The sequence below is a fragment of the Chryseobacterium luteum genome (assembly GCF_000737785.1).
Lineage (GTDB): Bacteria > Bacteroidota > Bacteroidia > Flavobacteriales > Weeksellaceae > Chryseobacterium > Chryseobacterium luteum.
This window is the reverse complement of the sequence record NZ_JPRO01000002.1, coordinates 115344-173014: the sequence shown is the minus strand read 5'-3', so window position 1 is coordinate 173014 and position 57671 is coordinate 115344. Positions and strand designations below refer to the sequence as shown.

The following is a 57671-nucleotide window of genomic DNA, read 5'->3' as shown; positions in this document are numbered from 1 at the left end:
CATATTGCAGCCGGATCAACTTTATTAATAAAGGCGCGTATTACCGCAGGCTGTTGATCAAAATTGATTAATTGTGTAGAATGACCTACACCTAAAACCACAACTTTGGGTTTCTGTGCATGAACTGAGAAAAATAAAAAAAAGAGGAAAACACTGAAAAGAAACTTACTCATTATAGTCATACTGATTATTGCTTAATTGAGCTAAATTACACAATAGCACTAAAATTAACAAACTAATGGACACATTGACAGCTAGTGAAAAAGTTAGGTAAAATGGGTGGTGATGGGAGTTAAGCGGTAGTTTTTATTTTTACTCAGAAAACTTACAGTGGTATACTCAAGTCTATCATCACCTGAAATTACTGACCAACAGTGACTCGAATCGCCAGCTTCCAGCTTCCAACCTCATAATCTTAATTTTCTGTCGGACTCAAATTAATTATAATTTAATTCAAAATAAATGAATCCATATCTTTGCGGTATGGATTCTTCTTTTCCCATCCGTAAGATTATTCATGTTGATATGGATGCATTTTATGCTTCTGTGGAACAGCATGACAATCCCTCGCTCAAGGGGAAACCTATTGCTGTAGGAGGAGAGCACCGTGGAGTGGTTGCGGCAGCGAGCTATGAAGCCAGGAAATACGGCGTTCGTTCTGCAATGCCCAGCAAAACAGCTAAGGAGAAATGCCCGCATATTATTTTTGTGCCTCCACGCTTTGCAAGGTATAAAGAAATATCACGTCAGATCCGGGAAATTTTCCATGAATATACCGACCTGGTAGAGCCTTTGTCCCTGGACGAAGCATACCTTGACGTCACCGAAAATAAAAAAGATATAGACTCTGCCAACCAGATTGCCAGAGAAATCCGTCAGAAAATATTTGAACAGACCGGGCTGACCGCTTCTGCAGGGATCTCTGTCAATAAATTCCTTGCGAAAGTAGCTTCTGACATTAATAAACCGAACGGCCAGAAAACCATTCATCCGGATAGAATTGAGGGCTTTCTTGAAGAGCTCCCGGTTGAAAAATTTTACGGCGTAGGAAAAGTTACGGCTAACAAAATGTTTAGTTTAGGGATTTATAAAGGAAAAGATTTAAAGAAAAAAACACTGGAAGAGCTGGTGAGACTTTTTGGAAAATCCGGAGGTTACTATTACAATGTAGTCCGCGGCATTCACAATTCTGAAGTAAAGCCGCACCGGATCCAGAAAAGTGTGGCTGTGGAGAGAACTTTTTTTGAAGACCTTTTTGATGACCAGGCGATCAATGAAAAGCTGGAACATCTGAGCCAGGAACTTCACCAGCGCCTGCAAAAGAATCATATTCTAGGAAGAGCATTAACTTTAAAAATTAAGTATAAGGATTTTTCTCTTTTTACCAGAAGCTTTACGAAGGATGACTATTTCACTTCCCCGGAGCAATATCTGAATACCGGGAAAAAGCTGTGGGAGCTAAGACCTTTTGATAAACCTGTAAGATTATTAGGCCTCTCCCTTTCCCACCTCAACACGGAAGAGAAAAAGCAGGTTTCCATTCAACTAAAAATCCCGTTTGAGGAATTTGAGAATTAAAAGGTAAAAAAAATTCACTATCTTGTAGAAACCAAACTACATTTTATGAACCAAACAATGATTCAATTTTTCCACTGGTATTCTGAAGGAGATGGAAAATTATGGAAAGAAGCAGAAAAACAGGCTGCATATCTGGAAGATTTAGGAATTACTTCGGTATGGTTCCCTCCCGCTTATAAGGGAACAAACGGCGGTTATTCAGTAGGTTACGATGCTTATGACCTGTATGACCTGGGAGAGTTTGACCAGAAAGGAAGCCTTCCTACCAAATACGGAACCCTTAATGATTATCTGAAAGCCATTAAAGCTTTAAAAAAACAAAATATAGGGGTAATAGTAGATATTGTTCTTGGGCATAAGGCCGGCGGCGATGAACTGGAAAAATTTAAAGCGGTAAAAGTAGACGAAAACAACAGGGAAAAGATTATTTCCGATGTCATTGAAATAGAATCTTATACTAAATTTACGTTTCCCGGAAGAGGAAAAAAATATTCTGATTTTGAATGGAACTTCACCTGTTTCAGTGGTGTAGATTATGCAGAAGGTATGGATTCGCACATCTTTAAGATCCAGTCTGAGTATGGAAACGACTGGGAAGAAATGATTGACGATGAGAAAGGAAATTACGACTACCTGATGTACAACGATATCGAGCACCGGAATCCTTTTGTGCGTGAGGAGCTTAACACCTGGGCAGAATGGTATTTTAACCTGACTGATTTTGATGGAGTACGGCTGGATGCCTTAAAACATATTTCATTTGATTTTTATAAGGAATGGCTGACCATGCTTCGCTCCAATTCCGGAAAAAATATTTTTGCAGTCGGTGAATACTGGGCTCCCGGGCAACTGAATCTTCTTCAGAAATACATCCAGGTAACGGAAGGATGCATGAGCCTTTTTGACAGTTCACTGCAGAATAATTTTCACACAGCATCCAATGAAGGCGGTTCTTATGATCTCCGAAGGATTTTTGACGAAACTCTTACACAAGCCGATCCGCTCCATTCCGTAAGCCTTGTGGACAATCATGATACGCAGCCTCTTCAGGATCTTGAGGCTCCGGTTCAGGAATGGTTTAAACCGATGGCCTATGCGCTGATCCTGCTTCGTGAGAACGGCTATCCATGTATTTTTTATCCTGACCTGTATGGTGCCCATTACACCGATAAAGATAAAGAGGGCAACGACCAGGAAATTTTCCTGCAGAAAGTGGAAGGTATTGAAGAGCTTCTTAAGGCAAGAAAAGATCATGCTTACGGCATGCAGAAGGACTATTTTGAAGATGCCAACTGCCTGGGCTGGACGCGTGAAGGGGATGATGAACATTCAGGATGTGCTGTGGTTCTCAGTAATAAAGAGGCCTACAGCAAACCTATGGAAATGGGAAAGAAGTATGCGGGCAAAAGTTTTAAAGATTTGCTCAAAAGATCTGAGGAAACGGTAATTATTGATGAGAACGGATGGGGAAATTTCCCGGTTCCCGCAGGCAATGTAAGTGTGTGGATTCCTGAATAATCCTGATATAAAAAAAACATACATGGCCGGACGGTTTATTCCTTTGGTCATGTATGTCTTATATTGTTTCGCTTTTAATGGTACAAATAGCCTGTATTAGCAGTAAATGTAACGGCAATTCTGTATGTTAATGGCCCATTCGCAGCAATATCCCTCTTCATTGGATGTACAGCATACCCTGTCGCGGTGAATGTCGCCACCTTTCAGATTTTTCAGTTCTTTTCTTTCTATTTTCCGGATGTGAGCAATAAGTTGTGTTTTCATAATTAATAGATTTTTTGATTTGGTTAATCTAATATACACATATTACAATTATTATTAACCTGATTACGGGATAATGATTAAAAATAAACGCAAGAATAAACAAGGATTTTATAAAGTATTCGGTCGATTTTTAAACTGAGTCGTTTCACTTATGAAGCAATTCACAGGAAATATTTTGTATTTCTTTACTGAATGAAATGTTGCATTTTCCTTTGCGATAAAAACTTTTGTTACAGGATTTATTTAAAACTTAATTTTCCGGATTTTTAAAATTTCCGGCCTGTCCGAATCATCGGAAATAGTTCCGTTCCTTACAAATTCTGTCCAGAGTGCTCTGATTTTTTTGCCATTTTCATCAATATATTTCCACGGGATATCTTTTAGCATTTCAGAGGATTTCCAGGCCGATTCATTTCCGAAAATCAAAGGAAGATCAATACAATGCGGTGCTCCGATACGGGCGTTCTCCGACCGAGCATGAATTCTGAATAAATAAACATTTCCGCCTGCTTTTGCATAATTTTCAGCAAATATTTCCGCCGGAGTTCCATAGATAAGTCCGGTAGTTTTTTCGACTGCTTTATCCATAATTCTCAATCCTAAACCTTTACCGAAATATTTATTCAAAGCGTCGGAAGTTTTAAGATAAAATGCGGTTTCGTCATTATTCAGACCAATCAGCACATCATATTTTCCGGCATTTTCTTTCCATTTTTCTACCGATTCCTCTTCTTTGCATAAAGGCGGAAATCCATATTGGATACCGAAAGGCATAGCAGCTTTCAAGCCGTATCTAATGACGGACGGCACATATTTTCTGTATTCATTCACCATTTTCAAAATATCTTTTTCATTTTTCAGCCCCTCTGTCTTTTTCAAAAATTCAGCAGTCATTTTCTGTCTTTTATGGCGTAATCCCAACGGAGCGCTCTGGATAATTACTCTTTGAAATAAGCCATCTACCCCTTCCGAAATCATGAGGTGGACAATGGCATCACCACCAGAAGACTGGCCTAAAAGAGTAATATTGCCAGGATCACCACCAAATTCTGAGATGTAGGTTTTAATCCATTTCAATGCTTCTATGATATCGAACAATCCTAAATTGGGCGGTCTTTCATCACCGCCCAGAAAACCGAAGAGCCCAAGCCGGTAAGAAACGGCAACAATAATGATCTGCTGCTCCTTCACCCAGTCACCAGGATCGGAAGTGGGAAGATCACCACACCCGATTTCATGGGAACCGCCATGAATCCAGACCACAACAGGAAGCTTCTCATTTTTTCCAGTAAAACTGTCAGGACGGAAGACGGAAAGATATTGTGGGGACTCATCCGGATCAAAGTTCTCCATAGGAGCAGGCCCAATCATTTTTTCTACGAGAGGGCTTATGGTCTGCGGACAAACCGGGGTTTTATCGGGTAAAATAATTTCTGAAGGAGACGGCTGCTCTGCAACAGGTTTTTGAAATCTTTCAGAACGGGCATACCGGATGCTTTTGGCTCTGATTACTCCTTTACTTTTTAAGGCAATTACTTTCCCGAAAGAAGTCTGAAAAATGTGGGTTGTGGTCTGCTCAACGGTCATTTTAAAAACTTTGAAAAATTTTATCTATTAAATTTAATTCAGTTTTTTGAAATGAGAAAATTTTTGCTTTGGTTTTAATGGTAACTTAAACACGAATGTCACCAATTTCCACAAATAATCCGAAGTGGAAAATTGTGATATTGGTGAACTATGAGTGTTACTTGTTTTTAAAATGATCAGTTTAATATTTTGTATTCACTCGGGGAAACACCGACTTTGGCTTTGAATAATCTTGTAAAGTGCTGTGGATATTTAAATCCGAGATCGTAGGAAATCTCACTGATTGATTTTGAGGGGTTCAGGATCTGTTCTTTGGCAACATCGATCAGCTTATTGTGAATAAATTCCTGAGCGGAAACTCCTAATTCTTTTTTGATCAGATCGCCGAAGTAATTGGCGGATAGGTTCAGCTTTTCTGCAAAGTAATTGACCATCGGAAAACCTATATTTTTTGGATGATCAGATTTTAAATAATCATCCACCAGATTTTCAAATTTTCCGATAACGCCCTGGTTAACATGATCTCTTGTAATAAACTGACGGTCGTAGAAACGCATACAGTAATTTAAGAACAATTCAATATTGTTTACAATTAATGATTTGCTGTGTTTGTCGATGGACTGTTCGAGCTCAAGCTTTATATTTTTAAAGCATTCCAGAACAATTTCTCTTTCTTTTTCTGAAAGGTGTAATGCTTCGTGCACATCATAGGAAAAGAAGCTGTAGTCATTAATATTTTTACCAAGATTGGTTCCTTTGATCAGATCGGGATGAAACAGCAGCGCATATCCGCCGGGCTGTATAGGATTTCCGCCATTCGTTACTCCGCTTACCTGTCCGGGAGCGATAAAGACCAGCGTACCTTCCTGATAATCATAGCTGTGCTTGCCGTAATGCATATCACCACAGATCACATCTTTCAGAAAAACGGTATAAAAAGTATAGGTTCTTCTGTACTGGCATATGGGATCGGATTTTGCAAAATCCACCACACTTACCAGCGGATGCAGGGTTTCATTATTCACCATTTTATTGTAATCCGAAACACTGTTTACTTTTTCAACTTCCTGGTCTTCCATTGACTGTCTTTATTTAAGCTTATTCAAAATTACCACTTTCCTGCGGACCTTTTCAGGGTGTCTGTAAAATTGGTAAGTATTCCGGTAATCTGTATAAGCTGTGTTTATATAAAAGTATCGACTTTTGTACTGTTATGGAAACATTCAATACAAATATTTTTCCCAAAGGAGAAAAAGCTCCGGAAGCTTATTTTTCCGGAGGAACAGCCTGGATTAAGATTTTAAAATCCAACGATGATCTGAACTGCCAGATCGGGAATGTTATTTTTGAACCCGGATGCAGAAATAACTGGCACACTCACAGCGGAGGCCAGATTTTAATTGTAACTTCAGGAACAGGTTTTTACCAGGAAAAAGGCAAGCCTGCACAGGTTTTACATCCTGGAGATGTGGTGAATATTTTTCCGGGTGTTATCCACTGGCATGGCGCAAGTGCAGACAGTGAATTCACGCATATCGCCATCAATCCCAATACTCAAAACGGCATTGTGGAATGGTTGGAACCTGTAAGCGATGAGGAATACAACAATTTATAACTTAATTAAATTAAATAAACCAATGAGCACAATCACGGTAAAAGCCTACGGGGCTGAGTCTACTATGGCAGACCTGAAAGAAATGACTATTGAAAGAAGAGAAACGACACCTAAAGATGTAGAAATTGAAATTTTATACTGCGGAGTCTGCCACTCTGACCTCCACACGGCAAGAAACGACTGGGGCGGATCTTTGTACCCTGTAGTTCCCGGACATGAAATTGTAGGAAGGATAACCAATGTGGGAAGTGAAGTTTCTAAATTTAAAGTAGGCGACCTTGCTGCTGTAGGATGTATGGTAGATTCATGCGGACACTGCAACAGCTGTAAAGAAGATCTCGAACAATACTGCTTAAATGGATTTACAGGAACTTATAACGGAAAAGACAAGCATTCGGGAGGCCATACTTTTGGCGGATATTCTCAGAAAGTAGTAGTGGACGAACATTTTGTTTTAAGTGTACCTGAAAACCTGGACCTGGCTGCAGTAGCACCTCTTCTATGCGCAGGTATTACCACATGGTCTCCATTGAGACACTGGAATGCCGGACCTGGCTCTAAGGTAGCAGTTGTTGGATTAGGCGGGCTGGGACATATGGCGATTAAACTGGCAAAAGGATTAGGTGCAGAAGTGACTTTATTTTCAAGAACTCCGGGGAAAACGGATGATGCCAAGCAACTGGGAGCTGATCACGTTGTAATTTCCACTGATGATTCACAGATGGATACGGTAAAAGGAAAATTCGACCTGATTATTGATACGGTTCCTTATGAGCATGATATCAATCCTTATATGCAGACGCTTACCCTGAACGGAACTTTGGTTCTTGTAGGCTTTGTAGGTGAATTCCAGAACACTGAAGTGAGTACAAGACCGATGATCTTCCAACGCCGTTCTGTTGCAGGTTCATTAATCGGTGGAATTGCTGAAACTCAGGAATTACTGGATTTCTGCGGAAAACATAATATTGTGTCGGACATTGAGCTGATCAAAATGCAGGATATCAACCATGCATATGAAAGAATGATCAAAAGTGATGTGAAATACCGTTTTGTTATTGATATGCAATCTTTGTAATTCTCCTTATAACGTAAAGACTGTCTTTTGGGGCAGTCTTTTTCATTTAAATTAATACGCTTTTTTCATATCCTGAAAAGCCCAGTCTGCCATGGCATCAATTACCGGAGCCAGTTTGAGGCCTGCTTTGCTCAGTTCATAGGTAACATGCGGAGGAACCACAGGTTTTGCTGTTCTTATAACTAATCCATCTGCTTCTAATTGTTTAAGATGCTGGATCAGCATTTTTTCGGTTACTTCAGGAATCGCTCTTTTTAATTCACTGTACCTTTTCTCTCCTGTTGAAAGGTGAAAGAGAATAATAGGTTTCCAAAAACCGCCTATTCTTTCCATTACATACATTACAGGGCACTGCTCCAATATATTTTTTCTGTTCCTCTGGATGGTAGAACTTTCTTTAATCGCTGTCATGATACATACTTTAGGGTAAGTACTTGTATAAAAGTAAGTACAAATATAACTTTGTAAAAGAAAATAAACAACATTTAATATGAAAATTATCATAACAGGTTCTTTAGGGAATACAGCGAAACCATTAGCCAAGCAGTTAATTGCGGAAGGCCATGATATTACTGTGATCAGCAGCAGTGAAGCCAAAAAAAGTGAAATCGAATCTTTAGGAGCCAAAGCCGCCATCGGCTCTATTACTGATCCGGATTTCCTGGTTAAAACATTTGAAGGTGCTGATGCAGTATTTGCAATGACTCCACCGATCATGGGGGAGAACAATATTGTAGAAAACACGGTGAATGCAGGAAAAAATTATGCTGAAGCCATTACAAAAACAGGAGTAAAAAGGGTTGTCATGCTAAGCAGCGTGGGAGCTGATTCTCCGGTTGAAAACGGTCCGATTAAAGGACTTCATCGTATTGAAAAATTATATAATGAGCTGGAAAATACTTCCGTTACTTTTTTAAGGGCAGGTTATTTCTACATTAATTTCTTCAATGATATTCCAATGGTTAAAAATGCAGGAATTATCGGCGGGAATTATCCTGAAAATATACATATTCCATTGGTACACCCCACTGATATTGCCAAGGCTGCAGCTGAAGAGCTGGTAAAAAATACAACCGGTAAAAATATCCGTTATGTGGTAAGTGATTCACGCCCACCTGCAGATTTTGCAAAAGTTTTGGGAGCTGCTGTTGGAAATCAGGAATTACCCTGGGTTGAATTTACAGATGAGCAGTCTTTCGACGGGATGGTTCAGGCAGGTCTTCCAATGGAAATGGCTGAACTGTATGCTGAAATGGGAAGAGGAATGAGGACAGGTGTTATTCAGAAGGATTTTACTGAACAGGGATCTCCGGTTACCGGCTCAGTAAAACTTGAGGATTTTGCCCGTGAGTTTTCTAATAAATTTCAATCTTAGTTTTCAGGTTGTTTTATTAACACCTTTCTATTAAATTTTCTATCAAACAGTTTCGGCGAGCCAAAGGCTCGCCGAAACTGTCATTATTTATTTTCAATTAATACAATTCAAATTTACCTGTCTGTGAAACAGTCCTGTTACCCTTAACTATTACTGATTTTCCTTCATAAATAAAATTAGTCTCAGATCCTTTCTCAAATTCATTCTCCAGTAGCTTTCCATCTTTAAATTTGGGACGATAATCCGTAATATTAACCAATTGTTTTTTATCATTATACTGATAAACTGTTTTATGTCCATAAGGATACTTACTGGTATAATTTTTCACTTCAGCCAGTAATCCGTTTTTATACATATAATCTTTAAAATAAATGTCAGAATTTTCTGTAATCGGAATTTTGCTTTCTGAAGATTTTACCATCAGGTTTTTATCATATCCATATCCTTTTTGGGATTGAAGCTTGTTGTTTGAATATTCTGATATCTCAGTAATGTTATTGCCTGCATCATATTTATAAGTGATGAAATTCTTCTTAGAACCTATTCTTATCAATCTGTTTTTATTGTCATAAGTAGCAGAATCTTTCTGTCCTTTATTGCCGGATTGATATTTCCCGCCCTGGTAGTCTTCAGTAGAATAAGATATTGCAATCAGATTCTTTCTGCTATCATAAATATATTGGTTGGTATTACGTCTCTCAAAAAGCCACTGTTTTTTTTCAGTTCTTTTCACTTCCGACAGCAGTCCGTTTTTATAAAAGTACTGCTCGGTTATGCCTCCGTATTTAGCTTCAGAAATATTACCATCCTTATATATAAACTCCCCCGTATCAGAACCTGTAATTTTTCTATTGCTTCCATTTATTTCAATTTTTTCTTTCTTGTAAGATACAACCTGATTTTTATTATTCAATACAGCTGTATAAACACTTTCCGTACTTTGGGGATCCATTATTGCCGCAGTTCCAGTGCCATTTTGTTTCATCTCTTCATTTCCTCTTCGCATCGATTCTTCATTATAAGATTCAATACGAGTTTTGTCAGCCATTGAAATAGAGCGGCTTTCGGTAAGTATTCCATTCTTGTACTGACAAACATTTGTTGATTGATAATAATCTTTAGCAATATTTTTGGTACTGATGAGATTTCCATTTCTGTCATATTCCTGAATACTGTTTCCCCTTCATTGTCTTAATTGGAAGTTTTTTAAGAAATCCAGATTCAACCTGATGGTCGGGAAATTCTACCTGAGGTCTTTTTACTCTCAATTCGGTAAGCTCAAACTCCTTGCAGGATGAAAATTGCGAAAATGATTTACAGAAAATAAAAAAGAATATAATTACGTATCTCATATTCATTTAGTTTTTAAAGTTTTTCTTATTTTCTGTCTTTTACTATTTCTTTCAAAACTTTCAATTTTCCATCGACAGGCTGATCAGTTTTCAGGCCTAAGATTTCAGTAACCAAAGGATAGACATTGACATTCGTAAATTCATGTATCGTCAGATTATTTTTGAATTCAGGGCCCCATGCATAGAATGTGGCTTTCATTTCAGGAACAACTTTCGGATTATAACCGTGTTTCCCTACGTATGTTTTCTTGCCTTTTTCCAGGAATATTTTCGGAGCTTTCGGGATCAGAAGGATCTGCCCGATTCTGTCATATTGATCGTCTTTGGTTGCGAAATGCAGATATTCAGGCAGTCTTTTATCCAGATATACTTCGTAGTCATCTGTTTTATTGGTTTTCAGCTCTTTATAAACACTTTTAACCTCAACGGGATTTTTGACATATACTCTGAGCAGGGTTTCAGAATTGTAAAAATCAAATCTGTTTTTATCGAAAAGCATAGCCGGAATTTCCAATGGAGCTCCGTCAGCCATTTTTATCATTCCGTGATCGGAAACAAAAATAAAGTTGACATTTTTCAGTCCAAGAGTATTGACTTTCTGAACAAGTTCTCCAATGGCGCTGTCAATCTGGTGAACGGCATTTTCCGTTTCAGGACTATCCGGCCCGTAATGATGGCCGCTTCCGTCTACTTCCGGGAAATACAGAGATATAAAATGCGGTCTTTTTTCTTCAGGCAGTTTCAGCCAGTTAACTACCTTTTCTACTTTTTCGGAAGGCTTAAATTTTTCATGATAATGGTAATAATAGGAAGGTCTCATTCCTCCCGCATTGCTGGCAGATCCAACCCACATCAGAGAAGCCGAAACCATTCCCTGTTTTTCAGCCAACGCCCAAAGCGGAGTTCCGCCATACCAGCTGCCATCTTCAGCATTCTTCTTATTGCGCTTATCATAAGGCTCTTTTCTTTTGTAATCATAGAAAGCATTATCAATCAGTCCGTGGTGGGAAGGATAAAGCCCGGTAATCAGGCTCCAGTTTTTTGGTTAGGGAAAGTAATGCTTGGATAGCTTGGAATCATTGCTTCGGCCTGGACACCGCCAGCTGCCAGCTTCAGAAGATTTTCCGCATTGTACTTTTTGGCATAATCATACCTGAAACCATCCGCAGAGATCATGATCACATAAGGCTTAGTCCGGGCTTCAACACTGTTAGTACGGCCGGAAACGACTACCTGGGCCGTATCCATATTGGCCTGTTGCGCGCAGATGGCCAAAGAAAAAAGTAACAGCAGAATTTGTATTCCTCGCTTCATCATTAAAATTTTCGACAAAGTTACGGTCTGTATTGCTTCCAGAAAAGTTTATAAGATTAAAAGTGTATTAAAACAAACTGAATTCGGGATAAGGATTAAAATAAACACAATGATAACAAAGCTTTATAAATTAATCGGTTGATTTTTAAACTAAACAAAGCCATTTTCTTATAAAAGCAATACATAGGAAATAATTTTTTTGCCCTTGCGATAAAATAAAATTAGTTTCAAGCATTTAAATTTTTAAAATCCTTCAGCATTCAAAATACGGGTAAATAAAAATGCCCCTGTTATCCAGAGGCATTTAAGAGTATTTTTCTACTTATGATTATTCTTTGATCAGCTTTTCATAAGACAGGCTTCCGTCTTTTAGAGTGATCTCAAAATAATAAATTCCGGATTTCAGATCTCTTACACTGATAGTTTCACCATCAGGTACTACAGATCGTACTTTTCTTCCACCTGTTTCGTAAATATCAACAGATTTTATTCTATCTGCATTTTTAATGTTTACGGTTTCTTTAGCTGGATTTGGATAAAGAACAATTTTTTTATTTGCTACAGCAGTATCGTTCACTCCTAATACGGTTGTAAAAGATGCAGTCGCATACCCTACATTCGCAGTTCCACCGTGAGGGGCAACTGTTGTAGTTGCATTAGCCGGTCTTGGCCCTGCAAAACTTATAGAATTTGTAGTGGCATAAGGCATTTGATAGTCATTAGGATCTGAGTTGGTCAGAGCTCTTGTTAATGTCAGCGTTCTTACAGAGCCCGAAACAACATCGCTCACTATTGTCCAGTCCTGTGAACTATCTAATGGAGGCTGCATGAATCCCGTAAAATTCCTATCCGTAAGTTTTGGAGTTGTTACAGCAGAATACACTACCGCATCTCCGGATGACATGCCAAATCCCGCCTCAACACCGATTCCTAAGCCAAACCATCTGTCGGACGGACCTTTTAAGATCAAAGTTACTTTAGATGTTGTATTATCAAGAGTAAAATTGGCAGTTATCCCATTATTGGGGGATAAAGGTACATCTCCTGTAGTTTTTTGCTGCGAAAAGCCCAAAAAACCAGTTAATAATAAAGAAAAGAGTACAGTCTTTTTCATATTTTAATTTTTAAGTTCATTAATAAGTTTAGTAATTTTTGATAAAACAGCATAGTCAAAAGCTGTATTTCCTTGTTTGTCTTTTATATTTTTATCTGCTTTATTTTTTACAAGAAGCTTCACCATTTCTATATTTCCCAATTTCGAGGCAAAAATAAGCGGTGTCGTTCCTTGTGAGTCTGCTGTATTGATATCCGATTTATTATCTAATAATTTTTGAGTCAATGCTAAATCACCTTTATACACAACTGCCATGAGTGCAGTGCCCATTGAAGAATTATAATTGATATCTTTTACTTTATCCATCAAAAAATCAGCCACTTCCATATTTCCTCTGTAACATGCGAGGATAAGAGGGGAAAACCCACTTTCATTGGTCTTGTTGATAATATCCGGATCCTGCTTCATAAGATCTTTCACCTCAGCTACCGTCCCGCTTCTGGCAATATCAAATATTGATTTTGCTTTTTCCTGGGCAGACATCGCAGAAAAAGTCAGAAACAAACTTATGATGAAGATGATATTTTTCATTATTTCGTCATTACGTAATTATATTCCACCTTCACATTTTCTGCAACCTTCTTGGTTACCATTTTGGGTATGGTTACATTGTGGTCTGCCGGTCTGGCCATAAAGCTTCCCTGCATGTAGATCTTCCCGTCTTTGGAATAAATGGAAGCTGCGGAAGAAACGGCTTTATCTACACCATGAAAATTAAGGGTTCCCTGAACGGTATACTTCTGGGGTGAAGCGCTAAGTTTCGTTTTGTCAAAATTAACGATTTTTCCTTTGAAAGTAGCCTTAGGGTATTTTCCTGTTTCTGCATAGCTTTCATTGAAATGCTCTTCCATGAGTTTGGTTTTAAAGTGAAAGTTTTTCACTACCGAAACTGAAGCCATTTCCCCGGTATCTGTGTTCAGGATAACAACATTGTTATTATCTTTGGCATACACATCTTCGAACAGGGGCACGGATGCCTCAAAGGTTACGCTTCCTGTTTTGGAACTGTATTTCTGCGCTGAAGCAAAGCCGGTAAAAAACAGTACACTACTTAGTATTATTAATCTTTTCATATCAAATATTTTAATTTTCTGTAAGCCCGTCGGCTTTCCATTTTATAAAGGTATTAATCTGTGTCTGGGATAAGGATCCGCCCTGCGGCATCTTTCCCGGATCTCCGTTGGGTCTCTGTATCCTGTCGAGAATACCGTCAATATTGTTTTTCACATCTGTATAAGTCGTAAAAGGTTTAAAACTTCCTGCGGAGTGGCATCCGATGCAGTTATTGTCAACAATTGTTTTCACGTCGGAATTATATTTAACAGGCACCGTAATGGGGGTGTTATCTGAAATCTCCTCATAAGTTCTGCTGTCACAAGCAATAAACACGGCAGCTGATGATAATAGGTATAGTATCTTTTTCATCTTAAAAAACTCTGTAAAGGTTAAACCCAAAGAATATCTGTCCTTTTCCCCACTTCCCTACCGCATTGGAAAGGTAGCCGATGTCTGAATTGATCTGGGAATTAGAGAATACAAGCTGGAACACATGTCCCCCGGTCTCTATATCCATCCCTAAAGATAAAGGATTTTTATAGAAACTGTGATTGTCGAAATTCACAAAATATTCTGCATTAAGAGAAATTCTTTTGGAAATTTTATAACGTCCTCCTAATCCGGTCAGAAACTGATTCTTGTCTTCAATTGCCGGATTATAAAGGTTTTTATGAATATATGAAGGAGTCAGCTGTAATGAGAAATTATCATTAAACCTTCTTGAAATCAAAGCCTGTGTAAGATAAGCAAGCCTGTCACCGAATTTCAGATAAGGATAGTTGTCCTTATGCAGATCTGTATTTAAAGCCATTGCATGGTAACCCACGATGTCTACCGGACTTTTTTCATTCTGCTTTACAAGCTTATATTTTACAGCACCTTCGAATGTTTTCATATTTGTTTCTCTGGAAAGGCTCACTGAGATATTATCTGTGATTCCGTAAATTGCCCCTAACTTGGTAGAAGCGTCATCCAATCCAAAGAAATTTTTAAAGCCTGTGCTTATGTCCCCAAAACGGTGGGCAACGACGATGTACCATTCGTTTTTTGCGGAAAGCTTTGTAGACTGTCCCGTGACAATCTGCAGTGCCTTGAAGGCCGGCGGCTGCGAGGTTTCGGTTGTTTTGATAGTGTCAATATCTTTCAGCAAATCTTCCTGTGAATAAGCAAGAACTGATGAGAACATCGACAAAAATAAGAAGGTTTTTGTCATATACAATTTGAATTAATTTTGATATGACAAACTTATTGAGTTATGGATTCAAAAGTGTGTGATAAAAGTCACCATACGAATTGTTTTTATCAATAATAAAGATAAAATAATTAAACTTAATATATCAGACAGATTTAAATTTTTCGTTTACAGGAATTTTAATTCCTTCTTTGGTCTGAAGAATTTCCCCTTCATTTTCAATCTTTTTTAAAACCCTGCTCACCACTTCTCTGGAAGTCCCTAAATTACTGGCTATTTCACGGTGTGTAATTTTTAAAGGATTGTTTCCGGTGGCCGAAATCTGCTGGCGGATATAGTTCAGAACTCTTTTATCGAGTCTGTGGAATACGGCATCATTGACCATATTCATGACATCTGAGAAACGCTTGTCATATTCATGATAAAATATCCTGTTAATTTCCGGAAAGCGGATCAGCCATCCGTGTATAACAGAAACAGGAATCAGTATAACCTCAGATTCTTCTTCGGCAATAGCATATATTCTGCTGGTGTAATCTGTGAAAATAGATGAAAAGGTCATGAGACAGCTATCGTTGGGCTTTATATAATAATAGATCAGCTCTCTGCCGTCATTAAGGGTAAAAACTTTTATAGATCCTTTAATAAGAAAAGGAACATATTTATTTTTCTGCCCTTCCCTGATGATTTCTGTTTTTGATTTTATATCGGTAATAACTGCATTCTCATGCAATTCATTCAAAAAATCTTCTCCTAAAAAACCAAATTTTTCAAGAATAAATTGATTATTTATCATATCTTCCATATCATTTTCAACGCAAATATATAAAATTGAGTTATTGATATGCTTAAAAAAAGCATCTTTAATAAACCTTTAATAAAAAGCGTGAAAGTTTGTTAATGAGTGCATTCGGACTCAAATAATTGTTTAGTTTAAAACCGCGAGCCCAAATTCTGTACTGTCATTTTCTTAATTTTTCAAAGATGTATCGGAATTTGCCTTTAATCCTCGAAACAGTACATAAAAAAACAACATCCGAAAAACTGTACTATCGGGATGAAGAAACTGTAAAATTACTTTCGGCCGGAACTTAAATAAAAAATGCCTCAAATAGTTTGAGGCATTCTGATTTATTTTGAAAAAAATCTTAAGCTTGTACGTTGTTCCCACCTAATACGAAAGGCTCAACTTCTTTGATTTCTCCAAATTGCTGCTCGTAGTTAGTGATGTTTTGTTGAAGAGCAGAAAGTACTCTCTTAGCGTGAAGCGGAGCAAGAATAATTCTTGATCTTACTTTAGCCTGTTGTACACCTGGCATTAATTGGATGAAATCTACAACGAATTCAGATGGAGAGTGGTTTACCAATGCTAAGTTAGCATATACTCCAGCAGCTACCATTTCGTTTAATTCGATGTTGATGTTTCCATCTTGAGGATTTTGATTGTTGTCCATTTTTATAAATTATTTTTTTGAAAATTTGAAATTTGAGATTGTGAAAATATAAAAATAAATTCAAACCTCAAATTTCAAATCATTAATTTTAGTTAAGGTCTTCAAATTCTTTTTTAGAACCTACAATTACATTCTGGTATTCTTTAAGACCTGTACCTGCAGGAATTCTGTGTCCTACAATTACATTTTCTTTAAGACCACTTAAGTAATCCACTTTACCAGCTACAGCTGCTTCGTTCAGAACTTTAGTCGTTTCCTGGAATGATGCTGCAGACATGAATGACTTAGTCTGAAGAGCCGCTCTTGTAATACCTTGCAGTACAGGCGTTGCTGTTGCAGGCAGTGCTTCTCTTACTTCCACTAATTTTTGATCTTCACGTTTCAACTTAGAGTTTTCGTCTCTTAATTCTCTTGCAGTAATCATCTGACCTGGCTTGAAGTCTTTAGAATCACCGGCTTCAACTACTACTTTAAGACCGAACACTCTGTTGTTTTCTTCTAGGAAATCCATTTTATGTTCTAATGCACCTTCAAGGAACTGAGTATCACCTCCGTCCACGATAGATACTTTTGTCATCATCTGTCTTACGATGATTTCAAAGTGCTTATCGTCGATTTTTACCCCCTGAAGACGGTATACTTCCTGGATTTCATTGACCAGATATTCCTGAACCGCAGTTGGACCTTTGATTCTTAAGATATCATCCGGTGTAATGGAACCGTCAGAAAGCGGAGAACCGGCTCTTACGAAGTCATTCTCCTGAACAAGGATCTGGTTGGAAAGTTTTACAAGATAAATCTTTCTTTCACCAGTTTTAGCCTCAACAATAAGTTCACGGTTACCTCTCTTGATTTTTCCGTAAGAAACTACCCCATCGATTTCAGTAACAACCGCCGGGTTTGAAGGGTTTCTTGCTTCGAATAGTTCGGTAACTCTCGGAAGACCTCCGGTGATATCCCCTGCTTTTGCAGATTTTCTTGGGATCTTGATCAAGACTTTACCAGCCTTAATTTTTTCACCATCGTTTACCATTAAGTGGGCTCCTACCGGTAAGTTGTAGCCTTTCTGCTCAACTCCTTTAGAATCTACCACTTTTAAAGTAGGTACGGCTTTCTTATTTCTGGATTCAGAGATTACTTTCTCTTCGAATCCTGTTTGTTCGTCAATTTCAAGCTGGAATGAAATACCCTGGATGATATCCTCGTATTCTACTTTACCAGCAGTTTCAGCAATAATTACCGCGTTATAAGGATCCCATTTTGCAATGGTATCGCCTTTTTTCACTTTATCACCAGATTTAACCAGTAATTGAGAACCGTAAGGTACGTTAGCAATCATTAATGGTGTTCTGGTTTCGTTATCAGCAACCAATCTGAATTCTGTTGTACGGGAAACGACTACTTCTGCAGTGTTACCGCTTTCATCTTCGGAAGTAATTGTTCTTACTTCGTCCAATTCTACGATACCGTCTCTTCTTGCAACAATAGATGGGTTTTCTGATACGTTTGTGGATACCCCCCCCTGGTGGAAAGTTCTCAACGTAAGCTGAGTACCCGGTTCCCCAATGGATTGTGCTCCGATAACACCTACTGCTTCACCCATATGGATCATCTTACCGGTTGCCAGGTTTCTACCATAACATTTAGCACAGATTCCTTTTTTAGTTTCACAAGTAAGCGGCGAACGAACCTCAACAAATTCTAATCCTGCTTCTTCAATTCTTTTCGCCAATACTTCATTGATTACCTGATCTGCTTCAATGATCAACTCATCTGATTCCGGATCATAGATGTTATGAAGAGAAACTCTACCTAAGATTCTTTCAGAGATCTTTTCAACGATCTCATCATTTTTCTTAAGCGCAGTCACTTCAGTACCTCTTAAAGTACCACAGTCGTCCTCAGTAACGATAACGTCCTGAGCAACGTCTACCAGTCTTCTTGTAAGGTAACCGGCATCGGCTGTTTTAAGAGCGGTATCTGCAAGACCTTTACGTGCACCGTGGGTAGAGATAAAGTACTCAAGGATGGAAAGACCTTCCTTAAAGTTGGCAAGAATCGGGTTTTCGATAATTTCCGCACCGGTAGAACCTGCTTTCTGCGGTTTTGCCATCAAACCTCTCATCCCTGATAACTGACGGATCTGTTCTTTAGAACCCCTCGCACCAGAATCAAGCATCATATATACAGAGTTGAATCCACCTTGATCGGTTTTCATTCTACCCATAATCATTTCAGTTAATCCCGCGTTGGTGTTGGTCCAAACGTCGATTACCTGGTTATAACGTTCTGTATCTGTAATCAGACCCATATTATAGTTGGCTCTGATTTCGTCTACTGTTTCAATTGACGTAGCAATCATTTTTTTCTTCTCAACAGGAACAACGATGTCACCTAATGAGAATGAAAGACCTCCTTTGAATGCATTTGAATACCCTAAGTCTTTCATTGCATCCAGGAACTTCACAGTTGTTGGGAAATCCGTATCGGCCAATACTCTACCAATAATATTTCTCAGTGATTTCTTCGTTAAAAGTTCATTAACGTATCCTGATTGTTTAGGTACAATCTGGTTGAATAAGATTCTACCTACGGAAGTTTCGATCAATTTTGTTTTGATTTCACCATCTTCTTTAACCGGCAGTCTGCATCTTACTTTAGCATTCAATGAAACTCTGCCTTCAGCATAAGCGATTTCCGCTTCTTCCGGAGAATAGAATGCAAGACCTTCACCTAAAACTTTCATATCTTCTGTAGAGCTCAGTTCTTTAGTCATGAAATAAAGACCAAGAACCATGTCCTGAGAAGGTACGGTAATAGGAGACCCGTTTGCAGGGTTCAGGATGTTCTGAGAACCCAGCATCAATAACTGAGCTTCAAGGATTGCTTCAGGGCCTAACGGTAAGTGTACGGCCATCTGGTCACCATCGAAATCGGCGTTGAATGCTGTTGTTACCAACGGGTGAAGCTGAATAGCTTTACCTTCGATCATCTTAGGCTGGAATGCCTGGATACCCAGTCTGTGAAGGGTAGGTGCCCTGTTCAGTAGAACCGGGTGACCTTTCATCACGTTTTCAAGGATATCATATACTACAGGCTCTTTTCTGTCGATGATTCTCTTGGCAGATTTCACAGTTTTTACAATCCCTCTTTCAATCAGTTTTCTGATGATGAACGGTTTGTACAATTCTGCTGCCATATCTTTAGGAATACCACATTCGTGAAGCTGTAAGTTCGGACCTACAACAATTACGGAACGTGCAGAGTAATCTACCCTTTTCCCAAGTAAGTTCTGACGGAAACGACCCTGCTTACCTTTCAATGAATCTGAAAGTGATTTCAACGGTCTGTTTGATTCAGATTTTACGGCAGAAGATTTTCTTGTATTATCGAATAATGAATCTACTGATTCCTGAAGCATACGCTTCTCGTTTCTCAAGATTACTTCGGGAGCTTTGATCTCCAATAGTCTTTTCAGACGGTTGTTTCTGATAATAACTCTTCTGTAAAGGTCATTTAAGTCAGAAGTTGCGAAACGTCCTCCATCCAATGGAACCAATGGTCTTAGTTCCGGTGGTATTACAGGAAGTACACGCATAATCATCCACTCCGGTCTGTTGATCATTCTTGTATTGGCACCTCTCAATGCTTCTACAACGTTCAATCTTTTCAGAGCTTCAGTTCTTCTTTGCTTGGAACCTTCATTGTGAGCTTTGTGTCTTAAATCGAAAGACAATGCATCAAGGTTGATTCTTTTTAACAGATCTTCAACAGCTTCAGCACCCATTCTGGCGATGAATTTGTTTGGATCGGAATCATCAAGATACTGGTTTTCCACAGGAAGCGTTTCCATGATGTCAAGGTACTCTTCTTCTGTCAGGAATTCCATGTTATCGAAATCGGAACCGTCTAATTTTTTAGCAATACCCTGCTGAATCACTACATATCTTTCGTAGTAGATGATCATGTCTAATTTCTTAGAAGGAATTCCTAAAAGGTAACCGATTTTGTTTGGTAAAGAACGGAAATACCAGATGTGAGCGATAGGAACAACAAGGTTGATGTGCCCGATTCTCTCTCTTCTGACTTTTTTCTCTGTAACTTCTACTCCACAACGGTCACAAACGATCCCTTTGTAACGAATTCTCTTGTATTTACCACAAGCACATTCGTAATCCTTTACAGGACCAAAGATCTTTTCACAGAACAACCCGTCTCTTTCAGGTTTGTGCGTTCTGTAGTTAATAGTTTCCGGCTTTAAAACTTCCCCTCTTGATTCCTGAAGAATCGATTCCGGTGAAGCTAAACCGATGGTTATTTTATTAAATCTACTTGATTTATTTTTATTTGACATAATTTAATTTTTGATTAAAAGATTAAAAGATTGAAAGATTTAAAATCACTTTCGCTCTTATCATCTCAGAGTTAATTAATTCTTTAATTTTTTAAATAATTAAATCTTTTAATTACTCCTCCAATCTTACATCAAGTCCAAGTCCTTGTAACTCGTGAAGTAATACATTGAATGATTCCGGGATACCTGGTTCAGGCATGGACTCACCTTTTGCAATGGCTTCATAAGTTTTTGCTCTACCAATCACGTCATCCGACTTCACAGTCAGAATCTCTCTCAGAATATTTGATGCTCCGAATGCTTCAAGAGCCCAAACCTCCATCTCTCCGAATCTCTGACCTCCGAACTGAGCTTTACCTCCTAACGGCTGCTGAGTAATCAATGAGTAAGGACCAATAGAACGTGCATGCATCTTATCATCAACCATGTGTCCCAGTTTCAGCATATAAATAATACCTACTGTAGCCGGCTGAGTAAATCTTTCTCCTGTACCTCCATCATAAAGGTGGGTGTTACCGAATTTAGGAAGACCTGCTTTTTCTGTATATTCAGTGATCTGATCAAGAGTTGCTCCGTCAAAGATTGGTGTAGCGAACTTCAATCCTAATTTCTGACCAGCCCATCCAAGAACTGTTTCATAAATCTGACCGATGTTCATACGGGAAGGTACCCCAAGTGGATTCAATACGATATCTACCGGTGTTCCGTCTTCCAGGAATGGCATATCTTCTTCACGAACGATTCTTGAAACGATACCTTTGTTACCGTGACGTCCTGCCATTTTATCCCCTACATTCAACTTACGTTTCTTAGCGATATACACTTTAGCCAGCTTCATGATTCCTGCCGGAAGTTCGTCTCCGATTGAAATAGCAAATTTCTCACGGTTTTTAACTCCCTGGATATCGTTGAACTTAATTTTATAATTGTGAATCAATTGTTTAACCAATTCATTCTTATCATTATCTACCGTCCAGTCTGCACCGCTTACGTTTACATAATCTTCAACTGAAGTCAATAATTTGTGAGTGAATTTCACACCTTTACCGATGATTTCCTCATCCAGGTCGTTGGTAACTCCCTGAGAAGTTTTACCGCCTACCAGTGTATTTAATTTTTCAATTAAAGTGTTTCTTAACTCATCAAACTTAGCCTTGTAAGTGTTTTCAATTTCTTCAAGTTTAAGTTTTTCTTCAGTTCTCTTCTTTTTATCTTTAATGTTTCTGGAGAACAGTTTTTTGTTGATCACAACACCTCTTAATGAAGAGTCAGCTTTCAATGAAGCATCCTTCACATCACCAGCTTTGTCACCAAAGATGGCTCTAAGAAGTTTTTCTTCAGGAGTAGGATCAGATTCACCTTTTGGAGTGATCTTACCGATCATAATGTCTCCAGGCTTCACTTCGGCCCCAATTCTGATCATCCCGTTCTCGTCAAGATCTTTAGTAGCTTCTTCTGAAACGTTAGGAATATCTGCTGTAAGCTCTTCCATACCTAGTTTGGTATCGCGAACTTCAAGTGAATATTCATCTACGTGGATTGAAGTAAACCAGTCTTCACGCACCACTTTTTCGTTGATTACGATTGCATCCTCAAAGTTGTATCCTTTCCAAGGCATGAACGCTACCACAAGGTTTCTACCAAGAGCCAATTCTCCGTTTTCAGTAGCATAACCGTCGCAAAGCACCTGTCCTTTCTGTACCGTTTCACCTACTCTTACGTTTGGTCTCAGGGTAATGGTAGTACTCTGGTTGGTTTTTCTGAACTTAGTCAGGTTATATGTTTTGGTAGCAGACTCGAATTGTACTAAATCTTCGTCAGCACTTCTTTCATATTTAATAGTGATCTTATCAGCATCTACATATTCTACAACACCTGTACCTTCAGCATTGATCAAGATTCTTGAATCTTTGGCTACCTGCTGTTCCAGACCTGTACCTACGATTGGAGCTTGTGGCTTCAATAGAGGAACGGCCTGACGCATCATGTTGGATCCCATCAATGCACGGTTCGCATCATCATGTTCCAGGAACGGAATCAATGAAGCTGAAATACCGGAAATCTGGTTTGGTGCAACGTCGATAAGATTAACCTGAGAAGGCTCAACTACAGGATAATCACCATCTAATCTGGCAATAATTCTGTCTGTTAAGAATGCTCCGCTATCATTTAATTCAACGTTTGCCTGGGCAATTACTTTATCTTCTTCATCTTCAGCATTCAGATAAATAGGATCAGCATGTAAATCTACTGTACTGTTTTCTACTTTTCTGTATGGAGTTTCGATGAAACCTAAGGTATTGATTTTAGCATAGATCCCTAAAGATGAAATCAAACCGATGTTTGGTCCTTCCGGAGTTTCAATCGGACAAATTCTTCCGTAGTGGGTATGGTGAACGTCACGAACCTCGAAACCTGCTCTTTCTCTTGATAAACCACCAGGTCCCAGGGCAGAAAGTCTACGCTTATGCGTGATTTCTGATAGAGGGTTGGTCTGGTCCATGAACTGAGAAAGCTGGTTGGTACCGAAGAACGAGTTAATTACTGATGTTAATGTCTTAGCATTTACAAGATCAAGCGGAGTAAAGATTTCGTTATCTCTAACGTTCATTCTTTCCTTGATTGTTCTTGCAATTCTTGAAAGACCTACACCGAACTGTCCTGCCAATTGCTCACCAACAGTTTTGATTCTTCTGTTTGATAAGTGGTCAATATCATCAACCTCAGCTTTAGAGTTCACAAGCTCGATCAGGTGTCTTACGATCGCAATGATATCTTCTTTTGTAAGAACCTCAGTTGTAGTTGGGATATTAAGACCTAATTTTTTGTTTAGTCTGTAACGTCCAACTTCACCCAATGAATATCTTTGCTCAGAGAAGAATAATTTTTCAATGATTCCTCTTGCAGTTTCCTCATCTGGCGGATCTGCATTTCTTAACTGACGGTAGATATACTCTACTGCTTCTTTTTCAGAGTTCGTAGGGTCTTTCTGTAATGTATTCTGGATGATAGAGAATTCATTTGCATTTTCTTTGTGAATCAGGATAGATTTCACACCAGCATCAAGAATAAGATCCAAATGTTCTTTTTCAAGGATCGTTTCTCTGTCCAGGATGATTTCGTTTCTTTCGATAGAAACTACCTCACCAGTATCTTCGTCTACGAAATCTTCGAACCAAGTGTTCAATACTCTCGCAGCCAATGTTCTTCCTTCTACTTTTTTAAGGGCAGCTTTAGAAACTTTCACTTCTTCAGCAAGGTCGAAGATCTGAAGGATATCTTTATCAGATTCGTAACCGATAGCTCTTAAAAGGGTTGTTAATGGTAACTTTTTCTTACGGTCGATATACGCGTACATTACGCTGTTGATATCGGTTGTAAATTCCATCCAAGATCCTTTGAAAGGGATAATTCTTGAATAGTAAAGTTTGGTTCCGTTAGCGTGGTAAGTCTGTCCGAAGAATACACCAGGTGAACGGTGAAGCTGCGTAACAATAACTCTTTCAGCACCATTGATGATGAAAGATCCACTAGGCGTCATATAAGGAACCGGGCCTAAATACACATCCTGAACCACTGTTTGGAAATCCTCGTGCTCAGGGTCTGTACAATACAATTTAAGTCTTGCTTTAAGGGGCACTGAATACGTCAGTCCTCTTTCCACACACTCGTTAATTGAATAACGTGGAGAATCTACCAGATAATCAAGGAATTCCAATACGAACTGATTTCTAGAATCGGTGATCGGGAAGTTTTCCTGGAAGGTTCTGTATAAACCTTCGTCTGTTCTGTCTTCTGGAAGGGTATCAAGCTGGAAAAAATCTCTGAAAGACTCAAGCTGGATGTCCAGGAAGTCCGGAGTAATGATTTTTCCTTTAGCTGATGAGAAGTTAATTCTCTGATTCCCCCTTGTAGTTGCTGTTGTTTTACTCATAAAACTTTTAAGAAAGGGTTAAAAAATATTTTGATTCATTAAAAAATATCAGAAGAAGACAAAAAGAGAAAAGATGAAAGAGAAAAGAATAAGTAAGAAAATTTTGGCGCAATTATCGGTCTTTATTCTTTGTTCTTTATTCTAAAAAATCTTTAATCTAACTTCTAACTGCAACGCTGGTATATCTTTTCACAGCGTAATGCAAAATATTTTTACTTACTTTTGAGGCAGAATCCGCCGCAGTATCTATATATGAGAAACTTCTTTCATTATTCCATGAAAGAACTGATTTCCAATATTTTATAGATTTACAAACAATTATTCGCGCCAAAAGAGGGACAAAGGTACAAAATTTCATTCACATAGACAAATAAAACCTATTCATTCTGAGATCATTAAAACTCCAGTCATAAAAAAAAGCCGTCCCTAAGGACAGCCTTTCATTCTATAGAATCTGGAAATTATTTTACAATGATTTTATAAGATTTCATTGTTGACTTGGTTTCTATCTTCACAATATAAATACCTGCAGGTAATGAAGCTGTACTGATTTCAGCATTACCGGAGAATTTATCTGATTTGATCAACTGCCCCTGGGCAGAGAACAATGTATAAATTCCGCCTTCTTCAGATTTAACATTTAGGTTTTCACCTGATTTTACCGGGTTAGGATATACATTGATATCATTTGAAACTGAAGTAACATCAGAGTTAGCTATTCCTCTTGCAGCCGATCCACCATTCTTGGACAGGGCAGCATTAGGAGATAGCGGAGAATTAGGCGATCCTCTTTTCACAAGATCTGTATCTACAACAGCCTGGATACCGTCTTTATCAGTATCATTAATTCTGGAAATAAATCCTGAACCAAGATCATCTAAATTACCTTTTCCAATAGCATACAGATCATAATCGGTACCGTTAGACATTAAATCAACGAAATCCGGTGTATTATCTCCATTGGTATTTTTAAGAGGATATTTCAGAATTCCTGAATCCGGTGTAGTTTCCAAGATATCTGCAAAACCATTATTTCCTACAGCAACTCCGCTGTCGATAATACCGTTATGATCTGCATCAATCTGGTTGACTACTGAAGTAGGAATACCTGATTCAAATAAATCCAAGATGCCATCATTATCAGAATCCAAATCTAAATAAGCAGCAATTCCATCTCCTAATACCGGAGTCACAAAAATGTTTCCTTCTATATCATCATCATCAAACAGACCATTTCCATTAAGATCTTCAGCAGAATCCAAAATACCGTCATTATCAGAATCTAAATCACATGCATCCACAGTTCCGTCACCGTCTGTATCAATATTAGGAGACTTGTCATTTACCGCCGTACATCCTTCTGCACAATCCGGAATACCATTACCGTTGCTATCAATGCTGTCATTACCGTTAGGGCACTGATCGAAGCAGTTTGCCACTCCATCGTTATCATCGTCTCTGCTTGCAAACGCATTATAGATATAATAGTTCTGAGGAAAACGCACCCCTGTACCACTGTGGAAAGTAATTTTCATACGGTTGAAAGGCTTGGTTGCCTTACCTCCTACATAAAATTTATTAGAATCCGTAGTGAAGAAATTACCACTGAATAAACTCCCAGTACTGGTGAAAACATCTGTCTGGGTATTATTATTGTAAAGTGTTACCGTAATATTTTCAAGTACACTTACCCCGATTAAATTCGCAGCTTTTTCTAATGTGAATCCCGCATAAGTATTGGCAGGAAGCACATTATTGCTGCTTACTGTAGCATACGCCGAGAAAATACTCAAGAGTGAAGCAGCCGGAATAGTTGCTGTAGCATAATTGGATGTGTTGGTATCTACAATAGCTCCCGGATCTACCATTTTTGCTAAAATAAGACCAAAAAGTCCAGGACCGGAAGTCCAGTTACCTCCTGTTACCAGGTTTCCTGCAATTGCAGAACCACTTGTCTGAATTTTATCATTACAGTCGCAAGCTGCAGGCTCTTCAAATGCATAGTACACTTTTAAAGATCCAAAATTAACACCTAAAGTCTGCGTAACTTTTAAACGCACTTCGTTAAAAGGCTTGGAAGCTGTAAGGGTAACTTTCTGTTTTCCTGAACCAAAACCTAAAACTTTAATGTTAATCAATCCACCACCATCAGATAATGCTCTGGAATCCTGTAATTTACCATATAGATAAGTTTCTACAGTAATGTTTTTCAGGAATTCTGCGCTTAAAAGCTTTCCTTCATCATCCGGAGAAATCACAAAACCTGTTTTGTTTCCCGCAGGATAAATCTGGTTTTTGTCTAATACTCCTACTGAATAAGATCCAAGAAGCCCGGCAGGCAATACAATAGATCCGTAAGAATTTTTATCACCGTCTCCTATTCTTTCTTTATTCTGAATGAAAGAAAGAGGAGCAAGGAAACTGCTGCTTCCGGATATATTACCATCTACACCGCTTCCTGCAATAATATCATCACAGATACCATTATTGTCAACAGGAACTTTAGCAGGATCAAATGCAAATGCATAATACACATTCATTGCACTGAATACAGAGAGTACGTTAGTTTGGTATAACCTTACTTCGTTAAATTCTCTTGTTGTTCTTAAATGCAGGAAGATTCTGTTCTTACTCCCTCCGAATGCAGGAACAGATAACAATGTACCACTGGTAGTCGTTTCCTGAAGTACACCGTTTTTGTACGTGCTGATTCTTAATGAGCTCAAAAGTTCTGCTGTGATGAAGCTTGTCCCCAAATCCACGTTAAAACCAGTGATATATCCTGCCGGATAGGTAGTATTTGTGTTTTTCACAGATATACCGTTTCCGCTTAACAGGGAAGCAAAGTTCCCCATACTTACACTATTGTCTAAGTTGGCATCCACTACCGGATTCATACTTCCGTTATAGCATGCCAGACAAATACCTGAATTGTTTACAGGTTTAGCTTCTACACCCATCCCACGGATAGGCTCATACCCTTTCTGAGCAGATATCGCCGCTGACATCATAAATATCAACAGCATTACTGCAAATTTCTCGAATAATTTTTTTGCCATTTTTTTGTTTTTTGTTTTTATTAAGGTTTGTGTTATTTTTAATTAGTATAAAGCTTTCCAGTTAGTTCCATTACATCCTTCATGGACATGCTGGGAAACATTGTACCTGATCGCACCTTCTTCAAGTGAAGAGCAGCCCGCATTTGCACCGGAAGCAATTCCTTTCATCTGGATGGCAGCTCCTGTTGTGATATCAGCCGTAGGTATCATATTAAGCCCCACAATTGTGGTCGCTGCATTTCCCTGACCAAAAAAGATATGTGATTTGTTAGCATATACCGACTGGTCATTAGCACTTACCGTACCGCTGAATCCGAACACCATAGATTGGGCAGTTGCATTTGCAGTATTGGCGCTACCAAAAGCATAATTATTAGCACCTACTGTATTTCCGCTTCCTATGGCATATCCATTTGAATAATTCTGGTTTCCAAAAGCAGCACCAAGTCCATAATTATAATTTCCAAAAGCTAATGCGTTTGCTCCATTCAGATTTTGTACAGTCCCATCGCTGAGTCTCACGCCATTATTATTTCCGATAGCTTTGGCTCCATTAACTAAATAATTATTGTACCCTATTGCTGCACCCGGGAAATTCGGTCCCTGGGCAGAAACAGTATTGCCTCTACCTAATATAACATTGGAAGATGCTGTATTGGATAGTGTGTTGTTTGATCCCCATACAAAGGAAGCATACGGTCCCGAAGTGCTGTTATTACCACCCTTAAAAGTTCCGTCAATATCTAAAATTCCTTTTACTGAATTAGCTGTAGCAATTACCAAATTCTGGGAATCTTTTGTTCCTAAAAAATCTCCGGTCGAAATGGCAGCTCCCACCGCACCGCTGGCGGCAGTAATTCCTGAATTTCCGGTGGTATGCCAGTCTGAAGGTGTAATAAACACCCATATTGTCCCATTAAAATAATAATACCCCGGAGCCGTTACGTTAATCGTCGAACCGGAAGGAGTAGCATCAATGGTCGTTACATATACTATAGCTCCTGTTTGAGCAGAAGCATAAGTCTTGGCAGTCAGTTGTGTCAATGAAAGCCTTGGCGCAATAATACCATCAGGTTTAGTTCCCGGAAACCCTACCACATCCAATGTAGCCTGAGGAACACCTGTATTAATTCCAACCTGTGCATTTATGAGATATCCTGTAAAAGATAAGACCGCGAGTGTTAATAATTTCTTTTTCATTAAAATGATATTTGTTGTTTTTTTTATGTTTTAGAGAGGAAAATCTTTTTACACCCGAATAAAGAGCGGCAATATTGATTTCGTTAAAGTAATTGGTAAATACCTATCTCTGGCATAATCAGATTTGGGATCCTTAATTATAAAATCGAAACCGTTCAAAACCTTTTGGATCTTCAGTAAAACATAAGGTTTTTGCTGCAAAGTTTCCAAATCACTGTATAATAGAGAATTAATACCTGAATCTAACTTAGAAATACGGCCAACATCAGGAACCTTATCTTTTTTTGAATTTTCTGTGGGGTCACCTGTTTTATAAAGGCAGTATGATAGTACAGTAGAATCCTGTACTGCTAAAGATGTACTGAGAGTTCCTATCTGCCATGCAAACAGCATACTGATACAATATGCTATGGCACAGCCATAGAAGATAAAGTAACTTCTTTTCAAATGATGTGTGTTTTTTCGATACAAATATAGTAAATTTATAATGAAAACGCATTTTAAATACTAATTTTTAAATAAAAACAAATATATTAGTAAATAATAAACAATAAAAAATGCAAATATTCATTGAATATATAAAAATAATAAAATATGAAATCATATAAACTAAACATATTAAAATACGATTACCAATTGTATGAAACGTTAAAAATACGGCACAACAAAAAAGCCCGGACATTACTGTCCGGGCTTCGTATTTTATAGTAAACTGAAATTATTTCAATTCTACTTCAGCACCAGCTTCTTCTAATTGCTTCTTAAGAGCTTCAGCTTCGTCTTTAGAGATTCCTTGCTTGATAGCAGCAGGAGCTCCGTCTACGATGTCTTTAGCTTCTTTAAGACCAGCACCAGTTAAATCTTTTACCAATTTAACGATAGCCAATTTAGAAGCACCAGCAGACTTAAGAATTACATCGAATTCAGTCTTTTCTTCAGCAGCTTCACCTGCACCACTTGCAGCAACTACTACAGCAGCAGCAGCTGGCTCAATTCCGTACTCATCCTTAAGGATAGCAGCTAATTCATTTACGTCTTTTACTGTTAAGTTTACTAGCGTTTCAGCTAAATTTTTTAAATCTGACATTGTTGTAATGTTTTTGTTGATTATTTATTTAATTTTTTGAGAGTAATTATTCAGCAGCTGGCGTTTCGTCAGTGCTTTCTGCAGCAGGAGCTTCCGGAGCCGCCTCAGCAGGAGTTTCTTCCACAGCAGGAGCAGCAGCTTCTTCAGCGCCAGCCTCTACAGCTTCAGATTTGTTTTGAAGAGCAGAAACAACTCTTTGAATTGGAGACTGAAGTAATCCGATGATTTCACCGATCATTTCTTCTCTTGACTTAATGCTTACTAAAGCATCAAGATTGTTGTCACCAACATAGAAAGTTTCCTGTACAAAAGCAGACTTCAATGCCGGCTTCTCTTCTTTTTTTCTAAAGTCTTTGATTAATTTTGCCGGAGCGTTAGCCGTTTCAGCAATCATTAATGCAGAGTTCCCTTTGAAAGTCTGGAACATTTCAGAGAAATCTACTCCGTCAATTTGTTCCATTGCTTTTTGCAAAAGTGTATTTTTCACCACTTTTACTTTAATATTCTGCTTGAAAGCCTGTCTTCTGAAGTCAGAAGATTTAGCAGCGTTCAAACCGTCTAGATCTGCTACATAAACTACTTTTGCATCCTGAAGCAAGTCTTTGATCTCTTGTATCGCTACAACTTTTTGGTCTTTTGTCATTGTCTTAAGGATTATAATTAGTTAACAGATTTAGTATCAATTGCAATACCAGGGCTCATTGTAGAAGACAAGTAAATGCTCTTCACATAAGTACCTTTAGCAGCAGTTGGTTTCATTTTGATCAATGTAGAAATTAATTCCTGAGCATTTTCCTTGATTTTGGCAGCATCGAAAGATACTTTACCAATACCCGCGTGGATAATACCGTATTTGTCTACTTTGAAATCAATTTTACCAGCCTTTACTTCAGTTACTGCTTTACCAATTTCCATAGTTACAGTTCCTGATTTAGGGTTAGGCATAAGACCTCTTGGACCTAATACTCTACCTAATGGACCTAATTTACCCATAACAGCCGGCATAGTAACGATAACGTCAACATCTGTCCAGCCTTCTTTTATTTTTTGTAAATATTCGTCTAGACCTACATAGTCTGCTCCAGCTTCTTTCGCTTCAGCTTCTTTATCCGGTGTAACCAATGCTAAAACTTTAACATCTTTACCTGTACCGTGAGGAAGAGATACTACACCTCTTACCATTTGGTTTGCTTTTCTTGGATCTACACCCAATCTTACAGCGATATCTACAGAAGCATCAAATTTTGTAGTGTTTACTTCTTTTACAAGAGCAGAACCTTCTTCAAGGTTATAGATTCTTCCTTTTTCTACTTTGCTTAAAGCTTCCTTTTGCTTTTTAGTCAATTTTGCCATTTCTATTAGTTTTAAGCGTTAAAAGTTGGTTTAGTTCCTGTTACTCTTAATCCCATAGATCTAGCAGTACCTGCAACCATAGAAACTGCAGAATCCATTGTAAAGCAGTTAAGGTCAGTCATTTTATCCTCAGCGATTTTCTTCACCTGATCCCAAGACACAGAACCTACTTTGTTTCTGTTTGGTTCTCCGGAACCTCCTTTGATCTTAGCCGCATCCATTAACTGAATTGCTGCAGGTGGAGTTTTAATAACGAATTCAAAAGATTTGTCCTCGTATACTGTAATTACTACAGGTAAAACTTGCCCTGGCTTATCTTGGGTTCTCCCGTTAAATTGCTTACAAAACTCCATGATGTTCACACCTGCGGAACCCAATGCCGGGCCTACTGGTGGAGAAGGGTTAGCTGCGCCACCTTTCACCTGAAGCTTTACCATTTTAAAGACTTTCTTAGCCATTTTTAATTTTTTTAGTTTGAATAATTAATGAGTTTGGAAGCATTTATTATTCAGCAGATTACCGACTCACATACAGTAAATCTACTTTTCGGACTGCAAAATTATGAAATATTTTTGAATTAGCAAACGGAAAGTGTTGATTTTTAGAAAGAATTGATAATATTTTTTTTTATTTACATTTACAAAAACAAAGTCCTATGAAACTGAAATTTTTACTTTTGAGTATATTTTTAATGTTTTGCTGCATTATTAAAGCACAAAATGAATTTATTACAGTATGGAAACCAAGCAATACAGGCCCACTTCCCACATCAAGCACATCAACTCAGATTCTATTTCCCGGAGTAGGAACCGGCTACAAAATCTATTGGGAAGAGGTTGGCTATCCTACCCATAACGGAATATTGGATAATGTAACCACATTACTTAACAATCCTCTTTTAATTGATTTCGGAAGCTCTCTGAATCCTGTACCTGCGGATGCCACCTACACTTTAAAAGTAAGTAACGGAAATGGCAACTTCCACCGTATCTGCTTTTATTCACCTTCCGCACCCTTACGCGGAGACATTTACAAAATCACTGATGTGTCACAATGGGGAAATATTAACTGGTCCAGTATGGAAAATGCTTTTTTCTACTGTGAAGAAATGGATGCTACAGCAACAGATGTTCCTTTTTTGGACAATGTAACCAATATGGCAGGCATCTTTGCAGGGTGCTACAAACTTGTTGGAAATTCGTCTTTCGGCAGTTGGGATGTCTCTCATGTGACCAATATGAGCCAAAGCTTCTATTTTGCTAAAAAATTCAACCAGCCCATCAGCACCTGGGATATTTCCAATGTCACCGATATTTCATATATGTTTGTTTATACTGAACTATTTAATCAGCCTATAGGCGACTGGAATACATCCAATGTAACCAATATGGCAGGGATCTTAATGGCTTCCCTTCAGTTTAATCAGCCTCTTGCCAGCTGGGATACTTCTAAGGTAACCAATATGAGCCAAATATTTCATGATGCTCTTGCATTTGATCAGCCTATTGGAAATTGGAATACGTCCCTGGTAACCAATATGTCATATATGTTTGCCGGAACAGAAATGTTTAACCAGCCTATCGCCAGCTGGAATACATCCAATGTAACCAATTTACAATATATGTTTGCCAATTCTTTTAAATTTAATCAACCTATCGGAAATTGGGATACTTCCAAGGTAACAGATATGACCGGAGTCTTTAGCAAGACCAAAGCCTTTAATCAGCCTATCGCAAACTGGGATACTTCTAAGGTAACCAATATGATGGATATGTTTGCACTGGCAGAAAAATTCAATCAACCCATCGGAAACTGGAACACTTCACTGGTTACCAACATGAGCTATATGTTTACTCAGGCCTTACTTTTTAACCAGCCTATCGGAAACTGGAGTACTTCCAATGTCAGCAATATGCTTTACATGTTCACAGATAACCCTATTTTTAATCAGCCGATCGGAAATTGGGATACTTCCGCTGTAACAGATATGCGCCATGCGTTTAAAAATGCTGCCGCTTTCAACCAGGATTTAAGTAACTGGAGTTTATATTCCGTTACGCAATTAAATTCCATGCTGGATTTCTCAGGATTATCCTGCGCCAATTATAATTCCACATTACAGGGCTGGGCAGGGAGTCCTTCCACCCCAAACAATTTAACTTTAGGATCTTCCGGTCTGGTGTACTCTACTCCACAGGCTTTAGCAGCCAGGAATACCTTAACCGGCTTTAAAGGCTGGACCATCACTAATGATGCTTACAATACAGAATGTAATGTACTTGCAACATCTGAAGTGAATAAAAAAACAGATTTAACGATCTATCCGAATCCTGCCAAAAACACATTATTCTTTTCAAAAGAGTTAAGAGATATTGAAATTTATTCGGCAGACGGAAAACTTTTAAAGAGGAATTTTAAAGGAAATAGTATTGACATTCCTGAATTACTAAAAGGACTCTACATTTTAAAAGCGAATGATAATTCGGGGAATTCAATATCAAAGAAGTTCATTAAAGATTAAAACAATAAACCATAAAATGAAAGGGCTTCCATCAAGGAAGTTTTTTTGTTTTTTATTGTGTTTAAATCCTATCAGAATTCAAGTTGATCATAAAATTAAAATTTCATTGAGAGCAAAAAAAAGACCGCTAAACAGCAGTCTTTATATATTTTTAAAGTATGAATTATACTTTTTCCACTTGCATATAGCTAAGCTCCATTGGAGTTTTTCTACCGAAGATCAGTACAGAAACTTCAATTTTCTTCTTATCTTCAAGAATTTTCTCAACAGTTCCGTTGAATCCATTGAAAGGTCCGTCAATTACTTTAACGTTTTCACCTACAATGAATGGGATCTCAACATCGCTTGCAAACTCTGAAAGCTCATCCATTCTTCCGAGCATTCTGTTTACTTCAGACTTTCTCATAGGAACAGGATCTCCTCCTTTCGTTAAACTCAGGAAAGATATTACTCCCGGGATGTTCTTAATTGCGTGAGGAATTTCACCCATCAGATCGGCTTCGATCATCAGGTAACCAGGATAGTAAGGCTTCTCTTTAGGAACTTTTTTTCCGTTTCTGATCTGAATAACCTTTTCCATAGGAATAACCACCTGAGTAACGTACTGCTCAAACCCTAAACGTTTGATTTCTGTCTCAATATAGTTTTTCACTTTATTTTCCTGTCCGCTGATTGCTTTCAGCACATACCATTTCAATTCGCTCATTATGGGAAAACACTTTTTTAGTTGAACACGTTAATTAGCATTCCTATTATGTTGCTGATTGCTTTCGAAAACAATTCATCAACTCCAAAGGTAAATAATGCCAAAATCACTGTAGCAATAGTTACTACAATAGTAGAAGACTGAAGATCAGCCCACTTTGGCCATTCAACTTTATGTCTGAATTCGTTATAAGAACCTTTTAAAAAATCGACAAATGAACTCATAATTATTATTTGCACGGGCACAAGGATTCGAACCCTGATCAACGGTTTTGGAGACCGGTATCCTACCATTGGACGATGCCCGTAGATAAAAAGCTTCCGAGAGTTTCCTTCCGGAAGCTTTATTTATTTTAAGATAATTAGTCTAGGATTTCAGTAACCTGACCTGAACCAACTGTTCTACCTCCTTCTCTGATCGCAAATCTAAGACCTACGTTAAGAGCGATTGGCTGTAACAATTCTACAGTGATCTCTAAGTTATCACCAGGCATTACCATTTCTACACCTTCTGGTAAGAAGATCTCACCTGTAACGTCAGTAGTTCTTACGTAGAACTGAGGACGGTATTTGTTGTGGAATGGAGTGTGACGTCCACCTTCTTCTTTAGAAAGGATATAAACAGAAGCCTTGAATTTTTTGTGTGGCTTCACAGAGTCTTTCTTAGCGATTACCATACCTCTCTTGATGTCAGTTTTTTCAATACCTCTCAACAATAGACCTACGTTATCTCCAGCTTCACCTCTGTCTAGGATTTTTCTGAACATCTCAACTCCTGTAATAGTAGAAGTTAATTTTTCTTCACCCATACCGATGATATCAACAGGATCACCTGTATTGATGATACCAGCCTCGATTCTACCAGTTGCAACAGTACCTCTACCTGTAATAGAGAATACGTCTTCGATTGGCATCAAGAATGGCTTATCAGTATCTCTTGGTGGTTGCTCGATCCAAGTATCAACAGCATCCATTAGTTCTTCAACACTTTTGAACCACTTATCTTCTGTGTTAACAGGAGTTGCAGTAGCTGCAGTAAGTGCACCTAGTGCAGAACCTTGAATTACTGGAGAGTTATCTCCATCAAAATCATAAGTAGACAATAAGTCTCTAAGCTCCATTTCAACAAGCTCTAATAACTCAGCGTCATCTACCATGTCAACTTTGTTCATGAAAACAACAATTCTAGGTACGTTTACCTGACGGCAAAGCAAGATGTGTTCTCTAGTTTGAGGCATTGGTCCGTCAGTTGCAGCACATACTACGATTGCACCGTCCATCTGAGCAGCACCAGTTACCATGTTCTTTACGTAATCCGCGTGACCTGGACAGTCTACGTGAGCGTAATGTCTATTTTCAGTTTCGTACTCGATGTGAGCCGTATTGATAGTAATACCTCTTTCTTTTTCTTCAGGAGCAGAGTCAATAGAAGAGAAATCTTTTTTCTCAGCAAGACCTTTGCTAGCTAATACAGCAGAAATAGCCGCTGTAAGAGTAGTTTTACCATGGTCAACGTGACCAATAGTACCAATGTTCAAGTGTGGTTTGTTACGATTAAACGTTTCCTTTGCCATGATTTAAAATTATTTATTTTATTATTTTTCAATTTTTCGGTGTGCAAATATAATGATTTTTTAAATACCAAAACCTTTTTCTTGAAAAAATTTCAATATTCAAATCAAAGAAGCACTAACCTTATATTTCAATGTATTGAGACTGCAAATTTACACAAATTTCCGGATTGAAAAAAAAATCATAAACGTTTTATTGAAAGCATAAAGTATCTGACTAATTCTGAATACGATAGAATGTACATTATTATCATACCGGGAAGGGCGGAAAACTTTGTTTTCCGCCCTTCCATTAATATATATAGATAGAAGAATAATCAGATCTGCTGTGATTTTCTGGTTCTGTTGAAAATCCAGAAGATGATCGGAAATATCAATAATGTTAAAACGGTTGCTGTAACCAATCCCCCGATAATTACAATGGCCAGAGGTTTTTGGGATTCCGATCCGATACCTGTGGACAGGGCTGCAGGCATTAATCCTATCGAAGCCATCAAAGCCGTCATAATTACAGGACGCGTTCTGGATCTTACACCATTTAATATCGCATTATCCAGACTCAATCCGTTCTTGACATTCTGGTGGAATTCCGTGATAAGAATTACCCCGTTTTGAATACAGATTCCAAGTAAAGCAATCATCCCTACTCCTGCTGAAATTCCGAAGTTCATTCGGGTGACATGAAGAGCGATAATTCCTCCAATTAATGCAAAAGGTACATTCGCCAATACCAATAAGGAATCTTTCATGTTTCCAAAAAGGATAAACAGTAGGAAGAAAATCCCTAAAATACTGATCGGAACTACTTGCGCCAATCTGTGGGAAGCTCTCTGCTGGTTTTCAAACTGACCTGTCCAGCCAATAGAATAACCGTCCGGAAGATCAATTTTTGCCACCTTTTTTTGCGCATCGGCAATCGTACTTCCCAAATCCCGGTCACGAATCGAGAATTTAACCCCGATATAACGTTTGATATCATCTCTGTATATAAATGCAGCTCCGTTATCTTTAACGATGGTACTGATCTCTTTCAAAGGAATTTTTGAGCCGTCCTGTGTAGGAACCATCAGTGCTGCGATGTCGTTTTCATCTTTTCTGTATTCCTGAGAATATCTTAATCTGATCGGGAATTTTCTTTCTCCGTCAAACATTTCCGAAGCTGTTTTACCTCCGAAAGCCATTTCCAGAACGGATTGTGCATCATCGGGCATTACTCCGTAAGCCGCCATTTTATCTCTGTCCAAGACTACACTTACTTCCGGCTGACCTATATTTTTAATAATTCCGGGATCTTTTACTCCGTCAACATCTTTAATCTGCTTTAAAACCTCATCAGCCAATCTATCCAGCGTCTGAAGGTTATCTCCGTAAATTTTAATTCCGTTTTCGGCTTTAAAACCTGCGACCGCCTCGGCAACGTTATCGGAAATCGGTTGGGAATAATTAAAGGTGATTCCCTGATAGGTTCTCAGTTTTTTATCAATTTCTTCAATTAACTGATCATAACTGATGTTTCGTTTCCATTCTTCTTTAGGCTGAAGATTGACGGCAAACTGTACAAATCCAAATCCGTTCGGATCGGTTCCGTCGTTACTTCTCCCCGTTTGTGCGAGGACATCCGTGACTTCAGGAAAGCTCATGATGTCTTTCTTTAAAAGATCGGCGGTTTTTAACGATTCCTTTAATGATGAGCTCATCGGCATTTCTGCTGTGATCCACAATGAACCTTCATTTAATTGCGGCAAAAATTCCGTTCCTAAAAATTTTCCTGAAAATAAGGTCACCACCAAGAATGAAATGGCAACAATTAAGCTCATTTTTTTATGTTTAAAAGTATAGTTGAAGCCTTTCAACACAATTCTGTCCCAAAAATTCACAAACGGATTGTTTTTTTCTTTCACATTTTTATTTAAGAGGATATGTGAAAGAACAGGAACTAAAGTCAAAGTGAAAATCAAAGCACCGATTAAAGCAAAACCTAATGTAAAAGCCAATGGTGAAAACATTTTACCTTCCACTTTCTGGAATGAGAAAATGGGAATTAATGAAGTAATGATAATTAATTTTGAAAAGAAAATCGCTTTTCCCAAACCTGTTCCGGTTTGTTTGATCCACCCGCCTTTTGCCATTTTATTAAACTTTTCCGGTCCGTATTTATGGGCTTTGTGGTCGAGCATGACGAAAAGTCCCTCGACCATGACGACGGCTCCGTCAATGATAATCCCAAAATCGACGGCTCCGAGTGAGAGTAAATTGGCACTCATTCCCGCCAGTTTTAAACATAAAAATGCAAATAATAAGGATAGCGGAATGATAATGGAAACAATTAAAGTCGTTCTCCAGTCTGCCATAAAGATCAAAACGATGACTGTCACTAAAATAATTCCTTCGATAAGGTTGTGCATTACAGTATGCGTCGTGAAATCCATTAAGTTGTCCCGGTCGTAGAAAGTGACCATTTTTACATCTTTCGGAAGGATTTTTTCGTTGAGTTCTTTAATTTTAGCTTTCACTCCGACCAATACTTCACGCGGATTTTCGCCTTTTCTCATTACAACGATACCTTCCACCGTGTCTTCATGATTATTCAGTCCGGCCTGCCCTACTCTCGGCATTGAACTTTCGTGAACTTCGGCAACATTTTTAACTAAAACCGGGTTTCCGTTGTCATTTTCAATGGTAATATTTCCAATATCATTAATGGATTTTACCAAACCGATTCCTCTTACCACATATGCCTGTCCGTTTTTCTCAATGACATCTCCACCAACATTTAAGTTGCTTTTTGTCACGGCATCGTAAACCTGAAGCGGCGTCAGGTTGTATTTATCCAATGCTCTCGGATCAATACTTAATTCAAAAACTTTATCCTGGCCTCCGAAAACATTGATATCTGCAACTCCGGGAACACCTCTCAATGCTCTGTCGATCACCCAGTTTTGCAGGGTTAGTAATTCCCGGGAATCTTTCTTTTTACTTTCTAAAGTATACCGGAAGATCTCACCGGTGGGCCCGTAAGGCGGCTGAACTTCGGGATCTACCTCATCAGGGAGGCTGACTGTCCGCAATTGGTTATTGACCTGGTTCCTGGCAAAAGTATCATCTACCCCATCATCAAAAAGAATTTTCACAATGGAAAGCCCGAACATCGTGGTACTTCTCACACTGGTTTTCTTCTGAACCGGGCTCATCGCCAATTCGATAGGTGTTGTAACAAATCGTTCAACTTCTTCCGCGCTTCTCCCATTCCATTGGGTGATGATGACAATCTGGGTATTGGTGACGTCAGGAAAGGCTTCAATGGGCATATTTTTGAAGCTTATAAACCCTGCAATGGCCAAAATAGCTACCCAGATAAAGGTAAATGCCTTGTTTTTTAACGAGAAAGCAATTATATTTTTAATGAATTTATTCATGATAAATTTTTTGAAGATGATTTTAAACGCAAAGAGCGCAAAGGTTTTTTTGACAAACTATACGTTTTTAAGTTCGCAAAGGCGTTTCACTTAACTAAGTCCGCTGAGTCTGAACCATTAAGGCTATGTAAGGAGTTAAGAATTATTAAGAATTCGCAAGCGAATTGGATAAGACTGAATTCTTAAAAATATCTTTAGGTGTTTTTCTTAATTAAACTTAACTTCTTAAATAACCATTTTCAATAATTCTTAATGGTTTAAAATCAATTTTAATTATTCAAAGAGCGGTAAATCAACAATTGGTTATTGGTTATTACTTCTTCTCCTTCAGACAGGCCTTCGGAAACATAAGTGATGTCACCGACCTGTTTTAAAACCTTTATTTCTTTCACCTTCACATCTGTTCTGGATTTATAAATCACTACAAAACTTCTGTTATCATCAAAAATTACCGCTTTGGAAGGAACCGTCAATGCCGTATTGTTTTCTGAGCTTGTGACTTTTATTGTGGCTTTACTTTCAGGAATTAATAATCCGTTTGCATTATCCAGAACTACTCTCGCCTGCATCGCATTGGTTTGCGGATCGATAATTTTAAATATTTTATCAATTTTTCCGTCAAAAACTTTGTCCGGGTAAGACAATGTGGAAACCTGCGCTTTCATTCCCAAACTGATTTTTTCAATGTCAGATTCGTTCACGTTCATGATCGCCCAGACATTGGTTGTATTTGCCACATCGAAGATATTATCGCTTCTGTCGCTTCTCAGCTGCATATCTTTATTGATATTTTTCTGAACGATGTAACCGCTGATCGGAGCCACAACACTGTAAATATTTCCCTTCTTCACATTATAAACCGTACTCACCGCACCTGCCCTCTGCATTTGGTCCTGAGCTTTCTGCAATTGGCTTTTGGCTTCCAGCACATCTCTTTCGGTATTCAGTTTTCCTTCGTACATTTCCTTTGCAACACGAAGGTTGTTTTGAGCAACAACCAAATCCGTTTTCGCATCGCTTACATCTTTCTGAACTTCTGCCAGCTCCGTACTTCGTATGGTTGCCAAAACCTGTCCTTTCGTCACATGATCTCCCAACTCCACATTTACACTTAAAACATTTCCTCCAACCAGCGGATAAACATCGATATAGCTGTTTTTATCTGCCGATATTTTTCCGTAAAAATTATAATCGTCTTCTATATTTTTTTTCTCAACTTTTGCCAAAGAAATCGACTTTAGCATTGTATTGCTCAATTCAAAACCTTTTTTTGCCTGTGGTTTTACCTCTTCTGCTTTTTTTGAGCAAGACAAAATCAACAAGGCAATACTTATCAGGATTATATATTTTTTCATGTTTAATAGAAGATTTTCGTTTGTACTAATTGATTCAATTGTTCCGCCGACTGGATGATCTCGTTTTTCATGTCGTAGATCTGAAGGGCGGTTTGCCGGTAGCTTTCCATGAAGTCTGTAAATTCAATAAGACTTACGTTTCCGTTTCTGAAATTTTTCAGTATTCCGTTGTAGACCAGATCCAGATTATTAAGATCTGTGGATTTTATTTCGGCTAACTGATCGTATTGTGTTTTCCAGGTTTTGTAAGCAGATTCAACCTTAGTTTCCAAATTCAATTTCTGGAAATCTGCATTTTTCTGATTTTGTTGAATGGCGAAATTTGCTTTCTCAACATTTCCCTGATTACTTTTCCATAAAGGCAATGGAATTCCGACCATCAGATTGGCTTCATTTTTAAAAGTTCCCCCGTTTTGGTCCCAGCCAACTCCAACATTTAAATCCGGAACATTCAGAGATTTCTGCCATTGAGAATATAATTTGCTGTTATCTATCAGTTTTAAATTATACTGATAATCCGAATTATTTTCCAGTGCTTTTTTCTGTAATTCAGTTTCATCACCGAAAGGCTGGGCAGCAAGAATATCTTTTGCCTCAGCATCAGAAATCTGTGGTTCTATATCGTCTGTAATTCCAGTTAAAACCTTTAAAGTCTGTTCAAATCCAAGAATATTCTTATTGATTCCAAGCTTATCATTGTTTAGCTGAATAACAATACTCTGAAGCCTCACTTCATCTTTTAAAGACACGTTCCCTTTGGCTGACTGTATCCTGTAAGCCGCTAAAAGATCGTTCATATACCCCAATTGTTTATTGGTATTTTCGAGCTTTAAATTTTCGTAGTAAAGGTTGTAGTATGTTGTATGAAGCTGGGTTTTAAGATCAACCAACAGTTGAGAAAACTGTAGCTGGGCCAATTCTTTATTTGATTTCGCAAAGGCAATCTCGTTTTTCTTTTTGCCTCCCATGTAAATTAACTGGGTTACCTGTGCCCCTTTTGCGTGTCCTATATCAAAGACTTTTCTGGCTTCAGGATTATAGGCGTTAATTTGTCCGCTCAGTTGCGGAAGCTCCCAGATTTTAGCCTGTAAGATATCCGCATCAGCCATGTTGATGCTGTATTGTTCGGCGAGGAGTTGTAGATTGTTTTTTTGAAAAGCCTCTTCACAATCCAAAAGTGACATTTTCTGTTGTCCCGCCACGAATGAGGAAATGGCAATAAACAGTCCTGCAATTTTGTTCATTTTTTCAATTTTATGATACAAAATTGCCTTTCTGCCATTAAAATGAACTTAAATGACGCTTAAAAAAAAATTAAATTTGGATAAATGAGCTAAAACCAACTCATTCATGTTGATACCATCTCCTGCGTATTATTTATTAAAAACAACGCTGAATTTATTCACCTTTTCATCGGGAGAAGAATATATAATTTCGGCACCGTGATATTCAAGGATTCTTTTGACGATTCGCAGACCAAGCCCTGAACCGGAAATATTCTGAGAATTATTTCCGCGCATGAAAGCTTCAAACAATTTTGGCTGTTCCTCTTCCGGAATCGTATTTCCGCGGGAAACGACATCTACGATGAGATCTGTATGGTTCTCTGTAATCAAAACATCGACTTCCATATTGTCAGAATATACCGCCGCATTTTTAAATAAATTAATGAAAACAATATCCAGCAGAGATTGGATTCCTTTTATTGTTAAAAGTCCGTTTTCAGCAGTCTCTTCGGAAATAAGGAAATCCATTTTAAGATTGGGATAACTTTTTTCAACGGCTTCGTAAGATTCAAAAATCACCTCATCAATTCTCACTTCTTCATATAAAGTCTGAATATTTTCTTTATCAAATTTGGTTAACAACAATAAAGAATTCGTTAAATCTGATAATTGATAAACATCTTTCTGAATTTGCTTTAAAGAAGTTAATGTTTCCGGTGTATGCTGTTCAAGTTTAATTAAATTTTCAAGCTGAAAAGCCATTCTGGTGATCGGCGTCCGGATCTCGTGGGAAGCACTTGCCGTAAAATCTTTCTGAGACTGAAAAACATCATCCAGCCTTGCAATCATCGTATTGAAGGATTTTGCAAGAACGTTGATCTCATCATTGGACTCCTGAACAGGGATCTGCGTGGTCAGTTTATGAGCCGTGACTTCTGAAATTTCAGTATTCAGATCTTCTAACGGACGCAGGAACCGTCCCATGAAATAATAACTGAAAAATCCGATCAGAAGGGTGCTCATCACATAAGCCGTGATCAAAAGATATTTAAGGTATTCCAGTTTCGATTTTCCATTGCTATCAAGAGCACTGGTAAGGATATAATAATTTTCTCCGTTGATGTTCCGAAGTGCTGCATAAATCTCAGGAACAGTTTTTTCAGTGTATATGATCTTCTTCTCGTCCAGCTCTTTAAGAAGACTGCTGTCCCAAGTTACATTCCTGTCTTTAATTGTACTGTAGATCAATTCTTTATCTCCATTGAAAATTAAGATGGTTTCATTAAGGAGAATATTGTCTGAGTTTTCGTTAAAAAAAATAGGGGCTTCTTCTTCAAAATTTTTAGACTTTGAAATAAAGTGTGAAGTAAACTCAAGGCGCTGCCTGAACCGTTCTTTGAATTCATCTCTTCTAAAATCATTAAAAGACAGGTAGATCACCGCCATCACCATTGCAAAAAGCAGTGAAAAAGCGATACTGATCGTTAATGCTATCTTCCTTTTTAAAGACATCTATAATGGGCTTAGGTAATACCCGAAACCGGAACGGGTATGGATAAGTTTAAGTTTAAAATCTTTATCAACCTTCTTCCTCAAAAAATTAATATAAACTTCCACGGTATTGGTATTCGTATTGAAATTATGTTCCCATACATGCTCTGTGATCTGCTGTTTGGAAACGGTTCTTCCCTGTGCTTCGGCAAGATAAACCAACAGCTGAAACTCTTTAAGGGTAAGCGCGATTTCATTACCTGCCCTATACACTTTCTGCTCGGTTTTATTGATGATAAGGTCATCTATCCTGATGATATCCTGATCGGCAGCGTCAGACGGAGATTTTCTTCTTAACAGCGAATTGATCCTCAGCAGCAGCTCCTCAAACTGGAAGGGCTTTACCAGATAATCGTCGGCAAGCCTGGTAAAGGCATCTTTTTTATCGGAAATATCACCGTAAGCCGAAATGATGATGATGGGAGTATTTTTATCGAAAGAGCGGATCGTCTGGCAGACATCCAGCCCGTTGATTTTAGGAACATTGATATCGAGCAGATAGAGCTCATAAGTATTGTTCCTGATCTGGCGGAGAAAGGTTTCTCCGTCATAGATTTTATCACAGGTAAAGCTGTTCGATTCTAAAAACCTGCAGAGTTCCGCCGAAAGAATGAGGTCGTCTTCCAATAAAAGAATATTCATCAAAATCTTATTTTATACGAATTTAACGAAATTTTTATGTTCTCATACCATGTATTGAAAGCAGATAACTATATTTAATTTAATTTTAAGCTAAATTTTTCCACTGAAAAAGGGAGTAATATTATCTTTTTGCCGTAGGAGGATAAAAATAATCTGATAAAAGTAATGCAACTTTAACTCATTAAGCTTCTTGTAAAGTCTTCGATGCAAAGTTGTCAACAATTCACATTTTAAGAAATAAAGAAAATGATCAATCAAAACTTAATAGGATGATCTTAAATTGAGGGCAAAAAAAATCCCGAAGAAAATCCGGGATTGTATTGAGCCAACTACGGGACTTGAACCCGTGACCTCTTCCTTACCAAGGAAGCACTCTACCGCTGAGCTAAGTCGGCATTGAAGCAAAAAAATCACACTAATTAGCATGATTTTCTTTGAGCGGAAGACGAGGGTCGAACTCGCGACATTCAGCTTGGAAGGCTGACGCTCTACCAACTGAGCTACTTCCGCAATTTTGTTTCCAAAATTATTGGTAACGCTGTGCAAACTTAGGAAAAATCCTTTAGATACACAAGTTTTTGTATAATATAAAATGTGGGGAGAGCAGGATTCGAACCTACGAAGCCGAAGCAACTGAGTTACAGTCAGTCCCATTTAGCCACTCTGGAATCTCCCCAGATATTTTATATTAAATTGAGCCTCCAGAGGGACTCGAACCCACGACCTGCTGATTACAAATCAGCTGCTCTAGCCAACTGAGCTATGGAGGCATAATAAAAAAGAATTCAAAAGATCACTGTTCCCTTTTTGCGAGTGCAAATATAGAACGGATTTTTTGAATTCTCAAACTTTTCTATAACTTTTTTTAACTTTTTTTACTACGCCATTTCTTTTTTCTTGATTAATAGCTTTTTAGCAGTATCAACACACATGTCTAAACTTTCTTCAAAAGTTTCAGATGTCTTTTTAACCACGATATCATCACCGGGAACAGCTAAAATAAGTTCAGCAGTTTTGTTGTTTCTGTCGGAGTTATTTTCAACTTTTAAGAATACCTTACACTCATGAATTTTATCATAAAAGGTTTCCAGTTTACTTACTTTTTTGTCAATGTGTGATTCTAATGGTTCGTGTGGAGTTAAACCAATTGATTGAACTGTGATCTTCATAATTCTTCTTTTTTAGACGCTCTGGGATGAGCCTGATTAAACACTTTTTTCAATTGTTCAATATTGGCATTCGTATAGACCTGAGTACTTGCAAGACTTGAATGCCCTAATATTTTTTTTACTTTGGAGATCTCCGCCCCATTATCCAAAACGTGTGTAGCAAAGCTATGCCGAAGGATGTGGGGGCTTCTTTTTTCTTTCGTTGTTACCAGACTAAGGTACTTATTAACTACCACATAAACAAATTTTTCATTGAGTTTTTTCCCCTTTTTATTTACGAAAAAATATGATTTATGTTCGTTATCAGGTTTCCTTATTTCCAGGTAACTCCTAAGCAGATCCGAGAGATTTACGGAAATTGGAATAAAGCGTTCTTTATTTCCTTTTCCTATTACCTTAACCTCGTTTCCGTCTAAATTAACACCCTCAAACATCAGGCCACAAAGTTCAGCCTTACGCATACCGGTTTGATACAATACTTCAATAATGCATTTTTCCAGGATATCATGAAGTCCCGTCAGTACGCTGTCACTGAGCGTTTGCATTTCTTCCTGTGAGATAGGAATCTGTTTTTCAGCGTAAAACTTAAGAGAAGATATGCCTTCGGTGGGAGAAACTTTGATGTCTCCAATTTTCAAAAGAAATAAATAAAAATTCCGTAGGGAGGATAGTTTTCTGTTAATGCTTCTTTTTGAAATTTGATTTTCACTTAATTCGACGATAAAATTTCTAATTACTTTTTTATCTGCCCCGGAAATATCTTCGGAAGCTTCTGTCCTGAGATAGAAATGGGAAAAATCTTCAAGATCTTTTCTGTAGCTTGTAATAGTATGAGGTGAATACCTCTTTTCAAACTGTAAATATTCTAAATACTTATCTAACATCATTAAGGTATAAAAACAAAAATTCACTCCTCAAATATACATATATTTAAGAAGTGAATTTAGTATGTGGTTAAGAAAAATTCTTAAGCCTGCTCTTCCTTGCTAAGTCCTCTTTGTTTGTAAGCGGCCTTTAGTCTGGCTTGTCTTAAAGTTACAGAAGGCTTAATAAACGCTTGTCTAGATCTTAATTGACGAACTGTACCCGTTTTATCAAATTTTCTTTTATATTTTTTTAAAGCTCTGTCGATGGATTCACCATCTTTTACTGGAATTATTAACATATTTTACATCTCATTTTGGATTGCAAAGTTAATATTTTTTCATTGATTGACAAATTATATTATTAAAAAATAATTTGAAGTACATTATTGCTCTTTACAGAATTATTAAAATGCTAATCTGAAACTGAATTCAAGGTAAAAAAAATACATTTTTAATAAAAACAGAAGCTAATTCCAAAATAAACCTTAAATATTTTGAGATAAAATTTTAATCACATTGTAATTATTTAAATCTAAACCGGATTCTACGAAAGTGCAGGAAAGACTTCCCCCAGCCCTGCTATTCCTTAATTCCCTGACCCAAGTATATCGTAATGGCTATTTAAAAAAGCAATGAGTATATTAAGTATATTTAAACGAAAATGCTTATCTTTGCAGTCACTTTATTCATGGGGTTGACTGGTTTCGACAGCAAGACCAATGGGTAAGTAAGCATGCAGAGAACCGTAGCGCGATCTCTTTAATCCCTTGCTACACAACTTTAACTGGCAACGAAGAGTTCGCTCTTGCAGCTTAATCCGAATAAAGTAAGATTCAAGCGCTTTCCCGAAGATAGTAAGGAAGCAAGATGTCTCACAAATGCTCCGTTCTACGGCGTTTGACCCTGAGATATAGTAATGTAGAAATAAGGCTTTAGCAGCTTCGGATAAAGCACGAAAATTTAGAAGATAAGCTGGAAGTTGGGTGTCTGCTCTCTGCCTCCAGTCGAAAACCAATAGTAGAATAAGCATGTAGAAATCTTATGTATTGCTTGTTTGGACGAGGGTTCGAATCCCTCCAACTCCACTTAAAACCCTGTGAATTAATAATTCACAGGGTTTTTTATTTTTAGGTGCTACATGGATTGTAGTTTTAAGTGCTCACTGCTTTAGCAAAAAAAGCATCGTTTTTTGAGATTTTATATATATCAATAGGTTCACCATCTTTTGTAAATCTATTACGGTGAACTAAGCCGTGTTCTTCTGTATACTCATGATCATCATCAAATTCCCATGGAGACATATAAACTGTATTATTTGAATCTAACCCTGAAATTTTTAGCAAAATAGACTTTGGATTATTTATTAAAAACAACTCTATAATGGTATATAACTCCATCATCACTTTCAATTTCATAATCAAGTTGACACAATTCAATACAGCTAATTCCGAATTTTGACGAAAGATGTCTTTCATTTTCTCGTTCCCATATAGCAATATCAACTTCACTCCAATATCCCATAATTTTAGTTTTTCTTAATTAATTTAAGCTTTTAGCAGCATAAATCTGTGAAAGCTCCCTCGGTTTTTTAGTTTTATGAGGTCCATATTTTCCACAACACTTTTAAAATCAACCATTATTTTCTTTTTTCACTTTCTATGTTTCAAATATTTTTTCTGTTCAGTGTTTGCTTAAAAATGGTTCAAAATTGTTTAACCAAACATCGTCTTCCAAAATAATGTCAATTTTATCTTCAATTAGTTTTTTAAATTTTGAGTAACGGTATGTTCTTTCTACTTTTCTTTTAAAATAAATTTCTAAAGCTTTTTCACTTTTCTCCAGTTTATCATTAATCAGATGATAATTTTCTTCATCTCATCTGAAAGATTCGAGAATTAAATTCATGTTTCTGCTTTCAACCCAAGATTTTATATCATATCCTCTTCAACATGAATACTAAATTCAAAAAACTCTGGCTTTTTATAATCATAAGTTAGTACTTTAAGATTAGATATTAGCCCTGGATAATATTTAATTTCATCATAAAACCCATTTTCATGAGTAAAACAATCTCCAATTTCAATTTTATTTTTATTTTTAAATATTCTTTTTTTCCAAATTCATAATAAGTTGAAATTATCTGTTGTGCAAATATTGGATTATCAAATAGTAATTGTATATTTTCATCTACATATTGATTGTTGGTCGAAAACTCTAGAATAACTGGAGCTAAAGTCTGAACATTCTACAACAACAATATTTAGAAATAGTCGAATGAGATGAAATTCACAGTGATGTACAAAATAAAAAAACTACTATTAGAGCTGGATTGCTGTTGATAGATTTGTAAAATGCTTCGTCGATTTTGTTTGTGGGAAAAGAAATACAGATATTAATGGCTTTTGCAGTGATTATTGGAAAAGGTATTCGGAATTAATTCCGGAAGAAAACATTGTGAATCAAAAACAGAAACATTCACCGTTGAGGGTTATAATTCTAGAATTAGACATCACTTAGCGAGATTTAAACGAAGGGCTATTCCAAAAAACAATTTATGTTAGAAAATTCTTTAAAATTGTTATTTTTAAAACTTAATAATCAATTAGATATTTTAAATTAACAATACCAAATTTTTAATATGCCTATTTTTTACTTAGTTCTGTAGACTTCATTAAAACACAAACTGGGACCCGTTCCAAAATGGATTATTGAAAAGATTGTCTTATTAATCTTATTTGAAGTTACAAGTATACTAGGCCGGGATAAACAATTCCTATTTCAAATCACTTGACTCGTGACATTTATTTATAAATATTATTTTTAGATATGAAAAAAAATCACAAACTTTTAAAAAATTATAATTCCTTTTTGAAAAACATAACCATTATTTTTTTTTCTATTCTGTCTCAATGTCTATTTGCGCAGATAGACGAAAAGCGACAACAAGAGATTCAGAATCTATGGAATAACTCTGATAAATATATACTTAGGGATGCTGTAAGTTCAATGAGATATGCCAAGCAGGCTTCCCTACTCTCCGAAAGGTATGGAGATTCTTTTAATAAGGCAAAATCCTATCTGATACTAGGCAAGAGTTTACTTTCTATTGATATGTATAGTGAAAGTTTATTTTATTTGGACAAGGGTCTCAAAGAACCCGCAACAGCCAACCATCATATTTTAAAAGTTCTTTTTAAAGAGTTTAAAGGTGACAATTATGGAAAAATGGGTTTACCTGAACAGGAATTCAACGAATATTCTGATATTTTATCTTTTGTACCTAAAGATGAAAAAAATCATGAATATCAGAGAATGATATCCCGTACCTATGCGAGAATGTCTGCCAATCTTGGCGGAAGGAAGGAATATGATAAAGCTGATAAATACATTAATAAGGCAATAAAAATACAAGAAAAGTTTTCAAATTCAGAAGGAGAAATATATAACATTTACATGATAAAAGGAGATATATGCCTTAAGAGAAAAGTATATGACTCTGCCTATTATTTTTTTAATAAAAGTTATAATCTGGTCAGGAAAGATATAGAATATGAATACATGAGCTTGAAGTTATTTGGAGATTATTATAGAGCGATCGGCAATAAATCTAAAGCAATTTCATTTTATCAACAAGCTCTGGATGATATAAAAAAAACCAAAATAGATGATGCCTCAAATAAGGCAGAGCTGTATAAAAATCTGTCTCAGCTCTCCGGAGAAACAGGTGATAGTGTCAAGAAAAGTTATTATTCTGAACTTTATCAAAAAGAGTATGAAAAACTGCAAAATAAAAATAATAAAGATATTCAGTTTGCTGTTAAATCCATTTTGAATCAGGAAAAACAGGAGAAAAAATTGTTAAAGAAACATAATTCCACTACTGTGCTTTCCATTCTGGGAGTTTTCTCTATATTTTCAGCGATTTTTTATTTTCAGTTTAGTAAAATGCGTCGGAAGAAAAAAGAACTAAAAATAAGGTTTGAAGAAATTGTAAAAGAATTAGAAGAAAATAATTTAGAGATTGCCGGTCATTCATTATCAGGAAAAGATGCAGATTTTGAAATTTCCTTTAAGACAAACACAAAGCTAATTTCTGATGAAACTGAAAAAGACCTTTTGTCTAAATTGATGAGTTTTGAAAAAGGAACAGCGTTTACCGAAAAAGGATTTACACAATCCCATCTTGCAACAATCCTTGAAACCAACACAAAGTATCTTAATTATATACTAAAAGTTCATCGCAACAAAAGTTTTAATGACTATGTAAACGGACTTAAAATAAATTTTATTGTAGATAAGATTTATAAGCATCCTGAGCATTTGAATTATAAAATAAGCTATTTATCCGAAATATCCGGATTCTCATCCCAAAGTCGTTTTACACATATCTTCAAACAGGAACAAGGTATGTCCCCATCCGAATTTATATCCCAACTTTCACAAAAACAAAACAAAAATACAAATAATTGATTATCAATAATATAAAAATAAAATTTTGTCATTTTCCGGAATTCTGCCAATGAAAATTTAGGATTAGATATTAATCACAGATATTTTTGTATCGAATTAAAATCCTATTAAAATGATTATTTAACGTATGGAATTTTATTACAGTAAAAACAAGCTACAACCATCTAATCTTAGCTTACTATGAACAAATGAACAAACAGAAAGAAGTTTACCTATACGATTTATAACGGCGTTATCTCAATGAATTTCAGCTAAAAATTTCAAATTTAAGGATCGTTACGATATGGATATATTGACCTGCAATATAAAGCTCCTGGATTTATGTACTTAAACTTGTATTTAGAAATAGTATTTAATTATTAAAACACAATGTCATTATAAATAAGTAGATAGGAATATAAAAATCCTGATCGAAAAAAATTACAGAAAATGGGACAGAGTTGTCCCGATCTGTATTTTGTCACAGGACAAACCGCAACAAAATAACACGGTTAAGTACAAATTCTGTGTTTGTTTACTTTACCATCTTGTAAGTAAATTATTCAGAGTAATAGACCAAACAATTACAACGAGAAAATTTAAGATAATAATTAAAAATATACTAAATAGAAAATCATTAGAAAAACGATCTATTTTTCAAAAAAAAAAAATTACAATGAAAAAAAAATTATTACCTATGGTTGTTATTTTCCTTAGCAGCTTAGGATACGCACAAGTTGGTATTAACACCGAAACTCCACAATCTACTATGGATATTGTTGCAAAAAATTCTAACGGAACTTCAACGTTAGTAGATGGATTGCTAATACCGCGTGTAGATAGAGAAAGGGCCGTTAATATGGCCTCTGTTCAACCTTCTACTCTTATTTATGTAAATAATATTGCCACTGGTAGTGCTATAGGACAGGGATCAAATATAGATACTATTGGATTTTATTATTTTGATGGAATTACAAGTAAGTGGAGTAAGTTAGCTACAAGTACAGCTACGGGAGATCCTACTCCAGATGCATTTATAGATGATAGTACAAATACAATGGTTAAACTTGGAGCAACTTCATCTGGTGCTGCCAGAGTAGCGGGTTCAGATTTTGTTATCAAAGATAATGGGCAAGTTGGTGTTGGTACTTCAGTTCCTCTACAACAACTTGATGTTAGAGGAAGCGGCAGATTTGAGTCTGATAATGTGTCTCTTGATATGATTTCAGCTGGAACTGCTCCTGCTAATATGACTCTTAATAGAAACAATGGTGGAGCAAATTTGTCTTCAGATAATTTGGTTGGCTATGTAGACTTCAGAGGACGGATTAATAATATGGATAATTCTCCCCTGAGTGCTATTGTATCTACTTATAAAGGAAATGGAACCAATAATTTATCTTCTCTGGATTTTCGTACTAGTGGAAATGGAACTAGTGATATGTTATTGGATTCCTCAGGAAATCTTGGAATCGGTACAGCTTTCCCCGCAGAAAAATTAGAGGTTACGGGCAATGTCAGTTTAAAACCTGGTTCATCAGGATTGGCCTCATCCGCAAAGTTTTATGAAAGTACGGTCAATGGTACTAATACTGTTTCTCTGCAGGCGCCTGCTAATTTATCTGCTAACAGAACAATAACGCTACCTTTTAATTCACCTATAAATGGATATGTTCTTACTACAAATGCATCAGGAGTTACCCAATGGGGTGCAGTGAATCCGGCAGCAGCTACACTAGCTTCCATTTCTTTAAGTAATGAAAGTTTAGGATCCACACCAATAACGAATGGAGGAACTAATAATACTACTGTTAACCAAAGGTTTTTTCAGAAATTTGATACTACTGTAACAGATCCAAATTCGCGTTTTAATGTTGGAACAGGAACTTATACAGTTGGGCAGTCAGGAATATATCTGATTTCTGCCTATATAATGCCAAACTCATCACCAGACAGAAATACCAATGGCTTCTTCTATCCTGTAAATTTGGAAGTTAGAAAAAATGCCTTTGGTGATCCATCTGGCGGTTCCAATATAATGGATAATGCATCCATTAGATTTGCGACTCCGCTACAAGCTAAAATACGTTATTCAGTTCTTGTTACCGGAATGGTTTCTTTGAATGCGGGTGATACACTCAATTTAGTAGTATTCTTAAGTGGTATAAATGCGCCGGCAGCTGCTTCTGGAGGATATTCCTTTCCAACAGATTTTACTTACGCTACAGTATCAGATTTTAAAGCATTATTTAGTGTCACTGCATTGTAAAATATAAAAGTCTTGTATAAAATTTGTAAAAACGTTTTTACTTATTTATAACCTAAATTACAAACACAAATAATTTATATATAAGTAGATTGTCTTAAAGACAATCTACTTTCTTTTAATCGAACAATTAATCAACTTGAAAATATATTCAATTCCTACTTAAAATAAATTTTCATATTAGTAGCATAAATAGCTTTACGAAAGTTAGCGGCAACTTTTAACGAACACTACAATACAACATTAAACTTAACAAGAAATGGCGGTTTGGATATTTGCATATGGAGAAAATGGTCTATTAAGTGACAAAAATGTTGATACAAAATACTACCTTGACGTTTTAAATAGTCTTCCATTAGATGAAATAAAAATTATGGAAGTTTCTATATCAGTATTATAAAATACTTTAAAAGTATCTTAAATCATTTAATCAAACTGATTAAATGATCTATACTAAATACTCTCATCATTTTTACGAATAAAAAAATACCGATCTCGTTGGTATTTTATTCATTTATGAGTTTAAAAAAATTGTTTAAGAATAATTTTTCTTACTTTAATTTAAAATTAAATAGTTCCTGTGGATGCACATCTAACCCCTTTGGCTAACTCTTGAATAGTAGAGATTCCAACTCCACAAAACACTCCGTCGCAACTTCTGTGACGGATTATTTTTTACAATCTACTCGGCGGCAAGCCGTACTGTTTCTTAAAAGCAAACGAAAAATGGGAAAGATCTTCAAAACCCAGATCGAGATAGATGTCTGTCGCCTTTTTTCCTTTTTCCAGAAGATAATGAGCTTCCTGGAGCCTTTTTTCAAGAAGCCATTTTCTGGGTGTAGTGTTGAAGGCTTTTTCAAAATCACGCTTGAAAGTGGCCAGACTTCTTCCCGTCAGATAAGCAAAACGGTCCAGCTTTACATTAAAATGATAATTTTTCATCATAAAACCTTCGAGGTCAATTTTATAAGGATCGGAAATATCGTAAAGAATATTTTTCAATGACTGATCATGTCCAAATAAAAGAATTAAGGCCTCTTTCTGTTTCAGTAAGGCAAGTTCAGGAGATTTATTCTCCAATAAATCCTGGTATTGCAGCAGGGATTCCATGAAATATTTCAGATGCGTCACTTCCGATACATCAACAAAAGCAGGTGTTTTTAGTTTTTCCGGGAGAATAAAATGCTCTTCTTCACTCATTCTTTTCAGCATTTCATCATCAAATCTGATGGATAATGATTTAAATTCCGCCTCTTCACCCGGTTTTTTCAGGAATTTCAGTAACTGATTTTTACGGACAAGATAAACATCTCCGCTTCGGAATATTTCCCGGTGAACCCCGTCATTAAGTTCCATTTCTCCCGAAATGACCATTGACAAAGCATTATAGGAAACAAACTGTTCACCTTCCCGAAAAACGGTAAAGTAGCATGAATAGTTTATGTAATCAATATTTTCGGACATATTTCTTCGTATTAAAATCAAGTCAGAAAAACTCTGACTTGACTGTTCAATATAATATTTTTAATGCTTATTTAAACCAAAATCGATTTCGGCTCCAGATATTCTTCCAGCCCAAATGCCCCGAACTCCCTTCCGATTCCCGACTGCTTGAATCCTCCGAACGGAGCTAAAGGATCATGTTTAAAACCATTAATACATACCCTTCCCGCCTCAATTTGAGAAGCCACCTTCAATGCGCGTTTCTCATCTGACGAAGTGATATAGGCAGCCAATCCATAAGGAGTATCGTTCGCAATAGAAATTGCTTCCTCTTCATTACAATAAGGTATAATAGATAATACGGGTCCAAAAATCTCTTCCTGTGCTATACGCATATCGTTTCGGACATTAGTGAAAATGGTGGCTTTAACAAAATTTCCATTTTCAAGACCTTCAGGCTTTCCTGCGCCTCCTGCCAATAAATCCGCACCTTCTTCCAGACCCAGCTTAATATAACTTTGTACCCGCTCATACTGTTTTTCGGAAACCATAGGGCCCACATTCGTATTTTCATTGGCAGGATTTCCTACAATTACCTGAAATACGGCTTTTTTTGCCAGTTCATTAACCTCTTCCAATCTTGATTGAGGCACCAGTAAACGTGTTGGAGCAATACATGCCTGCCCGCTGTTCATATAAGCACCATAAACAGCCTGTGGAACCGCCTTTGTAAAGTCAGCGTCATCCAGGATAATGTTGGGTGATTTTCCGCCAAGCTCCAGTGTTATTCTTTTCATGCTATCTACAGCTCCTTTGGCAATCATCTTTCCTGTATATGTAGAACCGGTAAAAGATATCTTGGCGACATCAGGATGATTCACAATTTCACTGCCCACTACGTTTCCCAGCCCGTTCACTACATTAAAAATTCCTTTCGGTAAGCCGGCTTCGTGAAAACACTCTATAATAAGCTGAGTCTGAAGCGCGCTCATTTCACTAGGCTTAACAACCACTGTACAGCCTGCTGCAACCGCTGTCGCAAATTTACTGCATATAAAACCATTGCTGGAATTCCAGGGAGTAATAATTCCGACCACTCCTATGGGGGTCATCTGCACAAGGGTCTTCCCCGCTTTTCTTTCAAATTCAAAATGACGCAGCGTCTCTATCATATGTTCAAATGCACCGGTCATATTCCGGAAACTAGCTGTACAGAACTGCCGGGTTCCGCCATATTCCAGGATCATGGTTTCAATAAGTTCCTTTTCCCGTTTTTCAACAGCTTTCTTTAAATTTTCCAGAATTCCGATACGTTCTTCTACTTTTGTTTTGGAAAATGTTTTAAAAGCTTCTTTCGCTGCTGTAATTGCTCTCCTTGTATCATTTTCATCTCCTAAAACCACCTCTCCTATTTTTTGATGGTTTGCCGGATTAATAAGATCAAATACTTCTGTTCCATGCAGCACTGTAAATTCACCGTTGATGTAAGATTGGTCTATACGTTTCATATTTATTTTAATTTTACAGGACAAAGTTCCCACAATTTCAAATGACTCACTTTGCTGTACGGCTCAATTTAACTTTGTTAAAAAGATCAAAATATCCTTATATTATATTGATAAAATTAAAAAAGGTTCATTATCATTAAATCCAACAGTCAATCCGGCTGGAAATGCATTTGATCTAACAGTTGTGGTAAAAGTTTTCCGTATCACTCCTTCCGAAATAAAAATTGATTTTACTGTCGATTGGTTTAGCAGGCATAAATACCTGAAAACTAAAAGACTAAAACTTTCTACTATAAAATAAGTATAGTCTACCCACAAAAAAGACTAAAAAAATGTTTTATCGTGAAGAATTTTATATATTTGCACCATCTAACAATTAAAAAAAATAATTTACTATGTCAGACATTGCATCAAGAGTAAAAGCTATCATCGCTGATAAGCTTGACGTTGAAGAAACAGAAGTAACTCCTGAAGCTAGCTTCACAAACGATTTAGGAGCTGATTCATTGGATACAGTTGAGTTAATCATGGAATTTGAAAAAGAATTCAATATTCAAATCCCTGATGATCAGGCTGAAAAAATTACTACTGTAGGGCACGCTATTGCTTACATCGAAGAAGTAGTAAATAAATAATATTCTTCAACAAAAAAGAAAATTTTAAAAGTTTATGGAATTAAAAAGAGTAGTTGTAACCGGTTTTGGCGCAATAACACCAATTGGAAATAATGCAAAAGAATACTGGGAAAATCTTCTTAAAGGTGAGAGCGGTGCTGCTCCGATTACTCTTTTTGATGCCACAAACTTTAAAACAAAGTTCGCTTGTGAAGTGAAGGGCTTCGATCCATTACAGCATTTCGATAAGAAAGAGGCTAAAAAAATGGACCGGAATACGCAGCTTGGGCTTGTAGCCGCAAGAGAAGCGGTGGCACACTCCAGAATTATGGAAGACAATGTTGATAAAAACAGAGTCGGTGTAATTTGGGGTTCAGGGATCGGAGGTTTGGAAACTTTCGAAACCGAGGTTTTAGGATGGGCGAATACGGAAATTCCAAGGTTCAACCCATTCTTTATTCCTAAAATGATCGCGGATATCACTCCTGGACATATCTCAATTGAGTATGGCTTTCACGGGCCGAATTATACTACGGTATCTGCCTGTGCATCTTCAGCCAACGCTCTAATTGATTCCAAGATGATCATCCAGCTGGGAAAAGCTGATGTGATTGTATGCGGAGGCTCTGAAGCAGCCGTTACAGCAAGTGGTGTCGGTGGATTTAATGCGATGATGGCACTTTCTACAAGAAATGATGATCCTACCACAGCTTCAAGACCGTTTGATAAAGACAGAGACGGTTTTGTACTAGGCGAAGGCGCAGGAACCATTATCCTTGAAGAATATGAGCACGCGGTAAAACGCGGTGCTACCATTTATGCAGAATTACTGGGCGGCGGTATGAGTGCAGACGCACACCATATGACAGCCCCTCATCCTGAAGG

49 protein-coding genes, 5 tRNA genes, 1 other RNA gene and 1 pseudogene (2 of these 56 cut by a window edge) are annotated in these 57671 nt (G+C 37.2%); 13 read left to right on the top strand and 43 right to left on the bottom strand.

What is annotated here, in order from left to right:
• Nucleotides 1-173, bottom strand: partial view of a hypothetical protein gene (locus tag IX38_RS04295; protein ID WP_051884471.1) — the 5' end (the start) only. It extends 1000 nt beyond the left edge of the window; only the first 173 of its 1173 coding nucleotides appear in the window; it begins with the start codon at nt 171-173; its stop codon lies beyond the left edge, outside the window.
• 310 nt (nt 174-483) lie between these two features.
• On the opposite strand from IX38_RS04295, the gene dinB reads away from it, so the two are divergent.
• Both dinB and IX38_RS04285 read left to right on the top strand, forming a co-directional pair.
• Nucleotides 484-1578, top strand: a complete 1095-nt coding sequence (gene dinB / locus IX38_RS04290; protein ID WP_034702085.1) for a DNA polymerase IV — start codon at nt 484-486, stop codon at nt 1576-1578.
• 57 nt (nt 1579-1635) lie between these two features.
• A complete protein-coding gene (locus IX38_RS04285; protein WP_262483434.1) occupies nt 1636-3096 on the top strand; it encodes an alpha-amylase in 1461 nt (486 codons plus the stop codon).
• Nucleotides 3097-3192: 96 nt separating this feature from the next.
• Here the strand turns inward: IX38_RS04285 and IX38_RS22860 are convergent, their stop codons facing one another.
• The 3 genes from IX38_RS22860 to IX38_RS04275 form a co-directional block, all read right to left on the bottom strand.
• Nucleotides 3193-3360, bottom strand: a complete 168-nt coding sequence (locus IX38_RS22860) for a hypothetical protein (RefSeq protein WP_165570700.1) — start codon at nt 3358-3360, stop codon at nt 3193-3195.
• Nucleotides 3361-3603: 243 nt separating this feature from the next.
• Complete coding sequence (locus IX38_RS04280; protein WP_034702082.1) at nt 3604-4947, bottom strand: carboxylesterase family protein; 1344 nt, start codon at nt 4945-4947, stop codon at nt 3604-3606.
• Nucleotides 4948-5123: 176 nt separating this feature from the next.
• Complete coding sequence (locus IX38_RS04275) at nt 5124-6026, bottom strand: helix-turn-helix domain-containing protein (RefSeq protein ID WP_034702079.1); 903 nt, start codon at nt 6024-6026, stop codon at nt 5124-5126.
• A 134-nt stretch (nt 6027-6160) separates the two neighbouring features.
• On the opposite strand from IX38_RS04275, the gene IX38_RS04270 reads away from it, so the two are divergent.
• Together IX38_RS04270 and IX38_RS04265 are read left to right on the top strand one after the other, a co-directional pair.
• Nucleotides 6161-6562, top strand: coding sequence for a cupin domain-containing protein (locus IX38_RS04270; RefSeq protein ID WP_034702076.1), 402 nt, complete (start codon nt 6161-6163; stop codon nt 6560-6562).
• A 22-nt stretch (nt 6563-6584) separates the two neighbouring features.
• Nucleotides 6585-7640 carry an NAD(P)-dependent alcohol dehydrogenase gene (locus IX38_RS04265; RefSeq protein ID WP_034702074.1) on the top strand — a complete coding sequence of 352 codons (1056 nt, stop codon included), beginning with the start codon at nt 6585-6587 and terminating at the stop codon, nt 7638-7640.
• Nucleotides 7641-7691: 51 nt separating this feature from the next.
• On the opposite strand, the gene IX38_RS04260 is transcribed toward IX38_RS04265, so the two are convergent.
• The gene (locus IX38_RS04260) at nt 7692-8051 is read right to left on the bottom strand and encodes a winged helix-turn-helix transcriptional regulator (RefSeq protein ID WP_034702072.1); all 360 of its coding nucleotides are present in this window, start codon (nt 8049-8051) and stop codon (nt 7692-7694) included.
• 79 nt (nt 8052-8130) lie between these two features.
• On the opposite strand from IX38_RS04260, the gene IX38_RS04255 reads away from it, so the two are divergent.
• On the top strand, nt 8131-9015 hold the full coding sequence (locus tag IX38_RS04255) for an NAD(P)H-binding protein (protein ID WP_034702069.1): 885 nt from the start codon (nt 8131-8133) through the stop codon (nt 9013-9015).
• 97 nt (nt 9016-9112) lie between these two features.
• Here the strand turns inward: IX38_RS04255 and IX38_RS04250 are convergent, their stop codons facing one another.
• The 19 genes from IX38_RS04250 to rplK all read right to left on the bottom strand — a co-directional run bounded on the left by IX38_RS04250 (nt 9113) and on the right by rplK (nt 31942).
• Complete coding sequence (locus IX38_RS04250) at nt 9113-10063, bottom strand: hypothetical protein (protein WP_034702065.1); 951 nt, start codon at nt 10061-10063, stop codon at nt 9113-9115.
• A gap of 329 nt (nt 10064-10392) precedes the next feature.
• Nucleotides 10393-11361: an alkaline phosphatase family protein gene (locus IX38_RS04240; protein WP_262483435.1), complete on the bottom strand. Its 969-nt coding sequence runs from the start codon at nt 11359-11361 to the stop codon at nt 10393-10395.
• A 32-nt stretch (nt 11362-11393) separates the two neighbouring features.
• Entirely contained in the window at nt 11394-11684 is a 291-nt protein-coding gene (locus tag IX38_RS23330; protein WP_262483433.1) for an alkaline phosphatase family protein, read from the bottom strand.
• Nucleotides 11685-12009: 325 nt separating this feature from the next.
• Nucleotides 12010-12795: a T9SS type A sorting domain-containing protein gene (locus IX38_RS04235; RefSeq protein ID WP_034702060.1), complete on the bottom strand. Its 786-nt coding sequence runs from the start codon at nt 12793-12795 to the stop codon at nt 12010-12012.
• 3 nt (nt 12796-12798) lie between these two features.
• Complete coding sequence (locus IX38_RS04230) at nt 12799-13326, bottom strand: ankyrin repeat domain-containing protein (RefSeq protein ID WP_034702057.1); 528 nt, start codon at nt 13324-13326, stop codon at nt 12799-12801.
• Nucleotides 13326-13868, bottom strand: coding sequence for a YceI family protein (locus tag IX38_RS04225; protein WP_034702056.1), 543 nt, complete (start codon nt 13866-13868; stop codon nt 13326-13328). Before IX38_RS04225 ends, IX38_RS04230 begins: the two co-directional genes overlap by 1 nt.
• A 10-nt stretch (nt 13869-13878) precedes the next feature.
• Entirely contained in the window at nt 13879-14220 is a 342-nt protein-coding gene (locus tag IX38_RS04220) for a c-type cytochrome (protein WP_034702054.1), read from the bottom strand.
• A gap of 1 nt (nt 14221) precedes the next feature.
• Nucleotides 14222-15064 carry a DUF5777 family beta-barrel protein gene (locus IX38_RS04215; RefSeq protein ID WP_034702052.1) on the bottom strand — a complete coding sequence of 281 codons (843 nt, stop codon included), beginning with the start codon at nt 15062-15064 and terminating at the stop codon, nt 14222-14224.
• A 124-nt stretch (nt 15065-15188) separates the two neighbouring features.
• Entirely contained in the window at nt 15189-15839 is a 651-nt protein-coding gene (locus IX38_RS04210; protein ID WP_034702514.1) for a Crp/Fnr family transcriptional regulator, read from the bottom strand.
• 352 nt (nt 15840-16191) lie between these two features.
• The gene (locus IX38_RS04205; RefSeq protein ID WP_034702050.1) at nt 16192-16497 is read right to left on the bottom strand and encodes a DUF3467 domain-containing protein; all 306 of its coding nucleotides are present in this window, start codon (nt 16495-16497) and stop codon (nt 16192-16194) included.
• Nucleotides 16498-16585: 88 nt separating this feature from the next.
• The gene (rpoC, locus tag IX38_RS04200; RefSeq protein ID WP_034702049.1) at nt 16586-20851 is read right to left on the bottom strand and encodes a DNA-directed RNA polymerase subunit beta'; all 4266 of its coding nucleotides are present in this window, start codon (nt 20849-20851) and stop codon (nt 16586-16588) included.
• Nucleotides 20852-20963: 112 nt separating this feature from the next.
• The gene (gene rpoB / locus IX38_RS04195) at nt 20964-24785 is read right to left on the bottom strand and encodes a DNA-directed RNA polymerase subunit beta (protein WP_034702047.1); all 3822 of its coding nucleotides are present in this window, start codon (nt 24783-24785) and stop codon (nt 20964-20966) included.
• 461 nt (nt 24786-25246) lie between these two features.
• Nucleotides 25247-27844, bottom strand: coding sequence for a T9SS type A sorting domain-containing protein (locus IX38_RS04190; RefSeq protein WP_084680192.1), 2598 nt, complete (start codon nt 27842-27844; stop codon nt 25247-25249).
• 42 nt (nt 27845-27886) lie between these two features.
• A complete protein-coding gene (locus IX38_RS04185; RefSeq protein ID WP_034702044.1) occupies nt 27887-29044 on the bottom strand; it encodes a hypothetical protein in 1158 nt (385 codons plus the stop codon).
• 48 nt (nt 29045-29092) lie between these two features.
• Entirely contained in the window at nt 29093-29491 is a 399-nt protein-coding gene (locus tag IX38_RS04180) for a hypothetical protein (protein WP_131368635.1), read from the bottom strand.
• Between the two features lie 271 nt (nt 29492-29762).
• On the bottom strand, nt 29763-30131 hold the full coding sequence (rplL, locus tag IX38_RS04175; protein ID WP_034702040.1) for a 50S ribosomal protein L7/L12: 369 nt from the start codon (nt 30129-30131) through the stop codon (nt 29763-29765).
• A gap of 46 nt (nt 30132-30177) precedes the next feature.
• Nucleotides 30178-30774, bottom strand: a complete 597-nt coding sequence (gene rplJ / locus IX38_RS04170; RefSeq protein WP_034702037.1) for a 50S ribosomal protein L10 — start codon at nt 30772-30774, stop codon at nt 30178-30180.
• A 17-nt stretch (nt 30775-30791) separates the two neighbouring features.
• Complete coding sequence (gene rplA, locus IX38_RS04165) at nt 30792-31484, bottom strand: 50S ribosomal protein L1 (RefSeq protein WP_034702035.1); 693 nt, start codon at nt 31482-31484, stop codon at nt 30792-30794.
• Nucleotides 31485-31495: 11 nt separating this feature from the next.
• Nucleotides 31496-31942, bottom strand: a complete 447-nt coding sequence (gene rplK / locus IX38_RS04160) for a 50S ribosomal protein L11 (protein WP_034702033.1) — start codon at nt 31940-31942, stop codon at nt 31496-31498.
• Between the two features lie 197 nt (nt 31943-32139).
• Between rplK and IX38_RS21875 the strand changes: the two genes are divergently transcribed.
• Complete coding sequence (locus tag IX38_RS21875) at nt 32140-34005, top strand: BspA family leucine-rich repeat surface protein (protein WP_051884468.1); 1866 nt, start codon at nt 32140-32142, stop codon at nt 34003-34005.
• A 163-nt stretch (nt 34006-34168) separates the two neighbouring features.
• On the opposite strand, the gene nusG is transcribed toward IX38_RS21875, so the two are convergent.
• From nusG to rpsU, 16 genes are all read right to left on the bottom strand, one after another.
• Nucleotides 34169-34711 (bottom strand): transcription termination/antitermination protein NusG, encoded by a 543-nt coding sequence (gene nusG, locus IX38_RS04150; protein ID WP_034702030.1) that lies wholly within the window; start codon nt 34709-34711, stop codon nt 34169-34171.
• 17 nt (nt 34712-34728) lie between these two features.
• Nucleotides 34729-34935, bottom strand: coding sequence for a preprotein translocase subunit SecE (gene secE, locus IX38_RS04145; protein ID WP_034702507.1), 207 nt, complete (start codon nt 34933-34935; stop codon nt 34729-34731).
• Between the two features lie 12 nt (nt 34936-34947).
• Nucleotides 34948-35018, bottom strand: a tRNA-Trp gene (locus tag IX38_RS04140).
• Between the two features lie 54 nt (nt 35019-35072).
• Entirely contained in the window at nt 35073-36284 is a 1212-nt protein-coding gene (gene tuf / locus IX38_RS04135) for an elongation factor Tu (RefSeq protein WP_034702028.1), read from the bottom strand.
• Between the two features lie 314 nt (nt 36285-36598).
• Complete coding sequence (locus IX38_RS04130; RefSeq protein WP_034702026.1) at nt 36599-39697, bottom strand: efflux RND transporter permease subunit; 3099 nt, start codon at nt 39695-39697, stop codon at nt 36599-36601.
• Between the two features lie 269 nt (nt 39698-39966).
• Nucleotides 39967-41052, bottom strand: a complete 1086-nt coding sequence (locus IX38_RS04125) for an efflux RND transporter periplasmic adaptor subunit (RefSeq protein ID WP_034702023.1) — start codon at nt 41050-41052, stop codon at nt 39967-39969.
• A 2-nt stretch (nt 41053-41054) separates the two neighbouring features.
• Nucleotides 41055-42296 carry a TolC family protein gene (locus tag IX38_RS04120; protein WP_084680190.1) on the bottom strand — a complete coding sequence of 414 codons (1242 nt, stop codon included), beginning with the start codon at nt 42294-42296 and terminating at the stop codon, nt 41055-41057.
• 129 nt (nt 42297-42425) lie between these two features.
• On the bottom strand, nt 42426-43790 hold the full coding sequence (locus IX38_RS04115; RefSeq protein WP_034702020.1) for an ATP-binding protein: 1365 nt from the start codon (nt 43788-43790) through the stop codon (nt 42426-42428).
• Nucleotides 43791-44471, bottom strand: a complete 681-nt coding sequence (locus tag IX38_RS04110) for a response regulator transcription factor (RefSeq protein WP_034702017.1) — start codon at nt 44469-44471, stop codon at nt 43791-43793.
• Nucleotides 44472-44794: 323 nt separating this feature from the next.
• Nucleotides 44795-44866, bottom strand: a tRNA-Thr gene (locus IX38_RS04105).
• Between the two features lie 42 nt (nt 44867-44908).
• Nucleotides 44909-44981: transfer RNA gene (locus IX38_RS04100), tRNA-Gly, on the bottom strand.
• An 85-nt stretch (nt 44982-45066) separates the two neighbouring features.
• Nucleotides 45067-45147: transfer RNA gene (locus tag IX38_RS04095), tRNA-Tyr, on the bottom strand.
• A gap of 20 nt (nt 45148-45167) precedes the next feature.
• Nucleotides 45168-45241 (bottom strand) — tRNA-Thr (locus IX38_RS04090).
• 108 nt (nt 45242-45349) lie between these two features.
• Nucleotides 45350-45640: an HPF/RaiA family ribosome-associated protein gene (locus IX38_RS04085; protein WP_034702014.1), complete on the bottom strand. Its 291-nt coding sequence runs from the start codon at nt 45638-45640 to the stop codon at nt 45350-45352.
• Nucleotides 45637-46524, bottom strand: coding sequence for a tyrosine-type recombinase/integrase (locus IX38_RS04080; protein WP_034702012.1), 888 nt, complete (start codon nt 46522-46524; stop codon nt 45637-45639). The genes IX38_RS04085 and IX38_RS04080 overlap by 4 nt, the downstream gene beginning before the upstream one ends.
• 83 nt (nt 46525-46607) lie before the next feature.
• The gene (rpsU, locus tag IX38_RS04075; protein ID WP_034702010.1) at nt 46608-46805 is read right to left on the bottom strand and encodes a 30S ribosomal protein S21; all 198 of its coding nucleotides are present in this window, start codon (nt 46803-46805) and stop codon (nt 46608-46610) included.
• A 391-nt stretch (nt 46806-47196) separates the two neighbouring features.
• On the opposite strand from rpsU, the gene ssrA reads away from it, so the two are divergent.
• Nucleotides 47197-47594, top strand: a transfer-messenger RNA (tmRNA) gene (ssrA, locus tag IX38_RS22290).
• Nucleotides 47595-47657: 63 nt separating this feature from the next.
• On the opposite strand, the gene IX38_RS04070 is transcribed toward ssrA, so the two are convergent.
• The gene (locus IX38_RS04070) at nt 47658-47981 is read right to left on the bottom strand and encodes a hypothetical protein (RefSeq protein WP_034702008.1); all 324 of its coding nucleotides are present in this window, start codon (nt 47979-47981) and stop codon (nt 47658-47660) included.
• Between the two features lie 803 nt (nt 47982-48784).
• On the opposite strand from IX38_RS04070, the pseudogene IX38_RS23170 reads away from it, so the two are divergent.
• The 4 genes and pseudogenes from IX38_RS23170 to IX38_RS22855 all read left to right on the top strand — a co-directional run.
• Nucleotides 48785-49126, top strand: a pseudogene (locus IX38_RS23170) (IS1 family transposase); the annotation flags it as partial.
• Nucleotides 49127-49374: 248 nt separating this feature from the next.
• The gene (locus tag IX38_RS21870; protein WP_165570699.1) at nt 49375-50976 is read left to right on the top strand and encodes an AraC family transcriptional regulator; all 1602 of its coding nucleotides are present in this window, start codon (nt 49375-49377) and stop codon (nt 50974-50976) included.
• 655 nt (nt 50977-51631) lie between these two features.
• Nucleotides 51632-53224, top strand: a complete 1593-nt coding sequence (locus tag IX38_RS21865; RefSeq protein WP_165570698.1) for a hypothetical protein — start codon at nt 51632-51634, stop codon at nt 53222-53224.
• Between the two features lie 256 nt (nt 53225-53480).
• Nucleotides 53481-53621 carry a hypothetical protein gene (locus tag IX38_RS22855; protein ID WP_165570697.1) on the top strand — a complete coding sequence of 47 codons (141 nt, stop codon included), beginning with the start codon at nt 53481-53483 and terminating at the stop codon, nt 53619-53621.
• A 275-nt stretch (nt 53622-53896) separates the two neighbouring features.
• Here the strand turns inward: IX38_RS22855 and IX38_RS04055 are convergent, their stop codons facing one another.
• Nucleotides 53897-54685 (bottom strand): helix-turn-helix domain-containing protein, encoded by a 789-nt coding sequence (locus IX38_RS04055; RefSeq protein WP_034702005.1) that lies wholly within the window; start codon nt 54683-54685, stop codon nt 53897-53899.
• 71 nt (nt 54686-54756) lie between these two features.
• A complete protein-coding gene (locus tag IX38_RS04050; protein ID WP_034702002.1) occupies nt 54757-56172 on the bottom strand; it encodes an aldehyde dehydrogenase family protein in 1416 nt (471 codons plus the stop codon).
• 395 nt (nt 56173-56567) lie between these two features.
• Between IX38_RS04050 and IX38_RS04045 the strand changes: the two genes are divergently transcribed.
• Nucleotides 56568-56807 (top strand): acyl carrier protein, encoded by a 240-nt coding sequence (locus IX38_RS04045; protein ID WP_002976354.1) that lies wholly within the window; start codon nt 56568-56570, stop codon nt 56805-56807.
• A gap of 34 nt (nt 56808-56841) precedes the next feature.
• On the top strand, nt 56842-57671 hold the 5' portion of the coding sequence (fabF, locus tag IX38_RS04040) for a beta-ketoacyl-ACP synthase II (RefSeq protein ID WP_034702000.1). 415 nt of this gene lie beyond the right edge of the window; the window shows 830 of its 1245 coding nt (coding positions 1-830); the start codon lies at nt 56842-56844; the stop codon falls past the right edge of the window.

Coding starts and splice junctions, on each gene's coding strand:
- dinB (WP_034702085.1), top strand. CDS start 484: ATGGATTCTTCTTTTCCCATCCGTAAGATTATTCATGTTGATATGGAT.
- IX38_RS04285 (WP_262483434.1), top strand. CDS start 1,636: ATGATTCAATTTTTCCACTGGTATTCTGAAGGAGATGGAAAATTATGG.
- IX38_RS22860 (WP_165570700.1), bottom strand. CDS start 3,360: ATGAAAACACAACTTATTGCTCACATCCGGAAAATAGAAAGAAAAGAA.
- IX38_RS04280 (WP_034702082.1), bottom strand. CDS start 4,947: ATGACCGTTGAGCAGACCACAACCCACATTTTTCAGACTTCTTTCGGG.
- IX38_RS04275 (WP_034702079.1), bottom strand. CDS start 6,026: ATGGAAGACCAGGAAGTTGAAAAAGTAAACAGTGTTTCGGATTACAAT.
- IX38_RS04270 (WP_034702076.1), top strand. CDS start 6,161: ATGGAAACATTCAATACAAATATTTTTCCCAAAGGAGAAAAAGCTCCG.
- IX38_RS04265 (WP_034702074.1), top strand. CDS start 6,585: ATGAGCACAATCACGGTAAAAGCCTACGGGGCTGAGTCTACTATGGCA.
- IX38_RS04260 (WP_034702072.1), bottom strand. CDS start 8,051: ATGACAGCGATTAAAGAAAGTTCTACCATCCAGAGGAACAGAAAAAAT.
- IX38_RS04255 (WP_034702069.1), top strand. CDS start 8,131: ATGAAAATTATCATAACAGGTTCTTTAGGGAATACAGCGAAACCATTA.
- IX38_RS04250 (WP_034702065.1), bottom strand. CDS start 10,063: ATGGCTGACAAAACTCGTATTGAATCTTATAATGAAGAATCGATGCGA.
- IX38_RS23330 (WP_262483433.1), bottom strand. CDS start 11,684: ATGATGAAGCGAGGAATACAAATTCTGCTGTTACTTTTTTCTTTGGCC.
- IX38_RS04235 (WP_034702060.1), bottom strand. CDS start 12,795: ATGAAAAAGACTGTACTCTTTTCTTTATTATTAACTGGTTTTTTGGGC.
- IX38_RS04230 (WP_034702057.1), bottom strand. CDS start 13,326: ATGAAAAATATCATCTTCATCATAAGTTTGTTTCTGACTTTTTCTGCG.
- IX38_RS04225 (WP_034702056.1), bottom strand. CDS start 13,868: ATGAAAAGATTAATAATACTAAGTAGTGTACTGTTTTTTACCGGCTTT.
- IX38_RS04220 (WP_034702054.1), bottom strand. CDS start 14,220: ATGAAAAAGATACTATACCTATTATCATCAGCTGCCGTGTTTATTGCT.
- IX38_RS04215 (WP_034702052.1), bottom strand. CDS start 15,064: ATGACAAAAACCTTCTTATTTTTGTCGATGTTCTCATCAGTTCTTGCT.
- IX38_RS04210 (WP_034702514.1), bottom strand. CDS start 15,839: ATGATAAATAATCAATTTATTCTTGAAAAATTTGGTTTTTTAGGAGAA.
- IX38_RS04205 (WP_034702050.1), bottom strand. CDS start 16,497: ATGGACAACAATCAAAATCCTCAAGATGGAAACATCAACATCGAATTA.
- rpoC (WP_034702049.1), bottom strand. CDS start 20,851: ATGTCAAATAAAAATAAATCAAGTAGATTTAATAAAATAACCATCGGT.
- rpoB (WP_034702047.1), bottom strand. CDS start 24,785: ATGAGTAAAACAACAGCAACTACAAGGGGGAATCAGAGAATTAACTTC.
- IX38_RS04190 (WP_084680192.1), bottom strand. CDS start 27,844: ATGGCAAAAAAATTATTCGAGAAATTTGCAGTAATGCTGTTGATATTT.
- IX38_RS04185 (WP_034702044.1), bottom strand. CDS start 29,044: ATGAAAAAGAAATTATTAACACTCGCGGTCTTATCTTTTACAGGATAT.
- rplL (WP_034702040.1), bottom strand. CDS start 30,131: ATGTCAGATTTAAAAAATTTAGCTGAAACGCTAGTAAACTTAACAGTA.
- rplJ (WP_034702037.1), bottom strand. CDS start 30,774: ATGACAAAAGACCAAAAAGTTGTAGCGATACAAGAGATCAAAGACTTG.
- rplA (WP_034702035.1), bottom strand. CDS start 31,484: ATGGCAAAATTGACTAAAAAGCAAAAGGAAGCTTTAAGCAAAGTAGAA.
- rplK (WP_034702033.1), bottom strand. CDS start 31,942: ATGGCTAAGAAAGTCTTTAAAATGGTAAAGCTTCAGGTGAAAGGTGGC.
- IX38_RS21875 (WP_051884468.1), top strand. CDS start 32,140: ATGAAACTGAAATTTTTACTTTTGAGTATATTTTTAATGTTTTGCTGC.
- nusG (WP_034702030.1), bottom strand. CDS start 34,711: ATGAGCGAATTGAAATGGTATGTGCTGAAAGCAATCAGCGGACAGGAA.
- secE (WP_034702507.1), bottom strand. CDS start 34,935: ATGAGTTCATTTGTCGATTTTTTAAAAGGTTCTTATAACGAATTCAGA.
- tuf (WP_034702028.1), bottom strand. CDS start 36,284: ATGGCAAAGGAAACGTTTAATCGTAACAAACCACACTTGAACATTGGT.
- IX38_RS04130 (WP_034702026.1), bottom strand. CDS start 39,697: ATGAATAAATTCATTAAAAATATAATTGCTTTCTCGTTAAAAAACAAG.
- IX38_RS04125 (WP_034702023.1), bottom strand. CDS start 41,052: ATGAAAAAATATATAATCCTGATAAGTATTGCCTTGTTGATTTTGTCT.
- IX38_RS04120 (WP_084680190.1), bottom strand. CDS start 42,296: ATGAACAAAATTGCAGGACTGTTTATTGCCATTTCCTCATTCGTGGCG.
- IX38_RS04115 (WP_034702020.1), bottom strand. CDS start 43,790: ATGTCTTTAAAAAGGAAGATAGCATTAACGATCAGTATCGCTTTTTCA.
- IX38_RS04110 (WP_034702017.1), bottom strand. CDS start 44,471: ATGAATATTCTTTTATTGGAAGACGACCTCATTCTTTCGGCGGAACTC.
- IX38_RS04085 (WP_034702014.1), bottom strand. CDS start 45,640: ATGAAGATCACAGTTCAATCAATTGGTTTAACTCCACACGAACCATTA.
- IX38_RS04080 (WP_034702012.1), bottom strand. CDS start 46,524: ATGTTAGATAAGTATTTAGAATATTTACAGTTTGAAAAGAGGTATTCA.
- rpsU (WP_034702010.1), bottom strand. CDS start 46,805: ATGTTAATAATTCCAGTAAAAGATGGTGAATCCATCGACAGAGCTTTA.
- IX38_RS04070 (WP_034702008.1), bottom strand. CDS start 47,981: ATGAAAGACATCTTTCGTCAAAATTCGGAATTAGCTGTATTGAATTGT.
- IX38_RS21865 (WP_165570698.1), top strand. CDS start 51,632: ATGAAAAAAAAATTATTACCTATGGTTGTTATTTTCCTTAGCAGCTTA.
- IX38_RS22855 (WP_165570697.1), top strand. CDS start 53,481: ATGGCGGTTTGGATATTTGCATATGGAGAAAATGGTCTATTAAGTGAC.
- IX38_RS04055 (WP_034702005.1), bottom strand. CDS start 54,685: ATGTCCGAAAATATTGATTACATAAACTATTCATGCTACTTTACCGTT.
- IX38_RS04050 (WP_034702002.1), bottom strand. CDS start 56,172: ATGAAACGTATAGACCAATCTTACATCAACGGTGAATTTACAGTGCTG.
- IX38_RS04045 (WP_002976354.1), top strand. CDS start 56,568: ATGTCAGACATTGCATCAAGAGTAAAAGCTATCATCGCTGATAAGCTT.